50 protein-coding genes, 1 tRNA gene and 1 pseudogene (2 of these 52 running past the window's edge) are annotated in these 57,671 nt (G+C 62.6%); 30 read left to right on the top strand and 22 right to left on the bottom strand.

The genetic code is table 11. The annotated features are described in order from the left end of the window. A protein-coding gene (locus LB554_RS03360) for a glycine C-acetyltransferase (RefSeq protein ID WP_140874360.1) crosses the window boundary here: on the top strand, positions 1-365 show its final stretch. 823 nt of this gene lie to the left of the window's left edge; the window shows 365 of its 1,188 coding nt (coding positions 824-1,188); its start codon lies off the left edge, out of view; its stop codon occupies positions 363-365. Positions 366-417: 52 nt separating this feature from the next. Next, positions 418-1,452 (top strand): L-threonine 3-dehydrogenase, encoded by a 1,035-nt coding sequence (gene tdh / locus LB554_RS03355; protein WP_015318326.1) that lies wholly within the window; start codon positions 418-420, stop codon positions 1,450-1,452. A gap of 106 nt (positions 1,453-1,558) precedes the next feature. Here tdh and LB554_RS03350 read toward each other — a convergent pair whose 3' ends face one another. Then, positions 1,559-1,996: a MarR family winged helix-turn-helix transcriptional regulator gene (locus LB554_RS03350; protein ID WP_224583103.1), complete on the bottom strand. Its 438-nt coding sequence runs from the start codon at positions 1,994-1,996 to the stop codon at positions 1,559-1,561. Positions 1,997-2,083: 87 nt separating this feature from the next. Here LB554_RS03350 and hmgA point away from each other — a divergent pair, with 87 nt between their 5' ends. Genes hmgA through LB554_RS03330 form a run of 4 tightly spaced genes read left to right on the top strand, consistent with a single transcriptional unit; the run spans position 2,084 to position 5,864 of the window. Beyond that, on the top strand, positions 2,084-3,397 hold the full coding sequence (gene hmgA / locus LB554_RS03345) for a homogentisate 1,2-dioxygenase (protein ID WP_140720876.1): 1,314 nt from the start codon (positions 2,084-2,086) through the stop codon (positions 3,395-3,397). 11 nt (positions 3,398-3,408) lie between these two features. Continuing rightward, positions 3,409-4,296 carry an MBL fold metallo-hydrolase gene (locus LB554_RS03340; protein ID WP_015318323.1) on the top strand — a complete coding sequence of 296 codons (888 nt, stop codon included), beginning with the start codon at positions 3,409-3,411 and terminating at the stop codon, positions 4,294-4,296. Next, positions 4,293-5,306, top strand: a complete 1,014-nt coding sequence (locus LB554_RS03335; protein ID WP_015318322.1) for a fumarylacetoacetate hydrolase family protein — start codon at positions 4,293-4,295, stop codon at positions 5,304-5,306. The genes LB554_RS03340 and LB554_RS03335 overlap by 4 nt, the downstream gene beginning before the upstream one ends. Positions 5,307-5,327: 21 nt before the next feature. Beyond that, a complete protein-coding gene (locus LB554_RS03330; RefSeq protein WP_015318321.1) occupies positions 5,328-5,864 on the top strand; it encodes a DinB family protein in 537 nt (178 codons plus the stop codon). A 4-nt stretch (positions 5,865-5,868) separates the two neighbouring features. Here LB554_RS03330 and LB554_RS03325 read toward each other — a convergent pair whose 3' ends face one another. The 3 genes from LB554_RS03325 to hppD all read right to left on the bottom strand — a co-directional run bounded on the left by LB554_RS03325 (position 5,869) and on the right by hppD (position 7,646). Beyond that, on the bottom strand, positions 5,869-6,246 hold the full coding sequence (locus LB554_RS03325; protein WP_015318320.1) for a type II toxin-antitoxin system VapC family toxin: 378 nt from the start codon (positions 6,244-6,246) through the stop codon (positions 5,869-5,871). Then, on the bottom strand, positions 6,243-6,467 hold the full coding sequence (locus LB554_RS03320) for a type II toxin-antitoxin system Phd/YefM family antitoxin (RefSeq protein WP_015318319.1): 225 nt from the start codon (positions 6,465-6,467) through the stop codon (positions 6,243-6,245). The genes LB554_RS03325 and LB554_RS03320 overlap by 4 nt, the downstream gene beginning before the upstream one ends. Before the next feature lie 66 nt (positions 6,468-6,533). Further along, positions 6,534-7,646: a 4-hydroxyphenylpyruvate dioxygenase gene (gene hppD / locus LB554_RS03315; RefSeq protein ID WP_224583101.1), complete on the bottom strand. Its 1,113-nt coding sequence runs from the start codon at positions 7,644-7,646 to the stop codon at positions 6,534-6,536. 134 nt (positions 7,647-7,780) lie between these two features. Between hppD and LB554_RS03310 the strand changes: the two genes are divergently transcribed. Beyond that, entirely contained in the window at positions 7,781-8,248 is a 468-nt protein-coding gene (locus LB554_RS03310; RefSeq protein ID WP_041163864.1) for an Lrp/AsnC family transcriptional regulator, read from the top strand. On the opposite strand, the gene LB554_RS03305 is transcribed toward LB554_RS03310, so the two are convergent. From LB554_RS03305 to aztA, 4 genes are all read right to left on the bottom strand, one after another. Further along, a complete protein-coding gene (locus LB554_RS03305) occupies positions 8,245-8,583 on the bottom strand; it encodes a TIGR01244 family sulfur transferase (RefSeq protein ID WP_015318316.1) in 339 nt (112 codons plus the stop codon). The two genes, LB554_RS03310 and LB554_RS03305, sit on opposite strands and share 4 nt — an antisense overlap. A gap of 149 nt (positions 8,584-8,732) precedes the next feature. Further along, positions 8,733-9,668 carry a zinc ABC transporter substrate-binding protein AztC gene (aztC, locus tag LB554_RS03300; protein ID WP_015318315.1) on the bottom strand — a complete coding sequence of 312 codons (936 nt, stop codon included), beginning with the start codon at positions 9,666-9,668 and terminating at the stop codon, positions 8,733-8,735. A 31-nt stretch (positions 9,669-9,699) separates the two neighbouring features. Continuing rightward, entirely contained in the window at positions 9,700-10,575 is an 876-nt protein-coding gene (gene aztB / locus LB554_RS03295; protein WP_015318314.1) for a zinc ABC transporter permease AztB, read from the bottom strand. Next, positions 10,575-11,387 (bottom strand): zinc ABC transporter ATP-binding protein AztA, encoded by an 813-nt coding sequence (gene aztA / locus LB554_RS03290; RefSeq protein ID WP_015318313.1) that lies wholly within the window; start codon positions 11,385-11,387, stop codon positions 10,575-10,577. The genes aztB and aztA overlap by 1 nt, the downstream gene beginning before the upstream one ends. Before the next feature lie 220 nt (positions 11,388-11,607). Here aztA and LB554_RS03285 point away from each other — a divergent pair, with 220 nt between their 5' ends. Beyond that, a complete protein-coding gene (locus LB554_RS03285) occupies positions 11,608-11,952 on the top strand; it encodes a RidA family protein (protein WP_224583099.1) in 345 nt (114 codons plus the stop codon). A gap of 41 nt (positions 11,953-11,993) precedes the next feature. Here LB554_RS03285 and hutC read toward each other — a convergent pair whose 3' ends face one another. Together hutC and LB554_RS03275 are read right to left on the bottom strand one after the other, a co-directional pair. Beyond that, the gene (hutC, locus tag LB554_RS03280; RefSeq protein WP_015318311.1) at positions 11,994-12,740 is read right to left on the bottom strand and encodes a histidine utilization repressor; all 747 of its coding nucleotides are present in this window, start codon (positions 12,738-12,740) and stop codon (positions 11,994-11,996) included. A 5-nt stretch (positions 12,741-12,745) separates the two neighbouring features. Then, on the bottom strand, positions 12,746-14,101 hold the full coding sequence (locus tag LB554_RS03275) for a formimidoylglutamate deiminase (protein WP_224583097.1): 1,356 nt from the start codon (positions 14,099-14,101) through the stop codon (positions 12,746-12,748). 98 nt (positions 14,102-14,199) lie between these two features. On the opposite strand from LB554_RS03275, the gene hutI reads away from it, so the two are divergent. The 8 genes from hutI to LB554_RS03235 all read left to right on the top strand — a co-directional run bounded on the left by hutI (position 14,200) and on the right by LB554_RS03235 (position 31,959). Further along, entirely contained in the window at positions 14,200-15,435 is a 1,236-nt protein-coding gene (hutI, locus tag LB554_RS03270; protein ID WP_140617106.1) for an imidazolonepropionase, read from the top strand. Continuing rightward, complete coding sequence (gene hutH / locus LB554_RS03265; RefSeq protein ID WP_224583095.1) at positions 15,432-16,973, top strand: histidine ammonia-lyase; 1,542 nt, start codon at positions 15,432-15,434, stop codon at positions 16,971-16,973. Before hutI ends, hutH begins: the two co-directional genes overlap by 4 nt. Then, positions 16,973-17,791 carry an N-formylglutamate deformylase gene (gene hutG / locus LB554_RS03260; protein ID WP_224583093.1) on the top strand — a complete coding sequence of 273 codons (819 nt, stop codon included), beginning with the start codon at positions 16,973-16,975 and terminating at the stop codon, positions 17,789-17,791. The genes hutH and hutG overlap by 1 nt, the downstream gene beginning before the upstream one ends. A 28-nt stretch (positions 17,792-17,819) precedes the next feature. Beyond that, on the top strand, positions 17,820-19,490 hold the full coding sequence (gene hutU / locus LB554_RS03255; protein ID WP_224583200.1) for a urocanate hydratase: 1,671 nt from the start codon (positions 17,820-17,822) through the stop codon (positions 19,488-19,490). A 3-nt stretch (positions 19,491-19,493) separates the two neighbouring features. Next, the gene (locus tag LB554_RS03250) at positions 19,494-20,072 is read left to right on the top strand and encodes a HutD family protein (RefSeq protein ID WP_224583091.1); all 579 of its coding nucleotides are present in this window, start codon (positions 19,494-19,496) and stop codon (positions 20,070-20,072) included. 288 nt (positions 20,073-20,360) lie between these two features. Further along, on the top strand, positions 20,361-28,949 hold the full coding sequence (locus LB554_RS03245; RefSeq protein WP_224583089.1) for a GH36-type glycosyl hydrolase domain-containing protein: 8,589 nt from the start codon (positions 20,361-20,363) through the stop codon (positions 28,947-28,949). A 371-nt stretch (positions 28,950-29,320) separates the two neighbouring features. After that, positions 29,321-31,093, top strand: coding sequence for a glucan ABC transporter ATP-binding protein/ permease (locus LB554_RS03240; protein WP_015318303.1), 1,773 nt, complete (start codon positions 29,321-29,323; stop codon positions 31,091-31,093). Positions 31,094-31,197: 104 nt separating this feature from the next. After that, on the top strand, positions 31,198-31,959 hold the full coding sequence (locus LB554_RS03235) for a heme ABC transporter permease (protein WP_015318302.1): 762 nt from the start codon (positions 31,198-31,200) through the stop codon (positions 31,957-31,959). A gap of 4 nt (positions 31,960-31,963) precedes the next feature. Here the strand turns inward: LB554_RS03235 and LB554_RS03230 are convergent, their stop codons facing one another. Further along, complete coding sequence (locus tag LB554_RS03230) at positions 31,964-33,022, bottom strand: D-TA family PLP-dependent enzyme (protein ID WP_224583088.1); 1,059 nt, start codon at positions 33,020-33,022, stop codon at positions 31,964-31,966. Positions 33,023-33,220: 198 nt separating this feature from the next. Here LB554_RS03230 and LB554_RS03225 point away from each other — a divergent pair, with 198 nt between their 5' ends. Beyond that, the gene (locus tag LB554_RS03225; RefSeq protein WP_015318300.1) at positions 33,221-33,907 is read left to right on the top strand and encodes a D-lyxose/D-mannose family sugar isomerase; all 687 of its coding nucleotides are present in this window, start codon (positions 33,221-33,223) and stop codon (positions 33,905-33,907) included. A 72-nt stretch (positions 33,908-33,979) separates the two neighbouring features. Beyond that, positions 33,980-34,381 carry a hypothetical protein gene (locus tag LB554_RS03220; protein ID WP_224583086.1) on the top strand — a complete coding sequence of 134 codons (402 nt, stop codon included), beginning with the start codon at positions 33,980-33,982 and terminating at the stop codon, positions 34,379-34,381. Positions 34,382-34,411: 30 nt separating this feature from the next. On the opposite strand, the pseudogene LB554_RS03215 reads toward LB554_RS03220, so the two are convergent. Together LB554_RS03215 and LB554_RS03210 are read right to left on the bottom strand one after the other, a co-directional pair. Next, positions 34,412-36,095, bottom strand: a pseudogene (locus LB554_RS03215) (hypothetical protein). 129 nt (positions 36,096-36,224) lie between these two features. After that, a complete protein-coding gene (locus LB554_RS03210) occupies positions 36,225-36,857 on the bottom strand; it encodes a hypothetical protein (protein ID WP_015318297.1) in 633 nt (210 codons plus the stop codon). 353 nt (positions 36,858-37,210) lie between these two features. On the opposite strand from LB554_RS03210, the gene LB554_RS03205 reads away from it, so the two are divergent. From LB554_RS03205 to LB554_RS03195, 3 genes are all read left to right on the top strand, one after another. Beyond that, positions 37,211-37,684 (top strand): YidB family protein, encoded by a 474-nt coding sequence (locus LB554_RS03205; protein WP_224583085.1) that lies wholly within the window; start codon positions 37,211-37,213, stop codon positions 37,682-37,684. A gap of 9 nt (positions 37,685-37,693) precedes the next feature. Next, a complete protein-coding gene (locus tag LB554_RS03200) occupies positions 37,694-38,170 on the top strand; it encodes a hypothetical protein (protein WP_140661918.1) in 477 nt (158 codons plus the stop codon). Positions 38,171-38,689: 519 nt separating this feature from the next. Next, positions 38,690-38,956 carry a hypothetical protein gene (locus LB554_RS03195; RefSeq protein ID WP_140823689.1) on the top strand — a complete coding sequence of 89 codons (267 nt, stop codon included), beginning with the start codon at positions 38,690-38,692 and terminating at the stop codon, positions 38,954-38,956. 327 nt (positions 38,957-39,283) lie between these two features. Here the strand turns inward: LB554_RS03195 and LB554_RS03190 are convergent, their stop codons facing one another. The 4 genes from LB554_RS03190 to LB554_RS03170 all read right to left on the bottom strand — a co-directional run bounded on the left by LB554_RS03190 (position 39,284) and on the right by LB554_RS03170 (position 41,954). Continuing rightward, complete coding sequence (locus LB554_RS03190) at positions 39,284-39,844, bottom strand: EF-hand domain-containing protein (RefSeq protein WP_224583084.1); 561 nt, start codon at positions 39,842-39,844, stop codon at positions 39,284-39,286. A 940-nt stretch (positions 39,845-40,784) separates the two neighbouring features. Continuing rightward, a tRNA-Gln gene (locus LB554_RS03180) sits at positions 40,785-40,858 on the bottom strand. Positions 40,859-40,868: 10 nt separating this feature from the next. After that, on the bottom strand, positions 40,869-41,018 hold the full coding sequence (locus LB554_RS03175; RefSeq protein ID WP_224583083.1) for a hypothetical protein: 150 nt from the start codon (positions 41,016-41,018) through the stop codon (positions 40,869-40,871). Positions 41,019-41,021: 3 nt separating this feature from the next. Then, complete coding sequence (locus tag LB554_RS03170) at positions 41,022-41,954, bottom strand: lysylphosphatidylglycerol synthase domain-containing protein (RefSeq protein ID WP_140617091.1); 933 nt, start codon at positions 41,952-41,954, stop codon at positions 41,022-41,024. A gap of 295 nt (positions 41,955-42,249) precedes the next feature. On the opposite strand from LB554_RS03170, the gene LB554_RS03165 reads away from it, so the two are divergent. Then, on the top strand, positions 42,250-43,668 hold the full coding sequence (locus LB554_RS03165; protein ID WP_263485708.1) for a Ppx/GppA phosphatase family protein: 1,419 nt from the start codon (positions 42,250-42,252) through the stop codon (positions 43,666-43,668). A gap of 25 nt (positions 43,669-43,693) precedes the next feature. Beyond that, entirely contained in the window at positions 43,694-44,491 is a 798-nt protein-coding gene (locus LB554_RS03160) for an RlmE family RNA methyltransferase (protein WP_015318290.1), read from the top strand. Between the two features lie 132 nt (positions 44,492-44,623). Here the strand turns inward: LB554_RS03160 and LB554_RS03155 are convergent, their stop codons facing one another. Further along, positions 44,624-46,045, bottom strand: a complete 1,422-nt coding sequence (locus tag LB554_RS03155; protein ID WP_140617090.1) for an MFS transporter — start codon at positions 46,043-46,045, stop codon at positions 44,624-44,626. A 242-nt stretch (positions 46,046-46,287) separates the two neighbouring features. On the opposite strand from LB554_RS03155, the gene LB554_RS03150 reads away from it, so the two are divergent. From LB554_RS03150 to LB554_RS03130, 5 genes are all read left to right on the top strand, one after another. After that, positions 46,288-46,533: a type II toxin-antitoxin system Phd/YefM family antitoxin gene (locus LB554_RS03150; protein WP_140617089.1), complete on the top strand. Its 246-nt coding sequence runs from the start codon at positions 46,288-46,290 to the stop codon at positions 46,531-46,533. Beyond that, positions 46,530-46,985, top strand: a complete 456-nt coding sequence (locus tag LB554_RS03145; RefSeq protein WP_224583082.1) for a PIN domain-containing protein — start codon at positions 46,530-46,532, stop codon at positions 46,983-46,985. Before LB554_RS03150 ends, LB554_RS03145 begins: the two co-directional genes overlap by 4 nt. 135 nt (positions 46,986-47,120) lie before the next feature. Beyond that, entirely contained in the window at positions 47,121-48,623 is a 1,503-nt protein-coding gene (gene guaB, locus LB554_RS03140) for an IMP dehydrogenase (protein ID WP_015318286.1), read from the top strand. A 31-nt stretch (positions 48,624-48,654) separates the two neighbouring features. Next, complete coding sequence (locus LB554_RS03135; RefSeq protein WP_015318285.1) at positions 48,655-49,197, top strand: hypothetical protein; 543 nt, start codon at positions 48,655-48,657, stop codon at positions 49,195-49,197. Positions 49,198-49,222: 25 nt separating this feature from the next. Next, positions 49,223-49,642, top strand: coding sequence for an MAPEG family protein (locus tag LB554_RS03130; RefSeq protein WP_015318284.1), 420 nt, complete (start codon positions 49,223-49,225; stop codon positions 49,640-49,642). A gap of 46 nt (positions 49,643-49,688) precedes the next feature. On the opposite strand, the gene rnd is transcribed toward LB554_RS03130, so the two are convergent. From rnd to LB554_RS03115, 3 genes are all read right to left on the bottom strand, one after another. Further along, entirely contained in the window at positions 49,689-50,840 is a 1,152-nt protein-coding gene (gene rnd, locus LB554_RS03125) for a ribonuclease D (RefSeq protein WP_140823682.1), read from the bottom strand. A 75-nt stretch (positions 50,841-50,915) separates the two neighbouring features. Continuing rightward, a complete protein-coding gene (locus LB554_RS03120) occupies positions 50,916-52,160 on the bottom strand; it encodes an MFS transporter (protein WP_224583081.1) in 1,245 nt (414 codons plus the stop codon). A gap of 162 nt (positions 52,161-52,322) precedes the next feature. Further along, positions 52,323-52,697: an avidin/streptavidin family protein gene (locus tag LB554_RS03115; RefSeq protein ID WP_140823681.1), complete on the bottom strand. Its 375-nt coding sequence runs from the start codon at positions 52,695-52,697 to the stop codon at positions 52,323-52,325. 222 nt (positions 52,698-52,919) lie between these two features. On the opposite strand from LB554_RS03115, the gene aspS reads away from it, so the two are divergent. After that, positions 52,920-54,707 (top strand): aspartate--tRNA ligase, encoded by a 1,788-nt coding sequence (gene aspS, locus LB554_RS03110; RefSeq protein WP_224583199.1) that lies wholly within the window; start codon positions 52,920-52,922, stop codon positions 54,705-54,707. A gap of 226 nt (positions 54,708-54,933) precedes the next feature. Here aspS and LB554_RS03105 read toward each other — a convergent pair whose 3' ends face one another. After that, positions 54,934-56,124: a hypothetical protein gene (locus LB554_RS03105; protein WP_140718259.1), complete on the bottom strand. Its 1,191-nt coding sequence runs from the start codon at positions 56,122-56,124 to the stop codon at positions 54,934-54,936. Between the two features lie 331 nt (positions 56,125-56,455). Here LB554_RS03105 and parC point away from each other — a divergent pair, with 331 nt between their 5' ends. After that, a protein-coding gene (parC, locus tag LB554_RS03100; RefSeq protein WP_140617081.1) for a DNA topoisomerase IV subunit A crosses the window boundary here: on the top strand, positions 56,456-57,671 show its 5' portion. It continues 1,037 nt past the right edge of the window; only the first 1,216 of its 2,253 coding nucleotides appear in the window; its start codon is at positions 56,456-56,458; its stop codon lies off the right edge, out of view.

The raw sequence follows: 57,671 nt of genomic DNA, 5'->3' as shown, positions 1-57,671 counted from the left end.
TGCCGGCGATCGCCGGCGCCTCGATCAAGGTGTTCGAGCTGATCCGCAATGGCGACGGATTGCGCGAGCGCCTATATGCCAATGCGGCGCGGTTCAGGTCCCAGATGGGAAAGCTTGGATTCACGCTGGCCGGGGCCGACCATCCGATTATCCCGGTAATGCTGGGCGATGCCACATTGGCGCAGGAGATGGCGGCGCGCATGCTGAAGCGTGGTATCTACGTCATCGGATTCTCATTCCCGGTGGTGCCGAAGGGCCAGGCCCGCATCCGCACCCAGATGTCGGCGGCGCACTCCAGCGCCGACATCGACCGGGCCGTGGAAGCGTTCGGAGCGGTCGGCAGGGAATTGGGTGTGATTTCCTGAAGGGCCGGTAGCGAAAAGCGATTCCGGATCAAGAGATTCAAGGGACAAGAGAATGTCGAACATGATGAAGGCACTGGTGAAGGCCAAGGCCGAACCGGGCATCTGGATGGAAGAGGTTCCGGTGCCTGAGATCGGCCCGAACGATGTGCTGATCAAGATCAAGAAGACCGCGATCTGCGGCACCGACGTCCACATCTACAACTGGGACCAGTGGGCGCAAAAGACGGTTCCTGTGCCGATGGTGACCGGCCACGAATTCGTCGGCACGGTAGCCGACTTTGGTGCCGCGGTCACCGAATACAAGGTCGGCCAGCGGGTGTCGGGCGAGGGACACATCGTCTGCGGTCATTGCCGCAACTGCCGCGCGGGCAGGGGACATCTATGCCGTAACACGCTCGGCGTCGGCGTCAACCGTCCGGGCGCCTTCGGCGAGTACCTGGCCATTCCCCAGCACAATGTGGTGCCGATCCCCGACGACGTGCCGGACGAGATTGCCGCGATCTTCGATCCCCTGGGCAATGCGGTCCACACGGCGTTGTCCTTCGATCTGGTCGGCGAGGATGTGCTGGTCACCGGCGCCGGACCGATCGGCATCATGGGCGCTCTGGTGGCGCAGTGCGTCGGCGCACGCAAGGTTGTCATCACCGACATCAACCCGGTGCGCCTGGCGCTGGCGAAGAAACTCGGCGTCCAGCATGTCGTCGACGCTTCGCAGGAGAAGCTGCGCGACGTCATGCCGGCACTCGGCATGACAGAAGGTTTCGATGTCGGATTGGAGATGTCGGGCGCCGCGCCTGCCTTCCGCGACATGATCGACACCATGAACAATGGCGGCAAGATCGCCATCCTCGGCATCGCCCCGACTGGTTTCGAGATCGACTGGAACAAGGTCATCTTCAAGATGCTGCACTTGAAGGGCATCTACGGCCGCGAGATGTTCGAGACCTGGTACAAGATGATCGCCCTGGTGCAGGGCCCGCTCGACGTCTCCGCGCTCATCACACACCGCATCGGCATCGACGATTTCCAGGCCGGCTTCGATGCGATGCGCAGCGGCAGTTCCGGCAAGGTGGTGATGGACTGGTAACGGCGCGCATAGCGCTATCCGGTAAAACGTCTGCGCGAGGCGCCCCCTCTGTCCTGCCGGACAGAGGGGGGCGCTGTCCCCCCAGCCTATCCCCATTCTTTCAGCGCTACTTCTCTTCCAACGTCCTCTCAAGCGCCGCCACCCCACGCACAATCGCCGCACGTTCGTCCACGCCAAGTTTCGCCAGCAGTTCCCGCTCGAAACTCTGCGCCAGCGGCACCATCTCGCGATAGGCTGCAAGCCCGACTTTGGTAAGCGTCAAGTGCTCGACGCGGCGGTCGTTCTCGTCAGGTGTTCGTACCAGCCAGCGCCGCCGTTCTAACTCGGCCACGGCGCGCGAGACCTTGGTCTTGTGCATGGCCGACTGCTCGCCAAGTTCCGTCGCGGTCATCGTGCCGCGCTGTCCCAATCCCGACAACGTGCGCCATTCGGGCCGGGTCAGGCCATGGCGGTCCTTATAGACCTTCGAGAATTCGCGGCTGACCGCATCTGCAAGGCGGTAGAGCCGGTAGGGCAGAAAGCTTTCGAGTTCGAGAATGTCCATTGTCCGCATCCGGGAAAAACGGAAGATTGATAGTTACATTTTCGATGGTTACAAATGAAACCAATTTGGTCAATCCGGGAGGAAGCAATGGCCTTTTCCTATATGCCGGGTTTCGGCAACGACTTCGAAACCGAAACCTTGCCCGGCTCACTGCCGCAGGGACGCAACTCGCCGCAGCGGCCGGCCTACGGCCTCTATGCCGAGCAGCTTTCAGGCTCGCCCTTCACCGCGCCGCGCGGCACCAATGAGCGCTCCTGGCTCTATCGCATCCGGCCGAGCGTCAAGCACACGGGCAGGTTCAAGGCGGCGAGTTATCCCCTGTGGAAGAGCGCCCCCAATGTCGGCGACCACGAGCTGGCGCTTGGCCAGTACCGCTGGAATCCGGTGCCGATGCCGAAAGAGCCGACCGACTTCATCAAGGGTATGCGCACCATCACCACCGCCGGCGACGTGCTTGGCCAGACCGGCATGGCTGCCCATGTCTATGTCGCCAACCGCTCGATGACCGACGATCATTTCTTCAACGCCGACGGCGAGCTGCTGATCGTGCCGCAGGTGGGCAGCTTGCGCTTCATCACCGAGATGGGCGTCATCGAGCTTCGGCCCGGTGAAATCGCCGTGCTGCCGCGCGGCCTCGTCTTCAAGGTCGAACTGGTCGACGCCGAAGTGCGCGGCTATGTCTGCGAGAATTACGGCGCCAAGCTGACGCTGCCTGACCGCGGCCCGATCGGCGCCAATTGCCTGGCCAACCCGCGCGACTTCAAGACGCCTTGCGCCTGGTTCGAGGAGAAGGAGACGCCGTGCCGGCTGATCGTGAAATGGTGCGGCAATTTTCACGTCACCGAGATCGGCCATTCGCCGCTCGACGTCGTTGCCTGGCATGGCAACTACGCGCCCTATAAATATGATCTGGCGACCTTTTCGCCGGTCGGTGCGCTGCTGTTCGATCACCCCGATCCGTCGATCTTCACCGTGCTGACGGCGCCGAGCGGCGAGGAAGGCACCGCCAACATCGATTTCGTCATCTTCCCGCCGCGCTGGCTGGTGGCGGAAAATACGTTCCGGCCGCCCTGGTACCATCGCAACATCATGAGCGAGTTCATGGGCCTGATCCATGGCCAGTACGACGCCAAGGAGGAAGGTTTTGTCCCCGGCGGTATCAGCCTGCACAATCTGATGCTGGCCCATGGCCCGGATGCGCCTGGCTTCGAAAAAGCCTCGCGCGCGGACCTGAAACCGGTCAAGCTCGACAACACCATGGCCTTCATGTTCGAAACCCGCTTTCCGCAGATGCTGACCCGCTACGGCGCCGAACTCGAAACCCGGCAGGACAATTACATCGATTGCTGGGCCGACCTGAAGAAGCGGTTCAATGGCACGCCCGAGGGCGACTGGTCTTGAGCGGCAAGCCAATGCCGGACCGGCTGGTGCTGCTCGGGTCGAAAGGCGGTCCGGCACTGCGGCCGGGCGGGCCGTGGCCGAGCTCGACGCTGCTCGAAATCGGCGGGCGAGCCATCGTCGTCGATTGCGGGCTCGGCGTGACGCGCGGTCTGGTCGATGCCGGTGTCAGCCTGAAGGCACTCGACCTGATCTTCATCACGCATCTGCATTCCGACCATGTGCTGGAACTCGGGCCGCTGATCCACACCGCATGGACGGCTGGCTTGGCGACGCCGGTCACCGTGTTCGGGCCGCCTGGGCTTGGCCACTACTGGCGGCGCTTTTGTCAGGCGATGGAATTCGACATCGAGATCCGCATCGCCGACGAGGGCCGCCCCGATATTCGCGAGTTGGTTTCTGTCGACGAATTCGGCCAAGGGCATGTGGTCGAGCAGCGCGGACTGAAGGTGACGGCACTGCGCGTCGACCATCCGCCTGTGACCGATTGCTTCGCCTTGCGCTTCGAGCATGGGGGAAACAGCGTGGTGTTCTCGGCCGATACTGCTTTCTTTCCGCCGCTGGCCGATTTTGCCGATGGCGCTGCTATCCTCGTCCATGAAGCCATGCTGGAAGAAGGCATCGAGCGGCTGGTTGCCAGAACCGGCAATGGCGCGCGGCTCAGGGAACATCTGCTCGCCAGTCACAGCTTTGCCGAGGAGGCAGGCCGTATCGCCAGCGATGCCGGCGTCAAAAGATTGGTGCTCAATCACCTCATTCCAGCCGACGATACCGAGATCGGCGAGGTCGACTGGATAGCCGCTGTCAGGAAAACATGGGCTGGCGACTTGACGATCGCTCGCGACGGCCTTGTTGTGGAGTTAAGCGGCGCCAAGGCCGCATCAGGAGAGGGAACCGCATGAAGCTTGCCACGCTGAAGGACGGAACACGCGACGGAAAACTCGTCGTCGTTTCGCGCGACCTGACGCAATACACCGACGCCTCGTTCCTGGCGCGCACGCTGCAGGCCGCACTCGACGACTGGCGCAGGATCTCGCCGCATCTCGCGACCATAGCGGAATCGCTGGAGAACAATGCGTTGCCGGCGGCTCGTTTTCACGAGCATGACGCGCATTCGCCGCTGCCGCGCGCCTATCAATGGGCCGACGGCTCGGCCTATGTGAACCATGTCGAACTGGTGCGGAAGGCGCGCGGCGTCGAGATGCCGGCAAGCTTCTGGACCGACCCGCTGATCTACCAGGGTGGCTCGGATTCCTTCGTTGCCCCGCGCGATCCGATCCGTCTAGCGGACGAGGCCTTCGGCATCGACATGGAAGCCGAGATCGCCGTCATCGTCGACGATGTGCCGATGGGCGCCAGCCTCGAGGAAGCGCGCGCCGCGATCCGGCTGGTCATGCTGGTCAACGATGTCACGCTGCGCGCGCTGACCGGGCCGGAACTGGCCAAGGGATTCGGCTTCTTCCAGTCGAAACCGTCCTCCGCCTTCTCTCCGGTCGCGGTGACGCCGGATGAGCTGGGCGATGCCTGGGACGGCGGCAAGGTCAATCTGCCGCTGCTTGCCGACATCAACGGCAAGCCGTTCGGCCGCGCCGATGCCGGTGTCGACATGACCTTCGATTTTCCGGCGCTGATGGCTCACGCCGCCCGCACAAGGCCGCTGGTGTCAGGCACCATCATCGGCTCGGGTACGGTGTCCAACAAACTCGACGGCGGCCCGGGCAAGCCGGTCTCTGCGGGCGGAGCCGGTTATTCCTGCATCGCCGAACAGCGCATGATCGAGACCATTGTGTCAGGCGAGCCCAAGACACCTTTCCTGCGCTTCGGCGACACCGTGCGCATCGAGATGAAGGACAGATCAGGGCATTCGATCTTCGGCGCCATCGAGCAGAAGGTCGAGAAATACCAGCGGTAGGCACAATGAGAGGTTTGAGTGATGGACCTGCTGGATCATCTGCGTCGCATGGCGAAGAACAATCTCTGGTCGAACGACCGGCTCTATCGCGCCGTGCTTGCGCTGAAGCCCGGTGAATTCGAGGCCGAGCGCACCAACTTTTTCCCGTCGATCAAGGCAACGCTCAACCATGTCCTCGCGGTCGATCATCTCTATCTCGATTTTCTCGAAGACGGCCGCCTCGGTGCGGCTGCCTACGATGACTTCGTGCCTTTCGATGCCGCGCCCGAGCTTTACCTGGCTCAGCTTGCGGCCGACCGGCGGCTGATCGCCTTCTGCGATGGCCTGTCGAAGGCCGATCTCGATCGCAGCGTCGTCACCGACCGGCGCGAGGACGGCATGATCCCGGAAAAGACCGGCGATATCCTGGCGCACGTCTTCCTGCACGACATCCACCATCGGGGCCAGGTGCATGCCATGCTCGCGGGTACCTCCGTAGCACCGCCGCAGCTCGACGAGTTCCTGCTCGATTATGACGTTAAGTTGAGAACAGCGGAGGTCGAACGGCTGGGATTATGAAACGTCATGCCAGCGCGACGTCATAGAGAGCAAATTGCTTGTCCGCTGTCAGGATGGTGAGATTCTCGACCTGCGCTTGGGCGATCAGCAGCCGGTCGAACGGATCGCCATGGTGGCGGGGAAGGCGGCCGACAACATGCGCATGCTGAAACGTGATGGTCAGCGGCTGGAATTGCATTCTCGGGAGTAACGCCGGCAGGTCGTCCGGAACGTCGAGTTTGCCGATCGATCGCTTGATCGCGATTTCCCAAACGCTTGCCGCGCTGGCGTAAACGGTCGCGTCCGATGCAAGGACAGCCCGGTGCTCCTCGCTGAGTCGAGGGTCGTCCTTAATAGACCAAAGGATAATTTGCGTATCGGCAAGAAAGGAGCCGGCAGTCATTTGACGTATTCGTCCCATTCGGGACCGAGTTCGTCAAAATCGTCCGCTATCCAAATCTTGCCCTTTAAGGCGCCAATACGGGGCAGGAGATTTTCGCCGAGCGGTGGCACCAGCCGAGCCGCGATCTTGCCGTGACGTGTAAGCACGATCTCTTCGCCAGCTTGCGCACGGCTGATCAGTTCCGACAGTTTTGCCTTGGCTTCTGCAATGGAAACATTCATGGGCTCGACCTCTTATGACCAAAATTTAGGTCATAATTAGTCGAGCCGCAAGCGGAGCCGGAGAAATTACTCTGCCGCCTGAACCTTGATCACACCGCGCTTGATCTGGTCCTGCTCGATCGATTCGAACAGCGCGCGGAAATTGCCTTCGCCAAAGCCTTCGTCGCCCTTGCGCTGGATGAACTCGAAGAAGATCGGCCCGATCACGGTCTTCGAAAAGATCTGCAAAAGAATCTTGGTCATGCCGCCGTCGATCACACCTTCGCCGTCGATCAGGATGCCATGCTTCTTCATCCGCTCGATCGGCTCGTCATGGCCGTTCACGCGGTCATACGACATGTCGTAGTAGGTCTCGGGCGGGCCGGGCATGAATTTCAGCCCGTTCTCCGCGAGCTTGTCGGTGGCGGCGTAGATCTCGTCGGTTCCCACCGCGATGTGCTGGATGCCTTCGCCATTGTACTTCTTCAGATATTCGGCGATCTGGCTGGTTTCATCCTTGGACTCGTTGAGCGGAATGCGGATCTTGCCGCAGGGCGAGGTGATCGCCCGGCTGACCAGGCCCGTGATCTTGCCGTCGATGTCGAAGAAATGGATCTGCTTGAAACCGAACAAATTGCGGTAGAAATCCCACCATTTGTCCATCTGGCCGCGATAGACGTTGTGGGTCAGGTGGTCGAGGAAATAGAAGCCGACGCCTTGCGGCTTGGGGTCGCGTTCGCCGAGCCACTCGAATTCAGCGTCGTAGGCCGAGCCCTTCTTGCCATAGCTGTCGATGAAATAGAGCAGCGAGCCGCCGATGCCGACGATAGCAGGCACGTCGAGCGCCTTGTCGTCGCCTTCGTAAGGCATGGCGCCCTTCGAGACGGCATGCTCGAAAGCGTGCTTGGCATCGACCATCCGCCAGGCCATCGAGGCAGCACAGGGGCCGTGCTTGTCGGCGAATTTCATCGCATGCGAGCCGGGCTCGGCATTGACGACATAGTTGATGTCGCCCTGGCGCCAGACGGTGATGTCCTTGGTGCGATGCCTGGCTACCGCGACATAACCCATGCGGGTGAACAGCTCGGCCAGCTTCTGCGGCTCCGGATGCGCGAATTCGACGAACTCGAAACCGTCGGTGCCAGCGGGGTTGTCTTTGCTGATCGTGGCGGGCGGGGCGTCGTGCGGGAAAGGACCCATGATATCCTCCGGAAGCTGCTCGGCCTGAAAAGCCGTCGAAACCATAATAGCGCGGAGCCCACGCACGGTGCTTGCATTCAAACGCTTGAAATGGTGATGTCATGCGCGAACCGTGCATGGTGAAGGCAAAAATCGTGGATGACGCGCGCATTGATCAGTTCGACCGCAAGATAATGGCGCTTTTGCAAGGCGACGCGCGGCTCACCAACAACGATCTCTCCGAGCGGGTGAACCTCTCTGCTTCGCAATGCTCGCGCCGCCGCCAACGGTTGGAGGAGGACGGCTACATCAAGGGCTATCGAGCGGTGCTCGACCGCGACAAGCTCGGTTTCTCGCTGGTCAACGTCATCTCGGTGACACTGGCCACCCACAATCGCGACAATGCGCGCCGCTTCGGCGAATTGGTGGCACGGCTGCCCGAGGTGCAGGAGGCTCACGCACTGACCGGCGAGATGGATTACATCCTGAAGGTCGTAACGCCAGACCTCAAATCACTGTCGGAATTCGTCAACGGCGTGCTCCTGCCGCACGAATCCGTGCAGCATGTGAAGACGGCGATCGTGCTGGAGACGCTGAAGGAGACCGGCGCGCTGCCGATTTAACCCTTCGACTGCTGGATCAGCCCGTACAGATTGGTACAGCGGGCTCCGGAGCGGCAATAGGCGAACACCGGGCCGTCGAGCTCATCGAGCGCCTCGGCCTGGTCGTCGACATTCTCTCGCGTGATCTGGCCGCTGATCACCGGAATGTAGCGAAAGGCGAGGCCAGCGGCCTCGACCGCGGCCTTGAGCGTGTCCGCCGAAGGCTGTCCCGGCTGCTCATCATCAGGCCGGTTGCAGATCACGCTCTTGAAGCCGGCTTCCTTGATGGCGGCAACGTCCTCGGGCTGGATCTGGCCCGAGACCGAATAGTCTTCACTGATCTGGCGGTATTCCATGGCTCGTATCCTCGCGATCTCTTTGACGGCAGTCTTGCCACTCCGGGAGGGGGGCGGCAATCCGCATCGAAGGAATTCTCTGCCAAATAGACATCGCGCGCCAGAAAATCCAACCGGGCCGATACGGCCCGGCTGGCCGCAGATCAAACTCAGCTGCCGAGAATGGCGCCTTTGATCTGGCGGATGTTGTTGTGCATCATGTCGATATAGGTCGAGCCGGGGCCGTCGGGCTGCGACAGCGCGTCCGAGTAAAGCGTGCCGCCGACCTTGATGCCGGTCTCGCTGGCAATCTGCTCGATCAGGCGAGTGTTGGTGATGTTCTCGACGAAGATGGCCGCGGCCTTGTCCTGCTTGACCTGCTCGACCAACTTGGCGACATCGGCGGCCGACGGCTCGGAATCGGTCGAGATACCTTGCGGGGCGAGGAAAGTCAGGCCGTATTCGTGCTCGAAATAGCCGAAGGCGTCATGCGAGGTGATGACGACGCGCTTTGCCTCGGGGATCGACTGGATCGCCGCCTTCACTTCGCCTTCCAGCGCGTCGAGCTTCTTGGTGTAGGCGGCGGCATTGGTCTGGTAGCTGACGCAGCCGTCGCTGTCGGCCGCACAGAAAGCTTCGGCGATGTTCTTCACATAGATCCTGGCATTGGCGATCGACTGGAAGGCGTGCGGATCGGTGACCGTCTTGCCGGTGCCGGCGCCTTCGGCCGCGTCGGCTTCGGCGAATTCAGGCTTGAAGTCGATCGGCGTCACACCCTTGGTCAGCGTGACGATCGAGGCCTTGGTGGCGCTGGCATCGACCAGCCGCTGCAGGAAACCTTCGAAATGCAGGCCGTTGACCAGCACGATGTCGGCCTTCGCCATGGCGACCGCGTCGGCAGGGCTTGGCTCATAGACATGGGCGTCGCCATCCGGCCCGACGATCGTGGTGATCGCGACGCGGTCGCCGCCGACGTTTTTGGCAAAGTCGGCAATGACCGTAAAGCTGGCGACCACCTTCAGCGGCGCAGCGAAGGCCGATGATGCGCCAAAGGCAGTTAATGTTATAACGCTCAATGTCAGGCCGGCACGGATCGTTTTCAGCATAAGCGGGGTTCCTTTTAGAGGGTGAGGCGGATCAGGCCGTTCTGTGGCGGTGATGGATGATGCGACCGCGCAGGATGCCGCGCGTGCCAAACAGGATCGAGGCGAAATAAACGACACCGGCCGACAGGATGATGGCCGGGCCGGAGGGCAACGACGCATGATAGGACAAGAGCAATCCGGCAATGCAGGAGGCAAAGCCGATCAGCACCGCCAGCACGCACATCGGCTCGACGCGTGCGGTCCAGAATCGCGCGGCTGCCGCCGGCAGCATCATCAATCCGACGGATAGCAAAGTGCCGAGCGCCTGGAAGCCGCCGACGAGATTGAGCACGACGAGGCCGAGGAAGATGAAATGCACCGGGCTGCCCATGCGGCTGACCGAACGCAGGAACAGCGGGTCGAGGCATTCGGCGACCAGCGCCCGCCAGAAGATGGCCAGGCTGGCCAACGTCACCGCGACGATGCCGGCAATCAGCATCAATGCCTCGTTGTTGAGCGCCAGCACCGTGCCGAACAGCACATGCATGAGATCGACGCTGGAGCCGCGGATCGACACCATCAGCACGCCGATGGCGAGCGAAATCAGATAGAAGGCGGCCATCGAGGCGTCCTCGCGCTGGATGGTGAAGCGCGAGACAGCGCCAGCACCGAGCGCGACGATGACGCCGGCGATCAGGCCGCCAATGGTCATCGGCAGGATTTCAAGGCCATAGAACAGGAAGCCGGCGGCCGCCCCTGGCAGGATGGCATGCGCCATGGCGTCACCCGACAGGCTCATGCGCCGCAGCATCAGGAAGACGCCGATGGGGCAGGCGCCGAGCGACAGCATCAGCGAGCCGAACAGCGCACGCTGCATGAAGCCGAAATCGGCGAAGGGAGCAATGAAGAGACTGTAGAGCGCGTCCATCAGGCGGCCCTCGGTCCGGCGCCATGGTGATGGTCGTGATCATGGCCATGATGATCATGATCATGGCCATGAGCGTGCTCGTCAGGCTCGCACCAGGGGGCGTTCTCTTCCCAGGCTTCGTGGAAGCGGCGCGCGCGCAGCAGGTTCTCAGGCTTCAGCGTCTCCCGGGTATCGCCCCAGGCAACCGGCTGGCGGGCAAGCAGCAGTGTTTCGGGAAAATTCTGGCGCACCAGGTCCAGATCATGGACCACCACCATGATGGTGCGCTCTTCGCCATGCCAGCGCTTGATCAGGGCAATGAGGTCACCGACCGTCTTGGCGTCGACCGCGTTGAACGGCTCGTCGAGCAGGATCAGGTCGGCATCCTGCAACAGCACGCGGGCAAACAGCGTGCGCTGCAGCTGGCCGCCCGACAGCGTGTCGATCGGCCGCTTCTCGAAGCCGCCGAGGCCGACGGCCATCAATGCTTGGCTGACGGCTTCGCGATCTTCCCTGGTATAGCGGCCGAGCATGCCGCGCTTCGGCCACAGGCCAAGCGAAACCAGATCGACGACGCGGGCGGGAAAGGAGCGATCGAGTTCCGACTGCTGCGGCAGATAAGCTGCCCGCACGCCCGACGCGCGGATGACCTCGCCGGCCATTGGCTTCAGCACGCCGACAATACCCTTCATCAGCGTCGATTTTCCGGAGCCGTTGGCCCCGACCACGGCCGTCAGCGAACCCTTGCGGATCGTGCCATCGAGGTGATGGATCGCGGGATGACTGTTGTAGCCCAGCGTCAGGTCACGGAAGGTTAGGCAGGTCTGGGTCATATCGTTCCGTTGGGAAGTCGAGCCTGGCCGCGATAGTGGCCGTTGGATATGTGATGTTATTACATTAGTCAACAGGCCAATCCGGTGGATTTGCGACCCGGCGGCTCAACTTGCCGTGAGTTTCTTCCGCGCTGGTCCAAGGAGATTTGGCGCCGGCGGCCTTGCCCGAAGCCCACGCCGACTCTAAACAAGCGCAACCCTCAAACGAAGGAACCTCGCAATGAGCATTCGTCGCATCGATGTTGGCCCGCGCATGAGCCAGATCGTCATACACGGCAACACCGTCTATCTGGCCGGCCAGGTCGGCGAGCCCGGCGGCAACGTCGCCGCGCAGACCCGCGACATCCTCGCGACCATCGACGAATTGCTGGCCAAGGCCGGCACCGACAAGACCAAGATCGTCCAGGCGATCATCTGGCTGGCCGACATGGGCACCTTCGCCGAGATGAATTCCGAATGGGAAAAGTGGGTGCCGCAGGGCCACACACCCGCTCGCGCCACCGGCGAGGCAAAGCTCGCCGGCCCCGAATATCTGGTCGAGATTATTATTACGGCTGCGCTGTAAAGCGGCTGTAGGTGCCGATCTTCCCCAAGCGGGAGATCGGCTTACCCCTGCGACGGCGTGAACCTTGCCACCAGCGTGTGGCTTTCCGCCGGATAGATGAAGCGCACGTGTGTAACCGGGTGCTCCGCGCTCCAGGTGCGGCGCTCCACGACCAGGCAAGGCGCGCCAGGATCGATATCGAGCACGTCGGCGATAGTCTCATCGGCGGCCACGGCGCGTATCCGATGTTCGGCCTCGCTCCACGGCACGCGGCCGATCAGCCATGGACCCGCCGCGATTTCCAGAAACTCTTCGTCCCCGGCTTCCGCGACCGCCGAAAGATTGATCAGACGTTGCTCGAGTGCGAATGGCCGTTCGCCGGCAAAATGAAGGCCTTCGACCGCCAGCACCGAACCCGCGGCGGACAATCCGAGCAACGCCCTGTCCTCCACGTTGCTGCGCCGCCTCAGGCGTTCCAGCCGTTCGTAGCGATAGGGCAGGCCGAGCGCCTCGACCTCGATCCTGATGTCGTGAAGCTCCAGCACCGCTGCCTGCGATTGCGGCTGGCGGACAAAACTGCCCGACCGGCGGCGGCGTTCAATCAGACCTGCCTTGGCCAACTGCGACAGAGCCTTGTTCACCGTCATGCGTGAGCATTTGTATTCGGCGGTCAGCTCATGTTCGAATGGGATACGGTGGCCGGGCGCCCAGGTGCCGGACAGGATCTTTTCGCGGATATCGGACAGGATGCGCTGATGCAGCGAGACGGTCTCGCTGTCGTCTATGTCCGTCCGTTCAGCCATGCTCATCTGCGTTAACCCTCGGAAAGCGCAGTCATCACGCTGCGAAACCGTGCGGCGATAGCCCCGCGCTTGGCGTGTCTGCCAGCGCTGACCTGTTTCTTGCCATGCACCCAGACGCAATCGACCTTGCTGCCATTACCAAAGATCCAGGCATCGAGGATCGCGTCGCCGGTCTTGCCAGCCAGCGAGGGATTACCGACGTCGAGCGAGACGAGATCGGCGGATGCCCCAGTCGCGATTTGCGAGGCGCCGGCACCAAGGGCGACGCCACCGCCGTTAAGCGCTGCGTCGAACAGGGCGCGGCCTGTTGAGCCGCCGGCTACCGCAAGTACATTGCGGGCGCGGTGCGCGAGGCGCTGCGAATATTCGAGCTGGCGCAATTCGTCGGGCAGGCCGATCAGCACATTGGAATCGGAGCCGATGCCGAAGCGGCCGCCATGCTCCCTGAACAATGGCGCGGCAAAGGTGCCGTCGCCGAGATTGGCCTCCGTGATCGGGCAAAGGCCGGCAATGGCGCCGGTCTTCGCCATGCCGATGGTCTCGGCATCCGTCATATGGGTGGCGTGAATCAGGCACCAACGCTGGTCGACAGCGGCAGCCCCAAGCAGAAATTCGACCGGACGCGCGCCGGACCAGGCAAGGCAGTCCTCGACTTCCCTGACCTGTTCGGCGATGTGGATGTGGATCGGTCCGTTTGGCGCCATGGCGGTGACTTCGATCAGCTCTTCAGGCGTCGCGGCGCGCAGACTGTGCGGCGCGACGCCGACGACAGCTTGATTCAGCGCGCGAACCGATTCACGGCTTTTCTCCACAAGCCGGGCGAACCGATTCACATCGTTGATGAATCGGCGCTGGCCCTCATTCGGAGCTGCGCCGCCGAAAGAGGAGTGGGCGTAAAACACCGGCAGCAGCGTCAGGCCGATACCCGTTTCGCCAGCCGCGGCAGCGATGCGCTCGGCCATCTCGGCTGGGTTGGCATAGGGTTGTCCATCCCGATCATGGTGCAGATAATGAAATTCGCCGACGCGGGAAAAACCGGCCTCCAGCATTTCGACATAGAGCTGCGCCGCCACCGCCTCGACCTGGTCGGGAGTCATCGACAGCGCGAAGCGGTACATCACCTCGCGCCAGCTCCAGAAACTGTCGGCGGAGGGGCCTCGCAACTCGGCAAGGCCGGCCATGCCGCGCTGGAAGGCGTGGCTGTGCAGGTTGGGCATGCCTGGCAGCAGAATGGAATGGCGTTCATCACCGGGCAAGGCGGCGGCTTCAGGCTCCACGGCCGTAATGCGCCCATTGGCAAAAGTGATCCGCACATTGTCGTGCCAGCCGTTAGGAAGAAGCGCCTGTTCCGCAAAGATATCGGTCACTTTTCTCTCCGCTTTCCGGTCTCGTATGTGATGATGGCACTTGCAGTGCGTTTCAATATGTATATACATAATCGCCACCGATTGAAACGGAAAAGATGATGGCCGTAGAGAGCAGCAAAAACCACGCAGGGGGGCTTCGCCTGTGGCGCAATGCGCGTCTGGCGACCATGGCTGAAAATTCTGCCGGATTGGGTATCGTCGAGCATGGTGCGCTCGCCGCGCGCGACGGCCGCATTATCTATGCCGGTCCGCAATCCGAGATGCCCTCGGCTTTTGCCCAAGGCGAGATCATCGATTGCGAGGGCCGCTGGATTACGCCCGGCCTGATCGACTGCCACACCCATCTGATCCACGCTGGCAACCGCGCCAACGAATTCGAGATGCGGCTGGCCGGCGCCACTTATGAGGAAGTCGCCAGGGCCGGCGGCGGCATCGTCTCGTCGGTCAAATCCTTGCGTGCTGCCAGCGAGGGCGACCTGGTTGCCCAGACGCTGCCGCGCCTCGATGCGCTGATTGCCGAGGGCGTAACCACAGTGGAAGTAAAGTCGGGCTATGGCCTCGATCTCGAAAACGAGAAGAAGTCACTGCGCGCCGCGCGACAGCTGGGCAATGAACGCCCGGTGACGGTTCGCACCACATGTCTCGCAGCCCACGCGCTGCCGCCCGAAGCCAAGGGCGACAAGGATGCCTTCATCGATCTCGTCGCCAAAACGATCCTTCCCGGCGTCGTCGAGGAAGGCTTGGCCGATGCCGTCGATGGGTTCTGTGAAGGCATCGCCTTTTCGCCGGAGCAGATGGCGCGCGTTTTCGATGTCGCCCAGGCGGCTGGCTTGCCCGTCAAACTTCACGCCGACCAGCTGTCCAATCTGCATGGCGCAGAACTTGCCGCGCGCTATGGCGCGTTGTCGGCCGACCATCTCGAATATACCGACGAGGCAGGCGCGGTGGCGATGGCCAAGGCGGGGACCGTGGCGACGATCCTGCCCGGCGCCTACTACTTCATCCGCGAGACCAAGAAGCCACCGATCGGCCTGTTTCGCCAGCATGGCGTCAGAATGGCTGTTGCCACCGACAACAATCCCGGCACCTCGCCGCTGACCTCGCTGCTTCTGACCATGAACATGGCGGCCACCCTGTTCGGCATGACGGTCGACGAATGTCTTGCTGGCGTCACCCGCGAAGCCGCGCGTGCGCTGGGGCTGCTCGGCGAGACCGGCACGCTGGTATCAGGCAAATCCGCCGATTTGGCGATCTGGGACATCGAGCGCCCCGCCGAACTCGTCTACCGCATGGGCTTCAACCCGCTGCATGCTCGCATCTGGAGAGGACAATGACCGAACTGACCCTGAAGCCCGGCAATGCGACGCTGGCCGACTGGCGCGCCATATACCGTGGCGCCGTGCCGAAACTGGACGATGCCTGCCGTCCGAAAATCAAGGCGAGTGCCGAAGCTGTCGCGCGCATCGTTGCCAAGGGTGAGCCGGTCTATGGCATCAACACTGGTTTCGGCAAGCTGGCCAGCGTGCGCATCCCCGCCGACGATCTCGAGACGCTGCAGCGCAACATCGTGCTTTCGCATGCCGCGGGCGTGGGCGAGCCGATGCCCGTTGCCGTTGCCCGGCTGATGATGGCGCTGAAACTTGCGAGCCTCGCGCAGGGCGCCTCCGGCGTGCGCTCGCAGACCATCGAGCTGCTTGAAGCGATGCTGGCCAACGACGTCATCCCGGTCGTGCCGGCGCAAGGTTCCGTCGGCGCCTCCGGCGACCTTGCCCCGCTGTCGCATATGACGGCGGTGATGATCGGCGTCGGCGAATGCTTTACTCCGCATGGCCGTTTCCCGGCCAAGGTTGCCTTCGTCTCGCACGGGCTGGAGCCCGTGACATTGGGTGCCAAGGAGGGCCTTGCGCTGCTCAACGGCACGCAGTTTTCGACGGCCTATGCACTGGCCGCTTTGTTCGATGCCGAGGTGCTCTACCAGTCGGCGCTTGTCGCCGGCGCGCTTTCGACCGACGCGGCAAAGGGTTCCGACGCGCCGTTCGACCCGCGCATTCATCTGCTGAGAAAGCACCGTGGCCAGATCGAGACCGCGGACGCACTGCGCGATTTGATGGCCGGCAGCGCCATCCGCGAGTCGCACCGGGTCGGCGACGAGCGTGTGCAGGATCCCTATTGCCTGCGTTGCCAGCCGCAAGTGATGGGCGCCGCACTCGATGTCCTGCGCAAGGCCGCCGATACGCTCGAAACCGAGGCCAATGGCGTCACCGACAACCCGCTGATCTTCGCAGAAGACGATACTGCTCTGTCCGGCGGCAATTTCCACGCCGAGCCGGTGGCTTTCGCCGCCGACATGATCGCGCTGGCCGTCTGCGAGATCGGCTCGCTGTCGGAACGCCGCATCGCCATGCTGGTCGATCCAGCGCTGTCAGGCATGCCCGCTTTCCTGACGCCCAAGCCCGGTCTGAACTCCGGCTTCATGATCCCGCAGGTTACGGCGGCCGCGCTTGTTTCGGAAAACAAGCAGAAGGCCTATCCGGCCAGCGTCGATTCCATCCCGACCTCGGCCAACCAGGAAGACCACGTCTCGATGGCCGCGCATGGCGCACGCCGCCTGATCGGCATGGTCGAGAATGCAACCGCGGTGATCGGCATCGAGTTGCTGGCCGCCGCGCAAGGCTGTGATTTCCATCAGCCGCTGGCGTCGAGCGCAGCACTGGAAGCCGTGCGCAAGCTGGTTCGCGCCGAGGTGCCGCATCTCGATAACGACCGGCACTTCCACCCCGACATGGAAAAGGCGATCGCCATGGTGCGCAGCGGTGCGGTTGTGAAAGCCACGAGCGCGGTGGCACTGCCCTCGATTGCCGGAGCGGCGTGATGACGGCCACCCCTTGGCTCACGGTCACACGCGGCACGGCGCCGCTGCTGGTGTCGATCCCGCACACAGGTATCGACCTCGCCGGCCTCGAAAACCGGCTGGCCTCGCCTTGGCTCGGCCGTCGTGATTGCGACTGGTGGATCGACGATCTCTATGATTTTGCCGCCGGTCTCGGCGCCACTGTCGTGCACACCGCGATCTCGCGCACCGTCATCGACGTCAACCGCGATCCATCCGGCGCCTCGCTCTATCCCGGCCAGGCAACCACCGGCCTGTGCCCGACCGAAACCTTCGACGGCGACCCACTCTACCGCGACGGCGAAGAGCCGGGGCCATCGGAGATCGACGAGCGCCGGCTGAAGTTCTTTGCACCCTATCACGCCGCCTTGCAGGCCGAGATCGACAGGTTGCGCACCTTGCATGGCAAGATTGTCCTCTATGACTGCCATTCGATCCGCTCGGTGCTGCCACGCCTGTTCGAAGGCACGCTGCCGGTGTTCAATCTCGGCACGAATGACGGCAAGAGCGCCGATCCGACGTTGCAGGCGATGGTCAACCAGATCATGGCCGAAACCGGCGAGACTTTTGTCGTCAACGGACGCTTCAAGGGTGGGTGGATAACGCGCCATTTCGGCCAGCCGCTACAGGGCGTGCACGCGCTGCAGATGGAGCTCTCCAATCGAGGCTATATGCGCGAGCCCGAGGGGAAGGGCACGCCGGACAATTGGCCGGTGCCCTACGACGCCGCGTTCGCCGCTCCGATCCGCGCCACGCTGACGCGAATTCTTCAAACCGCCATTGACTGGGCCGGGCGCTGACGCGCCGCCTCGTCCGAAAGGGACAATGATGAACAATCCCCGTCACAATATACGCGAAGTGCGCGCGCCGCGCGGCGACAAGCTCAATGCCAGGTATTGGACCACCGAAGCACCGCTGCGCATGCTGATGAACAACCTCGATCCAGACGTCGCCGAAAACCCCAACGAACTGGTCGTCTACGGCGGCATCGGCCGGGCGGCGCGGACCTGGAACGATTTCGACCAGATCGTCACTTCGCTGAAGACCCTTGGCGAGGACGAGACGCTGCTGGTGCAGTCGGGCAAGCCGGTCGGCGTGTTCCGCACCCACCCGGACGCGCCGCGCGTGCTCATCGCCAACTCCAATCTGGTGCCGCACTGGGCGACCTGGGAGAAATTCAACGAGCTCGATAGAAAGGGCCTGATGATGTACGGCCAGATGACGGCCGGCTCCTGGATCTACATCGGCACGCAAGGTATCGTGCAGGGCACCTACGAGACCTTCGTCGAAGCCGGCCGCCAGCACTATGGCGGCAATCTCAAGGGAAAATGGATCCTGACCGGCGGCCTCGGCGGCATGGGCGGCGCCCAGCCATTGGCCGCCGTCATGGCCGGCGCCTGCTGCCTGGCGATCGAATGCAATCCCGACTCGATCGATTTCCGCCTGCGCACCCGCTATGTCGACGAGAGGGCCGAGACGCTCGACGAAGCCATGGAAATGATCGAGCGCTGGACCAAGGCCGGGGAGGCGAAGTCCGTCGGCCTGCTCGGCAACGCCGCCGAGATCGTGCCCGAAATGTTCCGTCGCGGCATCCGCCCCGACATGGTGACCGATCAGACCTCTGCCCACGACCCCATCAACGGCTATCTGCCGAAGGGCTGGACGATGGCCGAGTGGCGCGAAAAGCGTGTCAGCGATCCCAGGGCGGTCGAGAAGGCGGCTCGCGCCTCCATGCGCGAACATGTCGAGGCGATGGTGGCGTTCTGGAACGCCGGCGTGCCGACGCTCGACTACGGCAACAATATTCGCCAGGTCGCCAAGGATGAAGGGTTTGAAAACGCCTTTGCCTTCCCCGGTTTCGTGCCGGCCTATATCCGTCCGCTCTTTTGCCGCGGCATCGGCCCGTTCCGCTGGGCGGCACTCTCCGGCGATCCGGAGGACATCTACAAGACCGATGCCAAGGTCCGCGAGCTCACCCCCGGCAACACCCATCTGCACAATTGGCTGGACATGGCCCGCGAGCGGATTTCCTTTCAGGGGTTGCCGGCGCGCATCTGCTGGGTTGGCCTCGGCGACCGGCACCGGCTGGGTCTCGCCTTCAACGAGATGGTGGCCAAGGGCGAACTGAAGGCGCCCGTCGTCATCGGCCGCGATCACCTCGATTCCGGTTCGGTCGCCTCGCCAAACCGCGAGACGGAAGCGATGAAGGACGGTTCGGACGCCGTGTCCGATTGGCCGCTGCTCAATGCGTTGCTCAACACAGCTTCGGGCGCCACCTGGGTGTCGCTGCATCATGGTGGCGGCGTCGGCATGGGTTTCTCGCAGCATGCCGGCATGGTTATCGTTGCCGACGGCACGCCGGATGCTGCAAGGCGCCTGGAACGGGTGTTGTGGAACGACCCGGCGACCGGCGTCATGCGCCACGCCGATGCCGGCTATGACATTGCGATCGAATGCGCCAAGGAGCACCAGCTCAACCTGCCTGGCATTTTGGGCTAAGCCATGCGCGTTCTTCGTGCCGCCGACTACCGCGTCATGCCGTGGAAGAACGGCGGCGGTACGACGACCGAGATCGCCGTCTCGCCCGCTGGCGCTGGGCTCGACGATTTCGACTGGCGCGTCTCGATGGCCCGGGTCGAGACGAGCGGGCCGTTCTCCAGTTTTGCCGGCATCGACCGCACCCTGTCGGTTCTGGAAGGCGAGGGGATCGTGCTTAATGTCGCCGGCCGTCCGCCCGAGCGGATGACAGCGGCTTCCCAGCCATTTTCCTTTCCAGCCGACCAGCCGACGAGTGCCGCGCTGATCGCCGGCCCGATTACCGATCTCAACGTCATGACCCGCCGCGGCCGCATGTTGCATCAAGTCGAACGCCTGCCGGTTTCGGCGCCTGTGGAAATCTCGACTGAGGCCTGTTCCACCCTCATCCTTTGCCACAGAGGCCATGCCATTTTCGCCGGCGCCACGCCTATCCGCCTCGAGCCGCTCGACACCCTGCTGCTCGGGCCGGATGTGCCTATCTTGCGGGTTGAGCCCGCCCTGGATGCGACCCTTTTCGTGGTCCGCATAATCAGGGCCGCCTGACGGGTTTGCCGCCAACGGTTACCGCCTGTTTCCAAACATGATCGCGATGCCGGCGAAATATAGCGTACACTGACGATGGCATCACGAAAAAGCCCGAATCCTCTCCGTCGATCGGTCCCGACGGGAGCGAGGGGCGCTCGTCTTTGAGTTGGTCGAAAGATGACGCTCCGTCGTGGTGCGGAAACAAACTTTCGGCATAGGGGTTGATGCAGCCGATTGCATTTGAACCGGTTTTAGGGCCATTGCCGTGGCGGTGACGCCGCTGAGTGCCCGCTTACGGAATTTTCAATGAATATTCAGACGAACCCAGCCCAGATCGAGAAGACAAGCGCGAGCTTCCCGGCCATCACGGAAGAGCCGATACGATCGGTATTCCTGCCGGAGGAACGGCTCCGGCTGCTCGGCGAGAGCCTGGCCAAGGGCGATCTGACGGATCTGTTCGGCTTGATCCCGTTCGACTTCCAGGCCCGCATCCGTGACAGCGCCAAGAAGATCCTCGAAGTCTACCGGTCGACCAATGCCGCGCAGGGGAGGGGCGAAACCATCACGCCGGCCGCGCAGTGGCTGCTCGACAACAACTATCTGATCGAGGAAACCATTTTCCAGGTCAAACGCGACCTACCGCGCCGCTTCTACCGGCAATTGCCAACGCTGAAACTGCCCGACGGCGGCACCGTGCCGCGCGCATTGGCTCTGGCCTGGACCTATGTCGCGCATTCCGACAGTTCCGTCTCGGCGACCATGTTCAAGTCCATCGTCCAGGGTTTTCAGTCGGTCGAGCCGCTGAAAATCGGCGAACTCTGGGCACTGCCGTCCCTTTTGCGCTTCGTGCTCATCGAAAACCTCCGCCGCCTGGCGGTCAGGGTCAACCGCACCCGCCAGATGCGCCAGATCGCCAACGACGTGGCCGACAAGGTGCTGGCGACCGACGACAATCCGGACCGGCAGGCGATCCTTGCCAATTTCAGCGCGCATGCACAGGACACCACCTTCGCCACTCAGCTGCTCTATCGCCTGCGTGACGGATCGCAGAATGCCGGCAAGGCGCTGGAGTGGCTGGAAGGCGAACTCGAAAAGACCGGCTCGGATGCCGAGGAAATCATCATTTCCGAGCACCAGACGCTGTCCAGCGGCAATGTGACCACCGGCAACATCGTTCGCGGCCTGCGCCTCATCAACGACGTCGACTGGACGGTGTGGTTCGAAGGCGTCAGCCGCATCGATACCGTGCTGCGCGAGCGCACTGATTTCGCCGCGCTCGACTTCTTCTCGCGCGATCAATACCGCACCGCGATCGAGGAACTGGCACGCCGCTCGAACCTGTCGGAGTACCGTGTCGCCGAAAAAGCCATCGAACTAGCCGGCCATGCTGTCAGCGAAACCGTCCCGGAGAGCGGTGAGGGGGTTGATGCCCAAGCTGCATCCGTTCACACCGATGTCGGTTTCTATCTCGTTGGCCCGCGTCGGCTGGAACTCGAAAAGACGATCGGTTATCGGCCCACGATCAGCCAGATCGTCAAGCGGACCTTCGCCAAGACCGGATGGCTTGGCATCGTCCTGCCCGTCTTCGCCCTGACCGTCCTGCTGCTCGTCCTGTCGGGCAACGCCCTTTCCAATCTCGGCCTGTCGGTTCCGTCCATCGTGCTGATGCTGGCCCTGTTTGCCGTGCCGGCCAGCGAAGGCGCGCTCGCTTTCTTCAACACCGTGGTCTCGCTCTTCCTCAAGCCGACACGCCTGATCGGCTATGACTACAGGCACGGCGTGCCGCCCGAGGCGCGCACCCTGGTGGTCGTGCCGTCGCTGATCGGCTCCCGTGACGATGTCGAGGAAAACATCCGCAACATCGAAGTGCATTACCTTGCCAATCTGGCGGACGAGATCCATTTCGCGCTGCTTTCGGATTGGCCCGACAGCAAGATCGAGATCGATGCGGCCGATACCGAGATCCTCGACTTCGCTCGCGCCGAAATCGCCCGCCTCAATGCGCGCTATCCCTCCGAAGGCGCGCCGCGCTTTTACATCCTGCACCGCCGCCGGCTCTACAATGCCGCTCAAGGGTCCTGGATGGGTTGGGAGCGCAAGCGCGGCAAACTGCACGAACTCGATCTCTTGCTGCGCGGCGACAGCGATACCACCTTCCTGCCGCTCGAAGTGCCGCTGCCGGAAAAAGTCGTCCATGTGATGACGCTCGACGCCGATACCCGCACCACCCGCGATGCGGTATCGAGCCTTGTCGGCAAGCTTTGCCATCCGCTCAACCGTCCGCATTTCGACGCCACCAGGCGCGTCGTCACCGCCGGCTATACCATCCTGCAGCCGCGCATCACCGCTTCGCTCACCAGCGGCGACGAAGCTTCGTTCTTCCAGCGCGTGTTCTCGGCCAATCGCGGCCTTGATCCTTATGTCTTCGCTGTTTCGGACCTCTATCAGGACGTCTTCAGCGACGGGTCCTTCACCGGCAAGGGTCTCTATCATGTCGATGCCTTCGAGGCCGCTTTGCAGGGCCGCATCGAGGAAAACACCATTCTCAGCCACGATCTGCTCGAAGGCGCGCTGGCGCGCGCCGCGCTGGTCACCGACGTCGAACTGGTCGAAGATTACCCGACCCGCTACTCGGTCGATGCCTCGCGCCACCATCGCTGGGCGCGCGGCGACTGGCAGCTTTTGGGGTACATCTTCAACCCGCGCTCCGGCGTTCCGGCCCTGTCGCGCTGGAAGATGGTCGACAATCTACGCCGCTCGCTGACGCCAATCTTCTGGGTGATGGCGGCGATCGCCGGCTGGACCTTGCTGCCCTTCACGCAGGCCGCGCAGTGGCAGGCCTTGCTGATCCTGAGCCTGTTCATGGCGCCGACCTTCGACGTCGTCAACGCCATCCTGCCCAAGAGCGGCGACCAGACGCCGCGCGGCCATTTCTCGGCGCTGGCGCGCGACGTCGCCTTCGGCACCGCCATGGTGGCACTGAAGATCGTGCTGATGGCACATAACGCCTGGATGATGGGCGATGCCATCGTGCGCACGCTCTACCGGCTGTTCGTCAGCCGGCAGAACCTCCTGGAATGGCGCACCGCCTCGCAGGCGCACAAGGCCGGCGACAACGATGTCGGCTCCTATTACGGCATGATGTATGGCGCCGTGATCATCGGCTTTGTCGGCCTCGCCATTCCGGTGCTGGCCGATTCCACCGGTGCCTTCGTCGCCTTCTTCTTTGCCTTGTTCTGGATCGGCTCGCCGGCGATCGCCAGCTGGATCAGCCGCTCGGCTGAAACCGAGGATCGGCTGCGCATATCGCAAGCCGACATCCACACGCTGCGCACCGTGGCGCGCCGCACCTGGCACTATTTCGAGAGCTTCGTGACGGCAGAGCATCACAATCTGCCGCCAGACAATTTCCAGGAGAGCCCCGCGCCAGTCGTGGCGCCGCGCACCTCGCCGACCAACATCGGCGTCTATTTGCTCTCGGTCGTCTCGGCACGCGATTTCGGCTGGATCAGCCTGTCCGATGCCATCACCCGCATCGACGCCACAATGACCACCATTGAGAGTATGCCGCGCCATCGTGGTCATCTCTTCAACTGGTACGATACCACGACACTGAAGCCGCTTTATCCGCTCTACATCTCGGCTGTCGACAGCGGTAATCTCGCCGGCCACCTGGTGGCGGTGGCGGCTGCCTGCGCCGAATGGGCGGAAGCCCCTTCCGTCCACCTGCAGGGCGATTTCGAAGGCATCCTCGATACGGTGACCATCCTGAGCGAAAGCCTCGATGAACTGCCCGACGACCGCCGCCAGTTGCGCCCGTTGCGCCAACGCCTTGTCGATCGCCTCGACGGCATGCGTCGCGCGGTTGAGACGATCAAGGCACAGCCGGAAATGGCCTCCATCCGCACCATCAACCTGGCGGTGCTGGCCGGCGAAATCCGCAAGCTCGCCACCGCCATTCACACCGAAGCCGCATCGCCGCAAAGCGACGTCATCGTCGACTGGACGGCACGGCTCGAAACCACCTGCGAGGCGCATGTCCACGACGCCCACAGCGACGAGAACGCCGTCGAGGCTCTGCGTGCCAAGCTGCTCACCTTGCGCGAGCGCACCCGTCGTTTCGCCTTCGAGATGGAGTTCGCCTTTCTGATGCGGCCGGAGCGCAAGCTTTTGTCGATCGGCTACCGGGTCGAGGAACATCAGCTCGACGAAAGCTGCTACGACCTTCTCGCCTCCGAGGCGCGGCTGACCAGCCTGTTCGCCATCGCCAAGGGCGATCTGCCGACCGAACATTGGTTCAGGCTTGGCCGCCCGATCGTCGAGATCGGCTTCCAGGGCGCGCTGATGTCGTGGTCCGGCTCGATGTTCGAATATCTGATGCCGCCGCTGGTGATGAAGGAGCCGCAAGGCTCGATCCTCAACCAGACGAGCAAGCTGATCATCAAGCGCCAGATGCAGTATGGCCGGCAGAAGAATGTGCCGTGGGGCATTTCGGAAGCGGCCTACAACGCCCGCGACCGGGAACTGACCTATCAGTACACCAATTTCGGCGTGCCGGGGCTTGGGCTGAAGCGTGGCCTTGGCCAGAACACGGTGATTGCGCCTTACGCGACCATCATGGCGGCGCAGTTCAACCCGCGCGAAGCGGTGCAGAATCTGACCCGGCTGCGCGAGATCGGCGCGCTTGGCCGTCATGGCTATTACGATGCGGTCGACTTCACGCCGCAGCGCGTACCGGAAGGCACCAACCACGCGGTCGTGCTGAACTACTATGCCCATCATTCGGGCATGTCGATCGCCGCCGTCGCCGACGCCATCTTCGAAGGTCGCCTGCGCGATCGCTTCCACAGCGATCCGGTCATTGAATCGGCCGAATTGCTGCTGCAGGAGAGGGCGCCGCGCGACATTCCGACCGCCACCGTCCGCACCGAGGCCGACGAGCGCTCCAAGGACGAGACCGAGACCGAGAGTCCTGACACCCGCATCGTGCTCGATCCCGCGCGAGCGCTGCGTTCGACCAATGTGATGTCGAATGGCCGCTATTCGGTGATGGTGACCGCGACCGGCTCCGGCTACAGCCGCTGGGGCGATCTTTCCGTCACCCGCTGGCAGCCCGATCCGGTCGAGGATCGGCTTGGCTCCTACATCTTCCTGCGCGATGCCGCCACTGGCGACTGGTGGTCCGCGACTTCGGAACCCAGGCGCGCGGCCGAGGAAAAGACGCAGGCCCTGTTTTCCGATGACAAGGCGAGCTTCGTGAAGCTGGTCGGCACGCTGCGCTCCGAAGTGGAGTGCATCGTCATCTCCGAGGGCAATGGCGAAGGCCGTCGCATCACGCTCTACAATGAGAGCACATCCGACCGTCACATCGAGGTGACGTCCTTTGCAGAACTGGTCCTGGGTTCGGAAGCTTCCGACAACGCGCATCCGGCCTTCTCGAAAATGTTCGTGGAAACGGAAATCGCCGCCAACAACGGCGCGATCTTCGCCACGCGCCGCAAGCGTGAAACCAGCGAACCGGATGTGACGCTGGTGCATTTCGTCACCGATCCGTCGGGACCGGCGCGTGATGCCGAGGCCGAGACCGACAGGCGCGCCTTCATCGGCCGTGGCCGCACCATCGTCGATGCCGCCGCCTTCGATCCAGGCGCCAGGCTTGGCGGCCATTCCGGCTTCACGCTCGATCCCATCGCCTCGCTGCGTCGTCAGGTGCGCGTGCCCGCCAACAAGAAAGTATCGCTGACCTTCTGGACCGTCGTCGGGGCAAACCGTGCCGAGCTGGAGGAGGCGATAAGCCGGCTCGACCATCAGGAGAGCTTTGCCCGGCAGGCGATGCTTGCCTGGACGCGTAGCCAGGTGCAGACCCGCCATATGGGCCTCAGTCTGACCGACGCGGCCAATGTGCAGAAGCTGGCGCGCTATCTGATCTATCCCGACCCGTTCCTGCGGTTGCCGGCCGAGTCCATCGCTTCCGGGTTGGGCAAGCAGTCGAGCCTGTGGCCGACCAGTATTTCGGGCGATTACCCGATCTTCCTGGTCAGGATCGGTGACGTTGCCGATCTCGAGATCGTAGCCCAGGCGTTGCGCTTCCAGGAATACATGCGCACCCGCGGCATGATGATCGACTTCGTCGTGGTCAACGAGCAGGCTTCGTCCTATGTCCAGGATCTGCAGCGCGCGGTCGAGACGCTGTGCGAAAACAGCCGCTTGCGCGGCAAGGAACTCGGACCCCGCCAGCACATTTTCGCGGTGCGCCGCGACCTGATGGAGGAAACCACCTACAAGACGCTGCTCGCCGTCGCCCGGGTTGTGCTGCATACACGTAACGGCACCATCTTCGACCAGATCGAACGGGCCGAGGCGGCCGCGCTGCAGGCGCGCGATGGCTTGCAGCCGGCAGGATTGCCGGGTTCGCGCGAAATCGCGGCGCTCGCACCGCAGATGCATGCATTTGCCTCGCAGGCGGTGGCCGACGTCAGCGCCGATGGCTCCGGCCTCAGCCTGTGGAATGGTTTCGGCGGCTTCGACGGCGACGGGCGGCACTATGTGGTGCGCCTGGCTGGCCGGCGCACGACGCCGCAACCCTGGATCAACGTCGTCTCCAACGCGTCGTTCGGCTTCCACACCTCGGCCGAGGGAGCGGCCTTCACCTGGAGCCGCAACAGCCGCGATTACCAGCTGACGCCATGGTCGAACGATCCGGTGTCCAACCGGCCGGGCGAGGGCGTCTATATTTACGACCAGGCCAGCGGCAAGGCGTTCTCTCCGCTCGCAGCGGTGGTGCGCGATCCCGCGATGACCTACGAGGCTTGGCATGGCCAGGGCTTCTCGACCTTCCGCTCGAAGCGCGGACCGTTGTCGATGGACCTGACCCATGTCGTCGATCCCATCGATCCGGTGAAGATCACGCGGCTGCGCATCCAGAATTCCGGCCCGGTACCGGCTCGGCTGCGCGTCTATGCTTACGCCGAATGGGTGCTTGGCGGGCATCGGTCGCGCACCGCGGCAACCATAGTGCCGTCCCGCGACGGAGCCACCGGCGCGTTGCTGGCGCAAAATCCCTACGGGCTCGATTTCAGCGAGCGGGTGGCCTTCCTCGCCGCCGACACCGGCGTCCACTCGGTGACGTCAGACCGGGCCGAATTCCTCGGCCGGCACGGGTCCAGCGAGCTGCCACAGGCGGTGCTGAGCGGTTCGGCCCTGTCGGGTCGCGTCGAGGCCGGAGATGATCCTTGCGCGGCGATCGCTCGCGACGTCGAGATTCCGGCCGGCGCCGACGTCACACTTATCTGGCTGCTCGGCGATGCCGATTCCGCGGCGCAGGCGAGCGCGTTGGTGCAGACGCACCGGGGCAAGGACTTCGACCAGCGCCTGGCCGACAATGAGCGCGAATGGCGCGCCTTCCTCGACACCATCCAGGTCGAGACGCCGGACAAGGCACTCGATGCCATGGTCAATCACTGGCTGCCCTATCAGAGCCTTGCCTGCCGCATCCGCGCCCGCTCGGCCTTCTACCAGGCAAGCGGCGCCTTCGGCTTCCGCGACCAGTTGCAGGACACGCTCGCCTTGCTGGCGCACGACCCGACGCTGGCGCGCGACCAGATCCTCAACGCCGCGCGGCGGCAGTTCCCGGAGGGCGACGTGCAGCATTGGTGGCTGCCGCGGACCGGCGCCGGCGTGCGTACCCTGATCTCCGACGACGTGGTGTGGCTCGCCCACGCCACGTCCCGCTATCTCATGGTGACCGGCGACGCCGCCATCCTGAAGGAGCAACTGCCTTTCCTCGACGGACAGGCGCTGGGTGAAGGCGAGCACGACGCCTTCTTCACCCCGGAAATCTCGAAGAAGACAGTGTCGCTCTACGACCACTGCGCGCGTGCGCTCGACCTTGCCATCAAGCGCAGCAGTCCAGCCGGCCTGCCGCTGATCCTTGGCGGCGACTGGAACGACGGCATGAACCGTGTCGGCGAACACGGCAAGGGCGAGAGCGTGTGGCTGGGTTGGTTCCTGTTGAAGACGCTGGGCGACTTCGCCGCGGTCGCCAAGACCGAGGGCGACACCAAGCGCGCACAGGCCTGGGCAAAGCATGCCGACGCGCTGAAGCGGGCACTCGAAAGCACGGCATGGGACGGCGAATGGTACCGGCGCGGCAGTTTCGATGACGGTACGCCTTTGGGCTCGCGTACATCGCAGGAGTGCAAGATCGACTCCATCGCCCAGTCCTGGAGCGTGCTGTCGGGCGAGGGCGACCCGGCGCGGTCGACCACGGCCATGCAGCAGGCGACGAAGCTGCTCGTCGACGACCGTCTCAAGATCGTCAAACTGTTCACGCCACCCTTCTCGAAGACACAGAAGGACCCCGGCTACATCAAGAGCTATCCACCTGGCGTGCGCGAGAATGGCGGCCAGTATACCCACGCGGCGACGTGGTTCGTCATTGCGCTGGCCGAGATGGGGCAGACCGATGAAGCTTATCGCTGCTTCTCAATGCTGAATCCGGTCAACCACGCGTTCGACGAGGCCTCGGCCGAGCACTACCGCGTCGAGCCCTACGTGGTGGCGGCCGATATCTACGCCGGCGATGACAAGGGAGGTCGCGGCGGCTGGACCTGGTACACCGGCTCGGCGGGCTGGCTTTATCGGGCGGCGGTCGAAGGCATCCTGGGCATCGAACGGCGCGGCAAGCAGATCACATTCCGGCCGAAGCTGCCCAGCCACTGGGATGGCTACCAGGCTTCACTCAAGATGCTGGGCGCCGAGATCAAGGTCCAGGTCATTCGCGACAAAAAGGCCAAGACGATCTCGCTCGAAGTCAATGGTTCGAAGACAAAATCGACGTCCTTCGCACCCAAAGCTGGTGACCAGACCGAGGTCGTGGTCAAGATACCGGCATGAAATCAACCATTTAGTGATTAGATCGCGCGTCCTCCGGGACGCGCGATGCCGTGCATTGTTTACTTGCGCGCGGGGTGCCGACGACGTTGGCCAGCCGCGCGGACCAAGTCATGCCGGCCTGCCGTGATTAAAAATGTGGCACAGCTCGACCACTGCCATGATTTTGCCGCAAGGCTGACATTTCACCTTTTATCTCAAACTGTTAGGTGATCACGCCAGATTTCGTATCGTCGTCATCTTTTGTTCGCTAAATGGGAACGGAAGAGATAGACGGGCATTGTTTTGCGACGCATCAACCGTTACGTGTCAGGAAATGGTGCGGTGCACAATATTGGTATTGGGCACAATAGAACGTTGGCGGAGTAGCTGAAGTGTCACTTCTGCAGATCTATTGGAGAGCGCTGGGGTATCTGGCTGCCGACAAGAAGCGCGTCGCGCTGATCTGTTCGGCCAACGTCGCTCTTGCAGCCATCGCGATACTTGAGCCGATCATGTTCGGCCGGGTCATCGACGCGATTTCCGCGCACGGTTCGGTTTTCTCCACGCTCGCCGTGTGGGCCGGCCTCGGCGCCTTCAATGTCATGGCTTTCGTCCTGGTGGCGCGCGGCGCCGACCGGTTCGCGCACGCCCGGCGCAGCGAAGTGCTCTGTCAGTCGTTCGAGCGCGTCATCACCATGCCGCTCGCCTGGCATCATCAGCGTGGCACCTCGAATGCCCTCCACACGCTGCTGCGCGCCGTCGAGACTCTGTTCAGCCTCTGGCTTGAATTCATGCGCCAGCACTTGTCGACCGCTGTCGCGCTCGTTCTGCTGGTTCCGACGGCGCTCAGCATGGATGTGCGCATGTCGATGGTTCTGCTCGTGCTCGGCGTGCTCTATGTCGGCATCGGCCGCCTGGTGATGAAGCGCACCAAGGAAGGCCAAGCTGCGGTCGAGCGCCACTATCACAAGGTATTCGCGCATGTGACGGACTCGGTGAGCAACGTCGCCGTGCTGCAGAGCTACAACCGTCTCGGCTACGAGGCCGAGGCGCTGCGTGGCTACGTCAAGAACCTGCTCGACGCGCAGAACCCGGTGCTCGACTGGTGGGCTATCGCCAATGCGCTCAATCGGCTGTCGTCGACGATCTCGATGATGGTGGTGCTTTTGATCGGCGCTTACCTGGTCACTCATGGCCAGCTGCGCATCGGTGACGTCATCGCCTTCACCGGCTTCGCCACGCTGCTGATCTCACGGCTCGATCAGATGTCGGCTTTCGCGAACCAGATTTCGGAAGCTCGCGCCAAGCTCGAGGATTTCTACAAGCTCGAGGACTCGGCCGCCGATACCGCCGAGCCGGATGGTCTGCGCGACCTTGCCAACGTCACCGGCCATGTTCGTTTCGAGGATGTCAGCTTCGAGTTCGCCAATTCGGGGCAGGGCGTCAGCGACGTGTCCTTCGAGGTGCAGGCCGGCCAGACCGTCGCCATCGTCGGACCGACGGGTGCGGGCAAGACCACGCTCATCAACTTGCTGCAGCGCGTCTTCTCGCCGTCCAGTGGCCGTATCCTGATCGACGGCATCGATACCCGCACGGTGACCCGCAAGTCGCTGCGCCATTCGATCGCCACCGTGTTCCAGGACGCCGGGCTTTTGAACCGCTCGATCGAGGACAACATCCGCGTCGGCCGCGCCGATGCGACCAACGACGAGATCCATGCCGCCGCCACCGCGGCCGCGGCGCAGGATTTCATCCTGGCCAAGAGCAATGGCTACGACACGGTGGTCGGCGAACGTGGCGGCCAGCTCTCGGGCGGCGAGCGCCAGCGCATCGCCATTGCCCGTGCCGTGCTGAAGGATGCCCCGATCCTGGTGCTCGACGAGGCGACCAGCGCACTCGACGTCGAGACCGAGGACCGCGTCAAGGAAGCGATCGACGAATTGCGCCGCGACCGCACCACTTTCATCATCGCCCACCGCCTGACCACCGTCCGCGACGCCGATCTGGTCGTGTTCATGGACAAGGGCAGGGTGGTCGAGATGGGTGGCTTTGCCGAACTGTCGCTGCGCAACGGCCGCTTCGCCAGCCTGCTGCGCGCCGGCGGCCTGCTCAACGACGAGGAAGTCCGGCGCCTCAGCCGGTCGGTGCAGGGCGAGGCCGCCTGAGCCGTTAACGGTTCCGCCTTCTCCCGAACGGGAGGAGGCAAGACCAGAGCTGCGACACCGCCGCTCGATTGCCCCAAACGCATCGGCGGTCTATGTAAAGTCGCATGAGTGACACCACCTCACGCCTGAGCGGCCTGACCGATCTTGCCAATCCGACGCGGTTCGTCGGGCTTGCCGACAAGCTTGTGCCGTGGCTGGCGGCGCTCGCCGCGCTCATCCTCGCGATTGGTCTCTATATGAGCTTCACCGCGCCCGAGGATTTCCAGCAGGGTATCACCGTTCGCATCATGTACATCCACGTGCCTTTCGCCTGGCTCGCCATGATGTGCTATACGCTGATGGCGGTCTCCGCGCTTGGCACGCTGGTCTGGCGCCATCCGCTGGCCGATGTCGCGCTGAAGTCGGCCGCACCCATTGGAGCGGTGTTCACCGCGCTGGCGCTGATCACCGGTTCGATCTGGGGCAAGCCGATGTGGGGCACCTGGTGGGTGTGGGACGCTCGCCTGACTTCTGTCTTCGTGCTGTTCCTGATGTATCTCGGCATCATCGCGCTGACCCGTGCGCTGGATGATGCCAGCCGCGCCGCCTGGGCCGCTGCCATCATCACGCTGGTTGGCTTCATCAATATCCCGATCATCAAATTCTCGGTCGACTGGTGGAACACGCTGCACCAGCCTGCCTCGGTGTTCCGGCTCGGCGGCCCTACCATCGACCCGAGCCTGCTCTGGCCTCTGCTGGTGATGGCTTTCGGCTTTACCGTGCTGTTCTTCGCGCTGCACCTGATGGCAATGCGCACCGAAATCCGCCGCCGCCGGGTGATAGCCATGCGGCGGGTGGCAGCGCGGCAGGCGGAGCGTCCGGTCTAAAACCTCATGTCATCAGCCCGCGAGCCGCCACTGGCAGCGTTTCGAGAACCTTCTCGCCGTCTATCAGATTGATCTCGTTGAACAGGTTGGTAACGACGCAGCAGTGGTCCGGCACCACGCGCACGCGTTCGCCAATGCGCAGCCTGCCGTCGCCAGAAAGCGTGACCGTGCCGTGCTCCTCGCTCAGGCCCGTCACCAGTGCTCCGGGGACGCCCATCAACTCTCCAAAATCCTTTAGCCCTAGCGTATCGCTGGACAGGGCCTTGCTGCCGCTATCGAGAATGGCGCGCGTCGCTGTCGGATGGCTGACCACGGTCGCAAGCACCGTCAGCGCGCAATCGTCCAACGTGCCAACGCCTTTGGCGACCTGGTAGCGATCGAGATAGATGTAGGTTCCCGGGCGATACTCCGTGACGACGGATGCATCGGCGGAGCGCCATATATCAGGCGTGCCGCCGCTCGAGATGCGCTCGCAGGCAAGCCCCGAAGCAGCCAGCGCCTGCTTGGCGGTGGCGAGCCAGGCTTCCGCTTCAGCCGCGCGGCCGGCGGCCGGATAGGTCATCAGTCCGCCGAAGGTGAGGCCACCTGCCTTGTCGATCACCCTTGCCAGCGCTACCGCTTCATTGGCTGTCTGCACGCCGCAGCGACCCATGCCGGTATCGCATTCGACCAGCACGGGCAGAGGATGGCCGGCATCGGTGAAAGCTGCCGCGAGCCCTTCCAGCGTGTCCATGCTGTCGGCCGTCACCGACAGGGTCACGCGGCCATGCAGCGCCTTCAGCCGCTCGAGCTTGGCGCGTCCCAGGATGTTGTAGGGAAGAAAGATATCGGTCAGCCCGGCGTCGGCCATTACCTCGGCCTCGCCGATCTTCTGGCACGTGATGCCGACTGCACCTGCCGCCATCTGCTTCTTCGCCCAATAAGGCAGCTTGTGCGTCTTGATGTGCGGCCTGAGCTTCAGTCCGTTCTTGTCGGCATGAGCCTGTGCACGAGCAATGTTGGCTTCGGCGCGCGCGACGTCGATCAGGATCGAAGGCGTATCGAGGTCATGGATGGTCGGCATCGGCTATCCCTGTGCAATTCGCAAGGGTTATGAACCTCAAAGCACGCGATGTCACGCGGCCAGCGGGCCGCGATCTGTTGGCCATGGGTGGCACGCGCAAGGCTCCAACAGGCAGGGCTCGATCAGGCAAGGTGGATCGACACCGCACCGGCGTTCGGCTATGCGATTGTCGGAAAAATCGACACGAGGGTCATCATCATGAAACGCTCCGCCATCAACGACATCATCCGCGAAGCCGACGCTTTCATCCGCTCGTTCGGCTATATCATGCCGCCCTTCGCCTACTGGTCGCCGGAAGAGATGAAGGCGCGCCAGGTCGATTCCTCGGCCATCTTCACCTCGCGGCTCGGCTGGGACATCACCGACTACGGCCAGGGCAAGTTCGACGATCTCGGCCTGTTCCTGTTCACCGTTCGCAACGGCCGCTACGAGGACATGAAGAAGGGCATGGGCATGCTCTATGCCGAGAAGATCATGATTTCGCGCAAGGAGCAGATGTCGCCGATGCACCGCCACAACATCAAGGCCGAGGACATCATCAACCGCGGCGGCGGCAAGCTGGTGCTTGAACTGTTCATGCATGATCGCGACGGCGGCATCGACCCCAAGGCCGAGGTTTCGGTGCCGGTCGACGGAACTATCCACAGGCTGCCGGCGGGCGGACTGCTGAAGCTTGATCCGGGTCAAAGCGTCACGCTCTTGCCCGGCGTCTGGCACGCCTTCTGGGCCGAGGGCAAGGATGTCCTGATCGGCGAGGTGTCGACCGTCAATGACGATCGCACGGACAACGTCTTCCGCGAGCCGATCGGCCGTTTCGCCGATATCGAGGAAGACACACCGCCGTTGCATCTATTGGTGGCCGACTATGACAAATGGCTGGGCTGACGGCATCCGTCCTCAACCCCGCTTTGACCCCGATTTGCGGGGCCAGCACCCAAGCCCGAGGAGAAATAAGTCTTGAAATCAGCTCTGGTTCCAGCCATTGCCGCCTTGGCGGCGCTCAGTTTCGGTATGCCGGTCCAGGCGGCGGGCTTCACCAATATCGTCCTTTCCGCGACGAAGGACGGGGGAACGCCTCAGAGCAACTTCCCAGTCGAGACACCGGTGATCTACGTATCGGCTGACCTTGTGGATATCGCGCCAACCTCGAAAATCACATTCTCCTGGGTCTCGGTTGATTCCCACGGTGCCGCGCCGGAAAACTATACGATCGACAAGGTCGACCTCGACGTAGGAGCCAACAATCAGGCTGATTCACAACTCACCAAACCAACGGCGGGATGGCCGGAGGGCACCTATCGGGTTGATTTGGCCATTGATGGAACGGTTGCTGAATCGGTGCCCTTCAGCATTCCATGATTGAACTGCCCGGGAAGGGTGCGATGGGCATCAAGGACAACAGCTGAGTGCCGATTGCACGCCCGTCCGGCACAGGCACGATGAGCTGATCGGCACATCGGCCTTGGCCAGCGCCGTGGCGAGTTTTGCCTGCAGTACAGGCAGCTCTTGGCTCTCGCAGCGCCCCAAACATTCCACCAGCCCGTGCAGCGCCCAGACATTGTCCGGGTGCTGGGCGCAGCGCTGGACATTGCCGCTCAGGCCGAGATCGTCGCGATAGACCTGCTCGGCCTCTTGCGCGTGGCCCTGGTCGAGAAGCAGCGCCGCCAGCGCATGGCGCGGCGGGTGCATCCACGCCCACGGCTCGGTGTAGGACAGATTGTCATCCAGCTCGACCGCGTGCCTGAGATGGCCATAGGCCTGCTCGTGCCGGCCCTGGTGGTAGGCAAGCTCGCCGTCGAGCAAGGCGGCACCGACGGCAAGCGAGGCGCGGGCCGGGTTGCTGAGAAAACGCCGCTCGGCTGGAATGCCTTCGAGATGCTGGTGGAAGCGTTCACGCTCGCGCTCGGCGTCGGTGAATTGCCTCAGCGTCGCATGCGCCACGCTCTTGGCATAATGCTGCATGGCCGCGGTCAGCACATAGAGGCCGGGCTCTTCGGTTGCCGGCTCGTCGATGATTTCCCGCCAGCGACCGAAGCGCACCAGCACGTGCGATTTTCATCGCATGATAGCCTTCCACGGTCTGGGTGAGTTTGGGCCGATCCTGGATGGCGACCACGTCACGCGTCACCAGGCTGCGCACCTTGTCGGCGGCCCACAGCGCCGGCTGGTACTGGCCCGACAACATGCAGGTGAACATCATCAGGTGCAGATCGTGGCAGCAGCCGAGCAGATAATAGGTCGGCTCATTGGCGTAGGCGAGATAAAGGTCGTTGGCCCGAACCGCCTTTTCGCTGGCGAGCTTCGCCTTCTCATACTCGCCGCACAGCACATAGATATGCCCCGGCATGTGGTTCATGTGCCCGGCATCGGGGCACATCTCGCCGAGCAGATCGGCCGAGCGCATGCCGCGCTCCGGCTGGGTCGACATTTCCAGCAGATGGATGTGCAGGTGGACGATCGCCGGATGCTGGGCGGTGCCGGCCTCGTCTGCGAGCAGGATTGACCGCTCGCAAACCTCCAGCGCTTCGACGACGTCGGAATTCGGCGCCGGTTCACCGGTCTTGAGATTCCACAGGCGCCGCACCGTGCGCATCATCAGCGCCTCGACGAGAAGCGCCATCACATCGTGATCGTCGGGAAAGTTTTCATGGACCCGCCGCATTGCGGCGGCATAGGCGTCGTCCCATTGCTCGAATTCCTGTGGCATCACCCGGTGCGGTTTCTGGAAACGGCAGGCCAATGCCCCGATCAATTGTCTTTCGACCTCGCTGGCTGCAACCGCACTGGCGCGCGCGAGCTGGACATGCTCGAAGCAACGCTTCGTCGCGCTGTTTGCCTCGGCCTCGCCATGCTCCTTCCAGGTCAGATTGTAGAAGGGTCCGGCTGCATAGGCGATTCCCCAATGAACCATCGGGCAGTCCGGATCGGTCTCCAGTGCCTTCTCAAAGCACTTGATGCCTTCCTCATGGTTGAAGCCGTAGCACCAGTTAAGACCGATATCGAACCAGCGCTGGGTCTCGGTGGAGCGGGTGGAGATCGGGCGGCGGTAGGCGCCGAGATTGAAGCGATCCATGGGGTCTCATTCAAGTCTGGTTCGCCACGAGCCAAGCCCTGGCCAGATTCTTCGCGATCAATGTGTTCCGAAATTCGGAGCCGTGGCAAACACCATGGCTTTGGGGTGAATGTGAAGAGCGGCGCCGTTCTAGTCGGTTGCCTCGGGCGCCGCTTCGTCTTGCCAGCCGCCTAACTCCGGCAGGTCGTCAAGCCAACTTTTCTCGGTTATCACGGCATCGCCGGCCCGCGGGGCGACCTCGGCGGCGTTTTGAATCAGCCAGTCCACCCACTTCCGATAGGCAACCGGGTCCATCCGGGGCGGCAGCACCTTGGCCTTGAGCAGCATCCTCTTGCGGAAGCTGGTTTGCCTGCGCAGTTTGGTCGTCGTGAACTTGATAGCCTTGCCTTGGTATTCAACCGTCCAGCGGTCGCCCCCATGACCGACAAGCCTGTCTACCGAGAAACCGGCATCGACCGGTCTCTCCCGCCAGGGAAGCTCGATGGCGTTCCTCCTCAGATCGAGAACCCATCGCCTGTAGTTGGCCCCGGGACACTGGGGCGGCAGCACGCCGGCCTGTTCGAGCATCTTCCGTCGGAAGGTAGGCTGCTTCTTGAGCTGGCCGGTCGTCAGCTCGATGCGATGTCCACGGAATTCGACATGCCAGCGGATCCTCCCATTGCCGACATACTTCACCAGCCTGTCGATAAAGAACTCGCCATCGGCAAGCATCACGCAGCCTTGGCTGATGCTTTCGACGATGAACTCGGTGTCAGTGACCATCAGGCGGCCTTATGCAGGATTCGTTCGCGAAGCGTAGCGACAGCGATGTGCCGGATTTATGCACCAGAAAAGTGTTCCGGTTCCGATTTTCGCTAAGTGACCATTTTCATTGAAAAATGCTTGGCTGGGGTTCCTGGAAGCTTTTCGAACTTTCTGGGTCGCGCCTCAGCCTGAATTGCGGGTGCTTACGGACAAAGTAGGATACTAGATTCGGGTTTGTGAGGCATCGACTTCCTGGCGCGTTTGCCCACCTTATGTGCACGTCCGGAGGTATCCACCTAAGGTTTGGTGGCCAATGCGGAACTTTTGGAAGGCCGAGAGCTTCTCCAAGCTCGAGACCACAGGAGGAACGAGTGGCCAATCTTGGAAGACTTGCGATCGCTATGCTGGGGGTCTTGGCTTATCAAAACCGCGACAAGATCGCAGAGATGATCCGTGGAGCGGGAGAGCGCGATGCAAACAATCCGCAAGGGGGGATACTGGACCAGGTGTCCAGGGGCGTTGCCGGCACCGCGCTTGGCGATATTCTCGACCGTTTTAAAAATGCAGGTGCTGGCCCGAAGGTGGACTCCTGGGTTGGCACCGGGCCGAACGAGCCTCATGAGGTGGAAAAGGCTATTGACGCGCAGACGCTGGAGGCACTTTCAACGCAGACTGGCCTCTCGCGCGAAGAGCTCATTGCGAGGATCACCAGGGATCTGCCGGACGCCGTTAACCAGATGACCCCAAACGGCAAGCTGCCGGCAGATCACCGAACGAACGACTCGGTCGAGCCGACCCTACTAGACGACGTGCCACGGACAGGGAGCGGGACGCCGAAGCAATAGGAACAGGCTATGAGATATGGTCCCCATATTCTGCTGAGTTTACTTGTCACCATGGTGCCCACGTCGCTGCTCGGTGCTCAGGGATGGCAGGGCTTCGGGATCAAACATCTCGGCTTCGTGTTCGATGTCCCCCCGGGGTTTGTACTTACCCAGCGCTCCGACCAAGGGGCAGCCTTCGAGGGCAAAAACAAAGCGTTTCTCGCAGTATGGGGGGCGCAACTCGGCAAGGCGAGTTTTCGCACCGAGATAGAGCATCGCATGGCAGTGAATGAGCACGACGGCTGGAGGTTGACCTATAAGCGAGTGACGCCGCAATGGGCCAGCTATTCTGGGCTGAAGGACGGTCAGATACTGTATGTCCGGGCCGTCAAAGTCTGCGACGGCCGCGCGGCATTGTTTACGGCCACCTATAGTCGTGACGAAAAGCTCCCCTACGATCCGATTGTCGTTCGCATGGTAAGATCGCTAAGGGCCGATGGTTGTTAACCAAGCCGTATACAACACGGCTGGATGGCGCTGCTTGCATGTCCTGCTGGTAGGCATCGTATCGATCTCCAGAGGCCGGTCCGATCAAAGCCCGACGTCAACGGTTGTGCGCCTCCTGGCTGCCCACGCTTGAGAGTCGCGGCCCTGGACGCGACCGCTCGCCGGCGAGGCCCTTCGCTGCCGGCATCGTCGAGACGGGTACACGTGAGCACGGCATCGAAGCTCCAGGAACAAAGTGGTTCCGCTAATGTTGGGAGAAAAATTAGCGGAAACTAATATGAAATTCTTACCCGTTCTGGAACCCTGCGACACATGGGCGGTATTCGACACCACGACCGACGAACCGGCCGAGTTTGCAGGTGAGTGCCTCATTGGTCTGACAAAGGCCGCCGCTATTTGGCTCGCGGCAAGAGCCAGCGATGATGAAAGAAGAAACCGTTGCCGGCATGCATCGAGCATCAGCGTACTGGGTAGCGGTAGGTTTCTTCATCAGCAACCGCGTGAACAGTCGTGGGGGTGATGAGTGATGAGGCCATGGCCGCCGTATTGGCCTCACGTGATGATGAAGTGCAGGTCCTCGGTGTATTCGACGCAGCGAACAAGAAAGAAGCCTCCCTTGAACTTCGCCGTCTTGGAGAGGCAGTTCACTTTTTGGCAAACGCGTCGGTATTGGGCTACGACGTTCGTTCTGCGATAATCTTTCATGAAGTTGCGGGAGCACCATGCTTGAGGGCGAAGCAATGTGAGCAACTTTGGGCGAAACACGGCGCGCTGCTGGTAAAGTAACACTGCAGTTCTTGATGGAAGGCTTGTCGGTGACGGGCTGGTCCGGCTGTGTCTGCGAGTCCTGACGGCTGGCCCGGGCCTCGCCCGATCCGGCTGCTTTACGAATGACTGCGTTGAAAGGATCCATGTGAGGACATCTGGCCGGATGCCCGCTCAACTTGACCTTAGGTCGCTGGACGGGCGATTGGGAACCGGCAGCGGGCTCCGGGGGAGAACGCGCCCACGGCCGTGTTGCCTCTCCCCAAAGCGCCTCATGGCGCCTGTGGCGTTCGCCAAACTCCGAGCCGCTTTTTGACTAGCCGGATTTCAAGCTAAGACACTAGCCAATCACGGCATTTCTTCACGACCGCCAGAGCCATGCGAGAAGGACTGGATTTCATCCATATCGATCTTCCCGTCACCGTTCTGGTCGATTGCAGAGAAGATTCTGCCGACAGCCTCCTGGACCTCGTTCTCGGACAGCGATCCGTCACCATCCGTGTCCAGAAGCGCCAGTACAAGTCGCATCCCGGTGCCGCGCATCATGCGAGGACCATGATTTCCGACCATTCCATGCTCACCGGCCGGGCCGCCAGTGCGGTGCCGCTGCCAGCCGTCTCGATGACGGGAAGCTTCCTCTTGACGGTTGTCACCCTCCTCTTGCCGATTGTTACCTTCGTTAGAGCTCCGATCCTGTTGCATTCTCTCCTGGACGGCTTGCTCAATCATCTGGCGAATCATTTCATGCGTCGGCCCACCCGTCTGTCCGCTCACATCCGGCAGTTGCCCAGCTCCGGGCTGTTGGGTCGCCGGGGTTGGTGCAGGTGTTCCGTTCGTCTGGGCGAGCGCAGGGAGGGCCGCGAACATCAAAGCGGCGGCCGCGGTGGTCGTGCAGCGTGGAAATCTCATGACATGCTCCATTGGTTGGTCGTGGTCTGCCTCAAGCTGATTGGCTGGCCCCCAACTTGGAGTTCATTCCGATTGTTCCTCCCTGGAGATCGGGTCACGATGAAGTTACACGACCATGGAGTATGGGCTTCAACATACTGTGCCGACAGCAGCCGCACGTCATGGCCACGTGCAGTCAATTCTCGCCCAACAATGCAATGAGCTGCAGGCTTCGATCCCGACCAGGCAGCGTGGCAGGCCCTCGAAGAATGGCAGCACGCGCCCACGCGTCAGCTTCCTGCGAACGACAATCTCACCTCGTGGACTTGCGAATCGGCAGATGCGGCGGCCTCATGCGAGCCGGCCGGGGCGAAATCATCCGTAGGACATCCAGTTTGGCTGGGGAACCTGGATCTTCGGTAGTCCGGCCGACGATGTGGTGACGCTGGAACCCTAACCGGCCGGATCCTCGACGCCGACCAAAAGCCCGCCGCTCGCCACGGCGGGCTTTTCACTTGCCTCGCCGTTCCCGTCATACTCGACCGGACCGAGGCGCTGCACGAAACCGAGAATTTCATAATCTTGTTGCAGCGTAGGGAATGAAAAAGAAAACGAAGATCATTTCTTATGCCATGGTGCTGGCGTGCCTCGCCTTCGCAAGCTGGCGGCTTATTTTGCTTGTCTCGGCCGGCCAGTGGAAGGGAAGATTCGGCGGCTGGAGAGAATGTGAAACGTTTTGGTGCTATTCGACGGGCATCTTGTCTTATGCGAGCGTGTTGCGTTCTGCCTCTTCGCGCTCTACCTGTTGCGCTACCGCGAAAACTATGTCGCGAAGCTCTATCGAGACTACCACGAAATGAAGGGAAAGGGCTGATGCCCCCGCGTGAGACATCCATTTGGGTGTAACACTTAGCAATTTCTAATGTTCGCTAAGCAGCTGAAAACAACGATTAAAGAGGTGTGGCTGGGGAACCTGGATTCGAACCAGGACTAACGGAGTCAGAGTCCGTGGGTCTACCGTTAACCTATTCCCCAGCAGGCGCGGTCATGGATCGCGCGGGCTGAGCGGCTGAGCCGCTTGAGCGCTGCCTTGTAGCCGCCAGTGGAAAATAGTCAAGTCTGCTTTGCGGTTCAATTGCCAGGTTTCATCACCGGTTCCGAACACCAGCTTTTCCCGTGGCGTGCGAATCTCCAAGCCTCAGCTCTCCTTGCGGCTGAACTGCGAGCGTTCGAAGAACAGCACGATGCCCAGGCCCAGAAACAGCGGAACGATGAGATAAAACAGCCGGAACACCAGCAGCGCCGCCACGACGCCGACCGGATCCATCTCGGAAAGCCCGGCCAGGAACACCACCTCGAACACGCCGAGGCCGCCTGGCGCGTGCGAGATCTGGGCGACCGAGAAGGAGACCAGGAAGACGCCCAGCACGACGAAATAGCCGGGATTGTGCACCTCGGGCAGGGCGAAGAAGATGATCGCCGCGGCCGCGAGCAGCTCGATCGGGCCGATCAGCAACTGCCTGGCGACGATCGGCAGCGCCGGATAGTGCAACTGAAACCCGGCGATCCTCAGCGGGCGCAGGTGCAGCCAACTGCCGAATACATAGGCTGCGATGAGGACCAGCATCGCAATGCCTGCCGCCTCCGACAGGCCGTGATGGGCAATGCCGGAAAAGCGGTCGATGATCCGCGGCTCGAACACCAGCACAAGGCCGGAGGCGAGTAACGTCGACAGCACGAAGGTTATCCAGCAGATCGCCACCAGCACGCCGACTTCCTGGCCGGTCAGCCCCCTTGTGCCGTAGGCACGGTAGCGAATGACGGCGCCGGAGAACACCGAGCCGCCGATATTGTGCGACAGCGCGTAGGTGGTGAAGGAGCAGAGTGTCACGAACAGCCACGACACCTTTTTGCCAATATGCAGCAGCGCGATGTGATCGTAGCCGGCTAGCGCGGCATAGGCGACGACTGAGCTCAAGCCCGCCAGCATCCAGCCACGAGTTGGAATGGCCGCCAGCCCATCCCAGACGTCGTCGAGCGAGATGCCGCGCAATTCATGCCAGAGCAGCAGCAGCGAGAAGATCACCGCGCCGATGCCGACGACCGGCCAGAAATAGCGTTTCCAGTTCATTGCCCGACTGCCATGCGTTGCGTATCCGCTTCCTTTCCGTCGAGAGGCCGTCCGCCCTGGATTCCCCATTCATTTCAGAGATGCCTCATTGAAGCCGGCTATTCAACCGCGAACACTTGTCGCGCCTGACGCCGTCCCTGTTTGCCGCGCGCCGCGACGGTGTTTCGCTACTAGCCCAGCCTTGCCGGTACATTACGCCAGGGCAAAAACAAGCCCGCGCACCCGGTCGGCAAAATTCAGCGTGCGGCTCTTGGTGATCGGGCACGGCACTGTTAGTCTGGCGACAACTTGAAACATGCCAAAGCGCCTGCTGCGTCCGTCACCGGTTCGCGCGGCGCCGGAAGGAACGACAGTGGAAGACCGCGACACCGGCGCAGGCGCGCCGGAGGTGGGCGCGTCCAGCGCTTCCCTGGGGCCATCAGGCCCGGGGACAGCCGGTTGGCAGCAACGCCGCCCGACGGAGCCTCGCTCCGTGAATGGGCAGGCTGGCGACGCGACCCAGAAGGGCAAGCCCAAGAAACGGCGCAAGCGAAGGCGTGGACGCAAGGTTTTTGCGCGTGACGAGGCGCGCCCAGGGGACAATCAATCGCCGGTGCAAGGCAAGGCTCATGTTGCGGTGGTGGATTTGAAGCCTGTTGCCGCGGCGACAATCTCGCCCGCCGCTTCATTGCCTCGCCCCGAACAAGGCCACCGCCGGCCGCCGGTGCACGAGCTTCCCGTCTTCGCCGCGCTGGACCTCGGCACCAACAATTGCCGGCTGCTGGTCGCCGTTCCCACGCGTCATGGCCAGTTTCGCGTCATCGATGCCTTCTCGCGCATCGTCAGGCTGGGCGAGGGGCTCACCGCCAATGGCCGGCTCGGTCAGCCGGCGATGGACCGCGCGGTCGAGGCGCTGAAGGTCTGCGGCGATAAATTGCGCGGCCGCAAGATCAGGAAAGCAAGGCTGATCGCCACCGAAGCCTGCCGAACAGCCGAAAACGGCGTGGAGTTCCTCGATCGCGTCGAACGCGAAGCCGGCCTGAAGCTCGAGATCATCGACCGCCAGACCGAAGCCCGTCTCGCGGTTTCCGGCTGCGGTTCGCTGGTCGAGCGTGACACGCAGGGCGTCGTCCTGTTCGACATCGGCGGCGGGTCTTCCGAGATCGCGCTGATCGATCTCACCGGCCGCCGTTCGCCGCGGCTGGCCAATCACATCGTCTCGTGGACGTCGCTGCCGGTCGGTGTCGTCTCGTTGGCGGAACGCTTTGGCGGCCGCACCGTGACGCGCGAGATATTCACCGCCATGGTCGACGACGTCGCCGGCAGGCTGGCCGCTTTCGATGGCCGCGATCGGTTGAGCCATCTCAAGGCCAGCCCGAATTTCCATCTGCTGGGCACTTCGGGCACGGTGACGACGCTGGCCGGCGTCCATCTCGACCTCGAACGCTACGACCGCCGACGGGTCGACGGCCTATGGATGGACCGCGACAGCGTCGACCGCATGGTGGAGAAACTGGTCGGCTGGGACTTCCAGCAGCGCTGCGCCAACCCCTGCATCGGCGCCGACCGCGCCGATCTCGTGCTGGCCGGTTGTGCTATCCTCGAAGCGATCCGCGCCGTCTGGCCCTCGGAGAGGCTGCGCGTCGCCGACCGGGGCTTGCGCGAAGGAATATTGAGTGAGCTGATGGCCGATGACGGCGTCTGGCGCAATGACGGGCGTGCTAGGGCATCATGATCATGCTCAAACAAGAAATCAGGCAATGACGAAGAAACCGGAAAAGCCAGGGTCCGCCAGCATTCGCGTGCTGAAGACGCGGATCAAGAAGAAAAGCGGTCTGAAGGAATCGTCGCGCCGCTGGCTGCAGCGCCACATCAACGATCCGTATGTCCAGCGCTCCAAGGCCGACGGCTATCGCTCGCGCGCGGCCTACAAGCTGATCGAGATCGACGACAAGCACCATCTCTTGAAGCCCGGCATGAAGGTGATCGATCTGGGTGCCGCCCCTGGCGGCTGGTGCCAGGTCGCGGCCGCGCGCACGAAATCGACGGCTGAAAACCCGCATGTCATCGGCATCGATTATCTCGAAATGGACGCCGTGCCCGGTGCGCCGGTGCTGCTGATGGATTTCCTGGACGCCGACGCGCCGCAAAGGCTGGCCGAAGCGCTGGGCGGGGACCCGGATGTCGTGCTGTCCGACATGGCGGCGCCGACCACCGGCCACAAGCGGACCGACCATATCCGCACCATGCATCTGTGCGAGGTGGCGGCCGATTTCGCGTTGTCGGTCCTCAAGCCGGGCGGCCATTTCCTCGCCAAGACCTTCCAGGGCGGCGCCGAAAATGAGTTGCTCTCGATGCTCAAGAAGAATTTCCGCTCCGTCCATCACGTCAAGCCGCCGGCCTCACGCGATGAATCAGTGGAGCTCTATCTGTTGGCCAAGGATTTTAAGGGGCGAGAGTCCGGTCCGCCGCCAGGCGGATCGGAACGTCCAGTGGACGTTCCGAAGGACTCGAGCGCCCCGAGCCATAGCGAAGGGCCGGGGGACGCCGACGGCTGAAAGGCCAGCTCCCCGCCGGTCCGCCGCCAGGCGGAGCGGAACGTCCAGTGGACGTTCCGAAGGACTCGAGCGCCCGGAGCCATGGCGAAGGGCCGGGGACGCCGCGGCTGATCGCTCTACGGCGACTTTGCCTCACTCTCCCGGCGATCTGACGGGTTCCAGCGTCTTCGGCGTCGTCAGCCGGCCATGGCCGGAGACGGCGTTACCGGCGTCGGGCGCCATCCGCATGAACGACAGCGACGCCGCCGCCGACACCGCCGCCACGATGAAGAAGGCGGTATGGAAGTCGCGCAGCGTCAGCGGGCCGCCATGGATTGAGGTCGAGACTTCCAGAATGCCGCCGGCGAGCGCCACGCCGAGCGCGATCGAGAGCTGCTGGAACACCGCCGTGATCGGCGTTGCCTTGCTGGTATCCTCGGCCGACACCTCGGCATAGGAGAGCGCGTTGACGCCGGTGAAGAACATCGAGCGGATGAAGCCGCCGACCAGCAATATGGCCAGCATCAGCGCATAAGGTGTTTCAGGGGTGAAGAGGCCGTAGATGGCGATCGATGCGGCAGCGACTAGCGAGCCGACGATCAGCACGCGGCGAAAGCCGACAACGCGGAAGATCAGCGCGGTGACGAATTTCATGCCGATGGCGCCGATCGCCGAGACAAAGGTGATCATGCCGGACTGGAATGGTGTCAGCCCGAAACCGATCTGGAACATCAGCGGCAAAAGGAACGGCACGGCGCCGATGCCGATGCGAAACAGCGAGCCGCCAAGCACCGACGACCGGAACACCTGGTTACGGAAGAGTTCGAGCGCCAGCAGCGGATTTTTGGCGCGGCGCGCATGCATGAGATAGAGCGCGCCCGACAGCAGTCCCACGGCGATCGTGATGAAGCCGGTCGCCGGCGGCAGATAAGGCAGGCTGACCACCGACAGGCCAAAGACGACGCCTGAAGCGGCCAGCCCGCTCAGGACGAAACCGACGAAATCGAGCGGCGGCGTCTCGGTTGCCTCGGTTTCCGGCAGGAAGCGAGTGGCAAGCCAAATGCCGATCAGGCCGATCGGGACGTTGATCAGGAAGATCCAGTGCCAGGTGAAGTAGGTGGTGATGAAGCCGCCGATCGGCGGACCCACCAGCGGGCCGACCAGCGCGGGAACGGTCAGCCACGACATGGCGGCGACCAGTTCGCTCTTGGGCGTGGCGCGCACCAGAACCAGGCGCCCGACCGGGGTCATCATGGCGCCGCCAATGCCTTGCAGGAAACGCGCGACTACGAAGGCGGGCAGCGAACCGGAGAGGGCGCACGCCACCGAACCGGCAATGAACACTGCAATCGCGGCACGAAAGATGGTCTTGGCGCCGAAGCGGTCGGCCATCCAGCCGCTGATTGGAATGAAGATCGCCAGCGACACCAGATAGGCCGTCAGCGCCAGTTTGAGCGCGATCGGGCTGGTGTGGATGTCGATGGCGATCGCCGGCAGCGATGTCGCGATGACGGTCGAATCCATGTTTTCCATGAAGAGAGCGACCGCCAATATGAGCGGAATGGTGCGGTTCACAAGACGCGTCCGGACTGATTCTCTGTGTCGTCGGCTGGGGCAAGCCGGCACGCAGGGCGGTTATCACGGCCAGAGGGTGGATGTCGTGTTAAATTGCTGTCACTTTTGTGCGACTGCAAGGATGCGGCCTTTCGCTTTGGCATGCCCCATGCCGGCAGAGATCCCTGCCAGGCAAGGGACACCTTGCATGGAACGACACACATCATTATTGTAGTGAATATAACTACTATGGGGACATTGCCATGGAAAAAGGTGTTTCGGCGGCCGATGCCAATCGCAGGTTTTCTCTCCTACTGCGCGGCGTTCGCGAAGGACAAAGCTACGTGGTGACCAGTCACGGGCGTCCGGTCGCTCGGATCGTGCCCGCGGATCATCAGGAGGGTGTGGCTGCCCGATCGCGCGCGGCGTTGTTGTCGCGCCTTGAGCGCCAGCCTGTCATGAATGCCGGGCAGTGGACGCGCGATGAGCTTTATGAGGACGAGCATTGAAGATCGCGCTCGATACGAATATCCTTGCTTACGCGGAAGGGGTGAACGGTGCGGAGAAGCGCGACATCGTTCTCGAATTGCTGCGCGATCTCCGGCAAGATGACGCGGTTATTCCTGTTCAGGTTCTTGGTGAACTCTTCAACGTTTTGGTCCGCAAAGCAGGAAGACCGCCCCTGGAGGCACGGGATGCCCTTCTGAGCTGGAGCGACGCATTTTCCGTTGCCGCGACGACGCAGGACGTGATGATGATGGCCGCTGATCTGGCTACCGATCATCGACTCAGCATTTGGGAATCGGTCATTCTCTCCACGGCCTCGCAAGCTGGCTGTCGGCTGCTGGTCTCGGAAGATCTGCAAGACGGCTTCACATGGGGCGCGGTCACTGTCGTCAGTCCTTTCGCAGCGCCGCGTCACCCATTGCTTGATGCTCTAGCGGGGAAGTCTGGCGACTAGAACGCGGAACGACGCAACGATCGGCTTTTCATCCGTCCCGCGACGTGTTACCAGCCACCGCCAATCCTGAAAGGGAATAACGAGTCGGCGCTGTCCATTCTGGTCCAGCGCTTTTTCGCATTCAAAGGGCTGGCCATGGCAAAAATCATTGAAACGTCCACCGGCGCACTGGCGCTGACCTTTGACGACGTGCTTTTGCAGCCCGGTCATTCCGAGGTCATGCCCGGCCAGACCGACATCCGCACTCGCATCGCCGGCGACATCGACCTCAACGTGCCGATCCTGTCGGCGGCGATGGACACGGTCACCGAGGCAAGGCTTGCCATCGCCATGGCGCAGGCCGGCGGCATCGGCGTCATCCATCGCAATTTCTCGCCCGCCGAACAGGCCGAGCAGGTGCGGCAGGTCAAGAAATTCGAATCCGGCATGGTGGTCAACCCGGTCACGATCGGGCCCGACGCCACGCTCGCCGACGCATTGTCGCTGATGCGCACCTATTCGATCTCGGGCATTCCGGTGGTCGAGAATGGCGGCGCCGGTGGCCACAAGACCGGCCGGCTGGTCGGCATCCTGACCAACCGCGATGTGCGCTTCGCTTCCGATCCGGCGCAAAAGGTCTACGAATTGATGACCCGTGAGAACCTGATCACGGTCAAGGAGAACGTCGACCAGGACGAGGCCAAGCGGCTTCTGCACCAGCACCGCATCGAGAAGCTGGTGGTGGTCGACAAAACGGGCAATTGCGTCGGGCTGATCACCGTCAAGGACATCGAGAAGTCGCAACTCAACCCGCACGCCACCAAGGATGCGCAGGGGCGCCTGCGCGCCGCGGCCGCCACCAGCGTCGGTGATGACGGCTTCGAGCGCGCCGAGCGTCTTATCGAGGCCGGCGTCGATCTTTTGGTGATCGACACAGCGCATGGCCACTCGCAGCGTGTGCTGGACGCGGTGACGCGGGCGAAGAAGCTTTCCAATTCCGTGCGCATCTTGGCCGGCAACGTCGCCACCGCGGAAGGCACGCGGGCGCTGATCGACGCCGGCGCCGACGCCGTCAAGGTCGGCATTGGCCCGGGCTCCATCTGCACCACCCGCATTGTGGCTGGGGTCGGCGTTCCGCAGCTTTCGGCCATCATGTCGGCGGTCGAGACAGCGCACAAATCAGGCGCCTCGGTGATCGCCGACGGCGGCATCAAATATTCCGGCGATCTCGCCAAGGCACTCGCCGCCGGCGCCAGCGCCGCCATGATCGGCTCGCTGCTTGCCGGAACCGACGAAAGCCCGGGCGAGGTCTATCTGCACCAGGGCCGCTCCTTCAAGGCCTATCGCGGCATGGGCTCGGTCGGCGCCATGGCGCGGGGCTCCGCCGATCGCTACTTCCAGGCCGAGGTGCGCGACACGCTGAAACTGGTGCCGGAAGGCATTGAAGGGCAGGTTCCCTATAAAGGACCTGTGTCTGGCGTGCTGCACCAGCTTGCGGGCGGGCTGAAAGCCGCTATGGGTTATGTTGGTGGCCGCGACCTTGCCGATTTCCGCGACCGCGCCACCTTTGTGCGCATATCCAACGCCGGACTTCGTGAAAGCCACGCCCATGACGTCACGATTACCCGCGAAAGCCCCAACTATCCCGGCGGAGCCTGATTCTTCCGGACTTTGGGGGAACTTAACCGCCATGGTGCTGCGCTTGTCGCGCCATGTCGGGGCGTTCTGCTTCCTCTCGGCGGCGGTTTTTGTCGCCATGACGGGGATGGAGTTCTTCTATTTCCGTCGACTGAGCGGGGGCCTGGCTTCGCTCGACATGCGTTATTTCGGATTCACGCCCGACGAAGGCATGGCCTGGCTTACGGCGCTTGGCCGGCGCGGCAGCGAGATCATCCTAGTCTGGCACTACCTGACCTTCGATCTTCTGTTTCCGGCGCTGTTGTCGCTGACGCTGGTCAGCCTGATCCTGGCAACTGGCCGGCGCCTGAAGAATTTCCGCGTGCTGCCGGCGCAGATGCAGGCGGTCTTCGCGCTGGTCCTGGTGCTGCCCTATACGCTCGCCGACTACGCCCAGAACATCGCCGTGGCGCGCCTTCTGTCCGATTTCCTCTACGCCAATCCGGACTCGCTGTCCTTTGCCTCGGCGCTGATCGTCACCAAATTCGCGCTTCTCGCCGTCCCGGTCATCGTCATTGCCGCTTTCTGGCTGGCAGGCCAAAGACGTCGGAGTTGAAGCGGAGCAGGGCAGGGGCGACTTCATGAACCAGACCACGATCTTCTGGCCTGTGCTGGCTCACGTGCTGCTGATCTACATCGTCTATATCGTCATGGGCCGGCGCCGCTATTTTGCCGTCAAGTCGGGTGAAGCCAAGGTCGGCCAGTACAAGGTTCGTTCGACCGAGCCGGCCTCTACTGTCACCGTCGCGAACAATTTGATCAACCAATTCGAACTGCCGGTGCTTTTCTACGTGCTGTGCCTGACACTGCACATGACCAACGGCGTCAATTACATCACTCTCGCACTGATGTGGATTTTTGTCGCGTCGCGCTATTTTCACGCCTGGTTTCACCTGACCAGCAATAAGCTGCTGGTGCGCAACCGCTCCTTCGTGCTGGGCGCGGTGGTGCTGGCGCTGGGCTGGATCTGGCTGGCCCTGCACTTGCTCGCGATCGTATGAGCTGCGCCAATCACATTCTCCAAAAGGGAAGGGGAAAGGCCGGCGCTTATAAATCGAACACCGCGATCTTGCGATTGTCGAACTTGATGCCGATCTCGCCGCGTACCAGCTTCAGCGCGTGTTCGCCGAACACGGCGCGCCGCCATCCTTGCAGCGCAGGCACATCGGCATCCTCGCCCTCGGCGGCGATGCGATCGATGTCATCGCTGGAGGCCAGCACCTTCGAGGCGACGCCCTGTTTTTCGGCGACGATCCTGAGCAGGACCTTCAACAGTTCCGCGGCCGCATTCGAGCCCTCGGGCGGCTGGAAGTTTTTCGGCAGTTTCGGCATCTGCTCCTTGGGCAGGGCGAGCGCGGTGTTGACCGCGCCGAGCAATGCCGTCGCTGTCGAGGAGCGTTCCCACCCTTTTGGCGTGGTGCGCAGCTTGGCAAGGGCTGCCGCATCGCGCGGTCCTTGCTGCGCGATCTCGTAGATCGCGTCGTCCTTGAGCACACGGCCGCGCGGCACGTCGCGCTCGCGCGCCTCGCGTTCGCGCCACGCCGCCACGGCCTGCACGATCGCCAGCTCCTGGGGCTTGCGAAGCCGCATCTTCAGCCGTTTCCAGGCATCCTCGGGGTGCGGATCGTAGGTCTCGCGCGAGGTCAGGACATCCATCTCCTCATTCAGCCAGTGGGCGCGGTTTTCCCGCGCCAGCTCGGCGTTGAGGTGTTGATAGACCTCGATCAGATGGGTGACGTCGGCCAGCGCGTAATCAAGCTGCTTGTCGGACAGCGGCCGATGGCGCCAGTCGGTGAAGCGCGACGACTTGTCGAGCCGCGCCCCGGTGATGCGCTGTACCAGCTGATCGTAGGAAACGCTGTCGCCGAAGCCGCAGACCATCGCCGCCACCTGGGTATCGAACACGGGGTGCGGAACGAGGTCGCCGAGATGGACGATGATTTCGATGTCCTGGCGCGCCGCATGGAAGACTTTGACCACCGCCTCGTTGGCCATCAGCCTGAAGAAGGGAGCCAGGTCGATGTCAGGTGACAGCGGATCGATCAGCGCGGTCACGCCGGGCGCGGCCATCTGGATCAGGCACAGGATTGGCCAGAAGGTCGTTTCGCGGATGAATTCGGTGTCGACGGTGACGAAATCCGACTTTTCGAAAGCGGCGAGAACGGTCTCGAGTTCTTTCTGGGTGGTGATGACGTGCATCAAATCGCTTTTGGCAGGAGTAGGGTCTTCCTAGATTTCAGCCGGGAAGGCTTTCGTCAAGCTGTGGCGCCACCGTCACGGTCCTTCCGGACTGTCTGGATCGCTATTTCTCCTCGCCAGCCGTGCGAAAATGGTCGACGTGCGCAACAGCGCCGTGAAGCGGCTGCGCTTGCCCGCCGGTACTCCAGAGCGTGCCTGCATGCGGTAGAGGATGACGGCAATGAAGATCGCGTAGACCACGGCGCTGAAGACGAACAGCGCGCTTGGCCCGAAATACTGCATCGCGGTCGAGGCCGCGAAAGGGCCGCCAATAGCGCCGAAGGAGTAGAACAGCATCAGGGCGGCGTTGATCAGCACGAACTCGCCGGCATCCGCGCGGTCGTTGGAATGTGCCGCCGACAGCGAATACAGCGGCATGGCGAAACAGCCGAAGATAAAGATGATGATGAAGTTGAGCAGCGGGTTGCTGCCGGCGATGAACACCAGCGCCAGAGCCGAAAGCATCGCGCAGCAGGTCGTCATCAGCAGCACCCGGCGCCGATCCCAGCGGTCGGAGAGGTAACCGAGCGGATACTGGATGATGGCGCCGCCGAAAATGCCGACGCTGACGAAGGTGACGACATCGCCGACCGACATGCCGATCTGCTCCGCATAGACCGGCGACAAGGTGCGAAAGGCACTGTTGGTGACGCCGACGGCGATGCAGCCAAAGCAGCCCAGAGGCGAAATCCGCCAGACGCGGGCCAGATCGAGCTTGACCTCTTCCGGCGGCGTCGGGTTGGAGCGGTCGCCGAGCGAGACCGGCACCAACGACAGCGTGATCATGATCGACATGATGGCGAAGATGGTGAAGCCACCGGCGCCGAAGACGGGAATCAGGAACTGGGCTGATGTCACCGATCCGGTATCGACCATTCGGTAGATCGCCAGCACGCGGGCGCGGTCGCGGTTGGTGACGCCGGAATTCAGCCAGCTTTCGACGATGGTGAACAATCCGGCGAAACAGAAGCCGCCGGCAAAGCGCACCGCGCACCACATCACCGGATCGAGAACCAGCACGAGCAGCAAGGTGCCGACGGAGGCGATCGCCGCCAGCGCCGAAAACGCCCTGATATGGCCCACCGCCTTCATGATGCGGGTGATGGCCAGGCAGCCGAGCAGGAAGCCGGCGAAATAGAAGGTGCCCATCAGGCCGATGTCGGAAGCCGAAAACCCTTCCTGCGCGCCACGCAGCGCGATCAGCGTGCTCTGCAGCCCATTGCCGCCGAGGAGGATGCCTGCGGCGAGAAGAAGCGGGATCAGGGGACGGATGGAGAACATAAGGAATACAGCCGCTCATCGTTGATCCTTTTTGGACCATCGTCTCCGTCGATGCCAGCGGCATTTGCCAATGAAAAGGCGGCAAGGCCTCGGCCCGATTCAGCTCGGCGGATGAAACAGATGTCGATGGCGACCGGCAGCGCCGGTTAATCGGTCAGAGTATCAATCGACGCGCTCAAAAGTGTCTAGGCTGGTCCCGAAGGCGCGCCATGTTCCAACCGTGGTCAGCTTTGCGGGCTCACCCTCGGCATCGGCTGAAAGAGCCAGGCCAGCCACTGTGTGCCATAACATCTCGATCTTGCCGTCTCGAAAAATGCCGGTATAGCTGACCGCCGCCGGCCCCGTCTTTCCTGACGCCGCGGAAGTAAAGCCGATCACATCCCCATGAGCGGCCCCGTGAAGAGGCACTTCCATCCCGGAAAAGCTGCTGTCGGGCAACGCTGTCTTGAAGACACCGCGGATCAAACCCTCACTATCGTCCTCGATAATTACAACCGAACCGTATTGATTGCGCCAAGTGCCCTTCCAGGAAAACATGTTTGCCTCCTCTCAGCCCATCATGCGCTAACGCGACAGGCGGTTCACCGTTCCGCCACATGACCGGCCATAAATTGAAAGCCGAAGTTCCAAGCTGAGAGATCGCCCCTTCGTCCCTTTGCCTTGACAAACCATGCCTCTCATGCGCTTTTCGCGCAAATTTTGGGCCGGGCTGCGATGCTTTGGCCCGCAACTCACAATCCCGGACTTTTATCCATGACCATGCACCGTTACCGCAGCCATACCTGTGCCCAGTTGCGAAAGAGCGACGTCGGCAATTCCGTTCGCCTGTCGGGTTGGGTGCATCGCGTGCGCGACCATGGCGGCCTGCTGTTCATCGACCTGCGCGACCATTACGGCCTGACCCAGATCGTCGCCGATCCCGATTCGCCTGCCTTCAAGATCGCCGAGACCTTGCGCGGCGAATGGGTGATCCGCGTCGATGGCGAGGTCAAGGCGCGCTTGCCCGAGACCACGAACGCCAATTTGCCGACCGGCGAGATCGAGATTTTCGCCCGCGAGATCGAGGTGTTGTCGGCGGCCAAGGAATTGCCGCTGCCGGTGTTCGGCGAGCCCGATTATCCCGAGGACATCAGGCTGAAATACCGCTTCCTCGACCTGCGCCGCGAGACACTGCACAAGAACATCGTGGCGCGCACGAAGATCATCGCCGAGATGCGCAAGCGCATGGGCGAGGTCGGCTTCACCGAATTCTCGACGCCGATCCTGACCGCCTCGTCGCCGGAAGGCGCGCGCGACTTCCTGGTGCCGTCGCGCATCCATCCCGGCACCTTCTACGCGCTGCCGCAGGCGCCGCAGCAATACAAGCAGCTGATCATGGTGTCGGGCTTCGACCGCTATTTCCAGATCGCGCCCTGCTTCCGTGACGAGGACCCGCGCGCCGACCGCTTGCCCGGCGAATTCTACCAGCTCGACCTCGAAATGAGTTTCGTCGAGCAGGACGACGTGCTGTCGACCATGGAACCGGTGATGCGCGGCGTCTTCGAGACCTTCGCCAACGGCAAGCCGGTGACGCAGAAATTCCAGCGCATCCCCTATGATGTCGCCATGCGCAAATACGGCTCCGACAAGCCGGACTTGCGCAACCCGATCGAGATGCAAGCCGTCTCCGACCATTTTCGCGATTCCGGCTTCAAGGTGTTCGCCAACATCCTGGCCAACGATCCGAAGGCCGAGGTGTGGGGCATTCCGGCAAAGACCGGCGGCAGCCGCGCCTTTTGCGACCGCATGAATAGCTGGGCGCAAGGCGAGGGCCAGCCGGGGCTGGGCTACATCTTCTGGCGCAAGGAAGGCGACAAGCCCGAAGGCGCCGGCCCGCTCGCCAAGAACATCGGCGAGGAACGTACCGAGGCGATCCGCCTGCAGCTCGGCCTTGCCGACGGCGACGCCGCTTTCTTTGTCGCCGGTGATCCGAAGAAGTTCGTGTCGTTCGCCGGCGCGGCGCGCACCCGTGCCGGCGAGGAGCTGAACCTCGTCGACCGCGAACGCTTCGAACTGTGCTGGATCGTCGACTTCCCGTTCTTCGAATGGAACGAGGAGGAGAAGAAGATCGACTTCGCCCACAACCCGTTCTCGATGCCGCAGGGTGGCATCGACGCGCTGAACGGCGAGGATCTGCTCGGCATCAAGGCCTTCCAGTACGACATGGTCTGCAACGGTTTCGAGATCGCCAGCGGCGGTATACGCAACCATTTGCCCGAAACCATGGTCAAGGCGTTCGAGACGGTCGGGCTCGACCGCGCCACGGTCGAGGAACGCTTTGGCGGCCTCTACCGTGCCTTCCAGTATGGCGCGCCGCCGCATGGCGGCATGGCTGCGGGCGTCGACCGCGTCGTCATGCTGCTGGTCGGCGCCAAGAACCTGCGCGAAATCACCATGTTCCCGATGAACCAGCAGGCTTACGACCTGTTGATGAACGCGCCGTCGGAAGCCTCGCCGCAGCAGCTTCGCGATTTGGCGCTGCGCGTAGCGCCGGTGAAGAAGGACTGACGGGTGCAACTGCCCTTTCTCCCCGTCACTATACGGGGAGAAATGTCCGGCAGGACAATGAGGGGCAGCGCGGGCTGGCGATTTGCGAGCGATCGTAGCAGCCGAGGCCTTCTGACAGGCAATCGTTTCAGACTGGAATTCATATTCGCAAGCGTCGGCGCTGCCCCTCATCCGCCTGCCGGCACCTTCTCCCCGTATAGTGACGGGGAGAAGGCAGCTAATTCGATCAGTCCTCGTTCGCCTTGACGCTGACGCCGAGCGTCTTCGGCAGGTCGAGCGGGTTGGACATGGCGCCCGCCATGATCAGCGCGAACGGCACCGATGCCGGCGGCTCGGCCGAGATTTCGAGACTCTTCGGATCGTCGAGATATTTGCTGACCGCCGCCGTAACCTGGGCCGTCAGCTCGGGATTGTTGAGCTGCGCCATGCCGAACGGCACGATTGCCTTGGCTTGGTTGGCGATGTCCTTGGCCGACATGCCCTGCTGCTTGCCGACATAGTCCAGCACCTTGCCGGTCAGCGAATCGTCGTCGAAGCGGATCGATGCGCTGTTGAACGAAAGCTGCTGCAACAGGCCGAGCATGGCCATGCCTTGCGCCGAATTGTCGGCGCCTTCCGGCTGTGCGGCCATCTTCTTCTGCATTTCCTGCAGCGACTTGATGAAGTCGATCGTGTAGCCGCCGAGGTCGAAGGTCATGCCGAGCGTGCCGGCATTCTCGACGGATATGTCGTATTTCGACAGCTCCATCTTGCCGTCCGACGGCTGCCAGGTGCCGGCCATTTCAAGATTGCCCGAAATGTTCTGGTAGCCGAGCGCGTTGATGACCTCCTTGGACTTGGGGTCCTCGACCAGCGAGAGATCGGCCGTGAATTTCTCCGTGTTGGCGGTGAATTCCATCGCCTTGCCGTCGGCGGGCGGCGTGATCTGGATGGCAAGCCCGTCCATCGAAAAAGCGGTCTTGTCGGCGACCTTGACCGTCATGTTCGAGAGTTCAGCGGATTTGTACATCATCAGCGAGCCAAGCGGGCTGGTGGAGCCGTCGGCCGGCACCGTCATGTCGTGGATGACGAAGGGGCTGAGATCCAGGGTGACGCCGTCCTTGCTGTGTTCGAAGGCCGAGGTCGACACGGTGCCGATATCATAGCCGCCATTGGCTTCGGTGATGTTCTCGAGCTTGACGTCGCCGATCGTCAGCGCTTCCTTTTCCGCGGCCGGTTTCACGGACACGCCCTGCAGCACCATGCTGGTGTTGTCGCCGGTCACGCCGGTCCAGGAGATGTCGACGCCCTGGGCGGAGAGTGCTGCCTTCAGCCGGTCCGCGACCGCCGCGTCCTGGGCAAGGGCCGCATTCAGCGGCAGCGTGAGCAAGAAGGTCGAAAGTGCGAATTTCCGGAGAGTTGAGCGGTTGATTGTCATCGCAAGGTCCCTGAGAGTGTCCTGAAATTATTTTTCAATTCTTTGCGCCATCACCATTCCGTGACGAACTGGACGGGAGAAAGGCGTGTCCCGGCACAATGGTCGAAAATCGCGCTGAAAGGCAAACCCGATCCGACCGCTATTGGAGAATGCAGTGAATTTGGCATGAAGGTCGAGCCGCCAGCGTGCTTCGCAATAGATGCGGCATGTAACAGATTGATGTTGGCCGGCAAGCTCGACCTTGCGGTTTTCTGTTGCAGAATTGCGCGCAAATCAACTGGCCCGGTGCGCGCCTCTTGCCGCGAATCACCCGCTCGGCTAGGTGCAGCCCATGGGAAAAAGGCTTTTGCCGCCTGACAATGGCGGCGGCGATCATATCGAACCGGTCGACCTGAAGAAGGCGCTGGAAGAGCGCTATCTCGCCTATGCTTTGTCGACCATCATGCACCGGGCGCTCCCGGATGTGCGCGACGGATTGAAGCCGGTCCATCGCCGCATCATGCACGCCATGCGCCTGTTGCGCCTCAACCCCGACCAGGGGTTCGCCAAATGCGCTCGTATCGTCGGCGAGGTGATGGGTAAGTTCCACCCGCATGGCGACCAGTCGATCTATGATGCGCTGGTGCGGCTGGCGCAGGATTTTTCGATGCGCTACCCCTTGGTCGACGGCCAGGGCAATTTCGGCAACATCGACGGCGATAACGCCGCCGCCATGCGCTACACCGAAGCGCGTATGACCGACGTGGCGACCGATCTGCTTGCCGGCATCACCGAGGACGCGGTCGACTATCGGCCGACCTACAATGAAGAAGACGAGGAGCCGGTCGTGCTCCCCGGTGCCTTCCCCAATCTCTTGGCCAACGGCTCGTCCGGCATCGCGGTTGGCATGGCCACCTCGATCCCGCCGCACAATGCCGCAGAGCTTTGCGACGCGGCGCTGCATCTGATCGAGCATCGCGATGCGCCGGTGGCGAAGCTGATGGATTTCGTCCAGGGCCCGGATTTTCCGACCGGCGGCATCATCGTCGACAGCCGTGCCTCGATCCTCGAAGCCTATGAGACCGGCCGCGGCGGGTTTCGCGTGCGGTCGAAATGGAACCAGGAAGACCAGGGCAGGGGCACCTGGAGCATTGTCGTTACCGAAATCCCCTATGGGGTGCAGAAGGCGCGGCTGATCGAGAAGATCGCCGAGCTGTTGATGGCCCGCAAGCTGCCGCTGCTCGAGGATATCAGGGACGAAAGCGCCGAGGACATCCGCGTCGTGCTGGTGCCGAAGAGCCGTTCGGTCGACCCAGGCATCCTGATGGAATCGCTGTTCAAGCTGACCGAGCTCGAAAGCCGTTTCCCCCTCAACATGAATGTGCTGTCGCGCGGCAAGGTGCCCAACGTGCTGTCGCTGAAGGGCGTGCTGCAGGAATGGCTGGACCACCGCCGCGACGTCCTCATCCGTCGCTCGAAATTTCGCCTCGGCGAGATCGAGAGGCGGCTGGAAATCCTTGCCGGCTACCTGATCGCCTATCTCAACATCGACGAGGTGATCAGGATCA

It is taken from the genome of Mesorhizobium sp. CO1-1-11 (assembly GCF_020164995.1).
Taxonomy (GTDB): domain Bacteria; phylum Pseudomonadota; class Alphaproteobacteria; order Rhizobiales; family Rhizobiaceae; genus Mesorhizobium; species Mesorhizobium australicum.
This window is presented reverse-complemented; position numbering and strand designations above follow the sequence as displayed.

What these genes read in the sequence shown, in the direction of transcription:
- tdh (WP_015318326.1), top strand. Translation starts at nt 418, where the DNA reads ATGTCGAACATGATGAAGGCACTGGTGAAGGCCAAGGCCGAACCGGGC.
- LB554_RS03350 (WP_224583103.1), bottom strand. Translation starts at nt 1,996, where the DNA reads ATGGACATTCTCGAACTCGAAAGCTTTCTGCCCTACCGGCTCTACCGC.
- hmgA (WP_140720876.1), top strand. Translation starts at nt 2,084, where the DNA reads ATGGCCTTTTCCTATATGCCGGGTTTCGGCAACGACTTCGAAACCGAA.
- LB554_RS03340 (WP_015318323.1), top strand. Translation starts at nt 3,409, where the DNA reads ATGCCGGACCGGCTGGTGCTGCTCGGGTCGAAAGGCGGTCCGGCACTG.
- LB554_RS03335 (WP_015318322.1), top strand. Translation starts at nt 4,293, where the DNA reads ATGAAGCTTGCCACGCTGAAGGACGGAACACGCGACGGAAAACTCGTC.
- LB554_RS03330 (WP_015318321.1), top strand. Translation starts at nt 5,328, where the DNA reads ATGGACCTGCTGGATCATCTGCGTCGCATGGCGAAGAACAATCTCTGG.
- LB554_RS03325 (WP_015318320.1), bottom strand. Translation starts at nt 6,246, where the DNA reads ATGACTGCCGGCTCCTTTCTTGCCGATACGCAAATTATCCTTTGGTCT.
- LB554_RS03320 (WP_015318319.1), bottom strand. Translation starts at nt 6,467, where the DNA reads ATGAATGTTTCCATTGCAGAAGCCAAGGCAAAACTGTCGGAACTGATC.
- hppD (WP_224583101.1), bottom strand. Translation starts at nt 7,646, where the DNA reads ATGGGTCCTTTCCCGCACGACGCCCCGCCCGCCACGATCAGCAAAGAC.
- LB554_RS03305 (WP_015318316.1), bottom strand. Translation starts at nt 8,583, where the DNA reads ATGGAATACCGCCAGATCAGTGAAGACTATTCGGTCTCGGGCCAGATC.
- aztC (WP_015318315.1), bottom strand. Translation starts at nt 9,668, where the DNA reads ATGCTGAAAACGATCCGTGCCGGCCTGACATTGAGCGTTATAACATTA.
- aztB (WP_015318314.1), bottom strand. Translation starts at nt 10,575, where the DNA reads ATGGACGCGCTCTACAGTCTCTTCATTGCTCCCTTCGCCGATTTCGGC.
- aztA (WP_015318313.1), bottom strand. Translation starts at nt 11,387, where the DNA reads ATGACCCAGACCTGCCTAACCTTCCGTGACCTGACGCTGGGCTACAAC.
- LB554_RS03285 (WP_224583099.1), top strand. Translation starts at nt 11,608, where the DNA reads ATGAGCATTCGTCGCATCGATGTTGGCCCGCGCATGAGCCAGATCGTC.
- hutC (WP_015318311.1), bottom strand. Translation starts at nt 12,740, where the DNA reads ATGAGCATGGCTGAACGGACGGACATAGACGACAGCGAGACCGTCTCG.
- hutI (WP_140617106.1), top strand. Translation starts at nt 14,200, where the DNA reads ATGGCCGTAGAGAGCAGCAAAAACCACGCAGGGGGGCTTCGCCTGTGG.
- hutH (WP_224583095.1), top strand. Translation starts at nt 15,432, where the DNA reads ATGACCGAACTGACCCTGAAGCCCGGCAATGCGACGCTGGCCGACTGG.
- hutG (WP_224583093.1), top strand. Translation starts at nt 16,973, where the DNA reads ATGACGGCCACCCCTTGGCTCACGGTCACACGCGGCACGGCGCCGCTG.
- hutU (WP_224583200.1), top strand. Translation starts at nt 17,820, where the DNA reads ATGAACAATCCCCGTCACAATATACGCGAAGTGCGCGCGCCGCGCGGC.
- LB554_RS03250 (WP_224583091.1), top strand. Translation starts at nt 19,494, where the DNA reads ATGCGCGTTCTTCGTGCCGCCGACTACCGCGTCATGCCGTGGAAGAAC.
- LB554_RS03245 (WP_224583089.1), top strand. Translation starts at nt 20,361, where the DNA reads ATGAATATTCAGACGAACCCAGCCCAGATCGAGAAGACAAGCGCGAGC.
- LB554_RS03235 (WP_015318302.1), top strand. Translation starts at nt 31,198, where the DNA reads ATGAGTGACACCACCTCACGCCTGAGCGGCCTGACCGATCTTGCCAAT.
- LB554_RS03230 (WP_224583088.1), bottom strand. Translation starts at nt 33,022, where the DNA reads ATGCCGACCATCCATGACCTCGATACGCCTTCGATCCTGATCGACGTC.
- LB554_RS03225 (WP_015318300.1), top strand. Translation starts at nt 33,221, where the DNA reads ATGAAACGCTCCGCCATCAACGACATCATCCGCGAAGCCGACGCTTTC.
- LB554_RS03210 (WP_015318297.1), bottom strand. Translation starts at nt 36,857, where the DNA reads ATGGTCACTGACACCGAGTTCATCGTCGAAAGCATCAGCCAAGGCTGC.
- LB554_RS03200 (WP_140661918.1), top strand. Translation starts at nt 37,694, where the DNA reads ATGAGATATGGTCCCCATATTCTGCTGAGTTTACTTGTCACCATGGTG.
- LB554_RS03195 (WP_140823689.1), top strand. Translation starts at nt 38,690, where the DNA reads ATGAGTGATGAGGCCATGGCCGCCGTATTGGCCTCACGTGATGATGAA.
- LB554_RS03190 (WP_224583084.1), bottom strand. Translation starts at nt 39,844, where the DNA reads ATGAGATTTCCACGCTGCACGACCACCGCGGCCGCCGCTTTGATGTTC.
- LB554_RS03170 (WP_140617091.1), bottom strand. Translation starts at nt 41,954, where the DNA reads ATGAACTGGAAACGCTATTTCTGGCCGGTCGTCGGCATCGGCGCGGTG.
- LB554_RS03165 (WP_263485708.1), top strand. Translation starts at nt 42,250, where the DNA reads ATGCCAAAGCGCCTGCTGCGTCCGTCACCGGTTCGCGCGGCGCCGGAA.
- LB554_RS03160 (WP_015318290.1), top strand. Translation starts at nt 43,694, where the DNA reads ATGACGAAGAAACCGGAAAAGCCAGGGTCCGCCAGCATTCGCGTGCTG.
- LB554_RS03150 (WP_140617089.1), top strand. Translation starts at nt 46,288, where the DNA reads ATGGAAAAAGGTGTTTCGGCGGCCGATGCCAATCGCAGGTTTTCTCTC.
- guaB (WP_015318286.1), top strand. Translation starts at nt 47,121, where the DNA reads ATGGCAAAAATCATTGAAACGTCCACCGGCGCACTGGCGCTGACCTTT.
- LB554_RS03135 (WP_015318285.1), top strand. Translation starts at nt 48,655, where the DNA reads ATGGTGCTGCGCTTGTCGCGCCATGTCGGGGCGTTCTGCTTCCTCTCG.
- LB554_RS03130 (WP_015318284.1), top strand. Translation starts at nt 49,223, where the DNA reads ATGAACCAGACCACGATCTTCTGGCCTGTGCTGGCTCACGTGCTGCTG.
- rnd (WP_140823682.1), bottom strand. Translation starts at nt 50,840, where the DNA reads ATGCACGTCATCACCACCCAGAAAGAACTCGAGACCGTTCTCGCCGCT.
- LB554_RS03120 (WP_224583081.1), bottom strand. Translation starts at nt 52,160, where the DNA reads ATGTTCTCCATCCGTCCCCTGATCCCGCTTCTTCTCGCCGCAGGCATC.
- LB554_RS03115 (WP_140823681.1), bottom strand. Translation starts at nt 52,697, where the DNA reads ATGTTTTCCTGGAAGGGCACTTGGCGCAATCAATACGGTTCGGTTGTA.
- aspS (WP_224583199.1), top strand. Translation starts at nt 52,920, where the DNA reads ATGCACCGTTACCGCAGCCATACCTGTGCCCAGTTGCGAAAGAGCGAC.
- LB554_RS03105 (WP_140718259.1), bottom strand. Translation starts at nt 56,124, where the DNA reads ATGACAATCAACCGCTCAACTCTCCGGAAATTCGCACTTTCGACCTTC.